The organism is Alkaliflexus imshenetskii DSM 15055 (genome assembly GCF_000517065.1).
GTDB classification, from domain to species: Bacteria; Bacteroidota; Bacteroidia; order Bacteroidales; family Marinilabiliaceae; genus Alkaliflexus; species Alkaliflexus imshenetskii.
In genome coordinates, this window is sequence record NZ_KI912105.1 from 3,534,058 (window position 1) to 3,591,728 (window position 57,671).

The 57,671-nt window shown below is 42.7% G+C and carries 30 protein-coding genes (1 of these 30 running past the window's edge); 20 read left to right on the plus strand and 10 right to left on the minus strand.

Annotated elements, in window-relative coordinates; genetic code table 11:
• Positions 1-332 precede the first annotated feature (332 nt).
• Positions 333-2,117 carry a right-handed parallel beta-helix repeat-containing protein gene (locus tag ALKIM_RS18745; RefSeq protein ID WP_084555965.1) on the plus strand — a complete coding sequence of 595 codons (1,785 nt, stop codon included), beginning with the start codon at positions 333-335 and terminating at the stop codon, positions 2,115-2,117.
• A 105-nt stretch (positions 2,118-2,222) separates the two neighbouring features.
• On the opposite strand, the gene ALKIM_RS0114730 is transcribed toward ALKIM_RS18745, so the two are convergent.
• Positions 2,223-3,971 carry a glycoside hydrolase family 43 protein gene (locus ALKIM_RS0114730; protein ID WP_162148827.1) on the minus strand — a complete coding sequence of 583 codons (1,749 nt, stop codon included), beginning with the start codon at positions 3,969-3,971 and terminating at the stop codon, positions 2,223-2,225.
• A gap of 391 nt (positions 3,972-4,362) precedes the next feature.
• Here ALKIM_RS0114730 and ALKIM_RS0114735 point away from each other — a divergent pair, with 391 nt between their 5' ends.
• The gene (locus ALKIM_RS0114735; RefSeq protein ID WP_026475317.1) at positions 4,363-4,995 is read left to right on the plus strand and encodes a peroxiredoxin; all 633 of its coding nucleotides are present in this window, start codon (positions 4,363-4,365) and stop codon (positions 4,993-4,995) included.
• A gap of 92 nt (positions 4,996-5,087) precedes the next feature.
• Here the strand turns inward: ALKIM_RS0114735 and ALKIM_RS0114740 are convergent, their stop codons facing one another.
• Positions 5,088-6,383, minus strand: coding sequence for a mechanosensitive ion channel family protein (locus ALKIM_RS0114740; protein ID WP_052345665.1), 1,296 nt, complete (start codon positions 6,381-6,383; stop codon positions 5,088-5,090).
• Positions 6,384-6,566: 183 nt separating this feature from the next.
• Here ALKIM_RS0114740 and ALKIM_RS0114745 point away from each other — a divergent pair, with 183 nt between their 5' ends.
• From ALKIM_RS0114745 to ALKIM_RS0114785, 8 genes are all read left to right on the plus strand, one after another.
• Positions 6,567-7,853: a M64 family metallopeptidase gene (locus tag ALKIM_RS0114745; RefSeq protein ID WP_026475319.1), complete on the plus strand. Its 1,287-nt coding sequence runs from the start codon at positions 6,567-6,569 to the stop codon at positions 7,851-7,853.
• A gap of 19 nt (positions 7,854-7,872) precedes the next feature.
• Positions 7,873-8,877: an L-glyceraldehyde 3-phosphate reductase gene (gene mgrA / locus ALKIM_RS0114750; protein WP_026475320.1), complete on the plus strand. Its 1,005-nt coding sequence runs from the start codon at positions 7,873-7,875 to the stop codon at positions 8,875-8,877.
• Positions 8,878-9,027: 150 nt separating this feature from the next.
• Positions 9,028-10,896 (plus strand): ABC-F family ATP-binding cassette domain-containing protein, encoded by a 1,869-nt coding sequence (locus tag ALKIM_RS0114755; RefSeq protein WP_026475321.1) that lies wholly within the window; start codon positions 9,028-9,030, stop codon positions 10,894-10,896.
• A gap of 288 nt (positions 10,897-11,184) precedes the next feature.
• Positions 11,185-12,627 carry a PAS domain-containing sensor histidine kinase gene (locus ALKIM_RS19425; protein WP_052345585.1) on the plus strand — a complete coding sequence of 481 codons (1,443 nt, stop codon included), beginning with the start codon at positions 11,185-11,187 and terminating at the stop codon, positions 12,625-12,627.
• A gap of 413 nt (positions 12,628-13,040) precedes the next feature.
• A complete protein-coding gene (locus tag ALKIM_RS0114770) occupies positions 13,041-13,946 on the plus strand; it encodes a prephenate dehydratase (protein ID WP_026475323.1) in 906 nt (301 codons plus the stop codon).
• Positions 13,947-13,963: 17 nt separating this feature from the next.
• Positions 13,964-15,127 carry a pyridoxal phosphate-dependent aminotransferase gene (locus ALKIM_RS0114775; protein WP_026475324.1) on the plus strand — a complete coding sequence of 388 codons (1,164 nt, stop codon included), beginning with the start codon at positions 13,964-13,966 and terminating at the stop codon, positions 15,125-15,127.
• Positions 15,128-15,129: 2 nt separating this feature from the next.
• The gene (locus ALKIM_RS0114780) at positions 15,130-16,236 is read left to right on the plus strand and encodes a bifunctional 3-deoxy-7-phosphoheptulonate synthase/chorismate mutase type II (RefSeq protein WP_026475325.1); all 1,107 of its coding nucleotides are present in this window, start codon (positions 15,130-15,132) and stop codon (positions 16,234-16,236) included.
• A gap of 48 nt (positions 16,237-16,284) precedes the next feature.
• On the plus strand, positions 16,285-17,058 hold the full coding sequence (locus ALKIM_RS0114785) for a prephenate dehydrogenase (protein WP_026475326.1): 774 nt from the start codon (positions 16,285-16,287) through the stop codon (positions 17,056-17,058).
• A gap of 61 nt (positions 17,059-17,119) precedes the next feature.
• Here the strand turns inward: ALKIM_RS0114785 and tilS are convergent, their stop codons facing one another.
• Positions 17,120-18,445 (minus strand): tRNA lysidine(34) synthetase TilS, encoded by a 1,326-nt coding sequence (gene tilS, locus ALKIM_RS0114790; protein WP_026475327.1) that lies wholly within the window; start codon positions 18,443-18,445, stop codon positions 17,120-17,122.
• Between the two features lie 43 nt (positions 18,446-18,488).
• Positions 18,489-19,787 carry a chorismate-binding protein gene (locus tag ALKIM_RS0114795; RefSeq protein WP_026475328.1) on the minus strand — a complete coding sequence of 433 codons (1,299 nt, stop codon included), beginning with the start codon at positions 19,785-19,787 and terminating at the stop codon, positions 18,489-18,491.
• A 334-nt stretch (positions 19,788-20,121) separates the two neighbouring features.
• Between ALKIM_RS0114795 and ALKIM_RS18755 the strand changes: the two genes are divergently transcribed.
• Together ALKIM_RS18755 and ALKIM_RS0114805 are read left to right on the plus strand one after the other, a co-directional pair.
• Positions 20,122-33,177 carry a T9SS type A sorting domain-containing protein gene (locus ALKIM_RS18755; protein WP_052345586.1) on the plus strand — a complete coding sequence of 4,352 codons (13,056 nt, stop codon included), beginning with the start codon at positions 20,122-20,124 and terminating at the stop codon, positions 33,175-33,177.
• Positions 33,178-33,466: 289 nt separating this feature from the next.
• A complete protein-coding gene (locus tag ALKIM_RS0114805) occupies positions 33,467-33,931 on the plus strand; it encodes an Lrp/AsnC ligand binding domain-containing protein (protein ID WP_084555906.1) in 465 nt (154 codons plus the stop codon).
• A gap of 67 nt (positions 33,932-33,998) precedes the next feature.
• Here ALKIM_RS0114805 and ALKIM_RS18760 read toward each other — a convergent pair whose 3' ends face one another.
• Entirely contained in the window at positions 33,999-34,910 is a 912-nt protein-coding gene (locus tag ALKIM_RS18760; protein ID WP_044117995.1) for a metallophosphoesterase, read from the minus strand.
• Positions 34,911-34,958: 48 nt separating this feature from the next.
• Positions 34,959-35,717, minus strand: coding sequence for a 5'-nucleotidase C-terminal domain-containing protein (locus ALKIM_RS18765; protein ID WP_044117996.1), 759 nt, complete (start codon positions 35,715-35,717; stop codon positions 34,959-34,961).
• Between the two features lie 164 nt (positions 35,718-35,881).
• On the opposite strand from ALKIM_RS18765, the gene ALKIM_RS18770 reads away from it, so the two are divergent.
• The 8 genes from ALKIM_RS18770 (at position 35,882) to ALKIM_RS0114860 (ending at position 50,621) form a co-directional block, all read left to right on the plus strand.
• On the plus strand, positions 35,882-36,613 hold the full coding sequence (locus tag ALKIM_RS18770) for a uracil-DNA glycosylase (protein ID WP_044117997.1): 732 nt from the start codon (positions 35,882-35,884) through the stop codon (positions 36,611-36,613).
• Positions 36,614-36,622: 9 nt separating this feature from the next.
• A complete protein-coding gene (locus ALKIM_RS0114825) occupies positions 36,623-40,771 on the plus strand; it encodes a hybrid sensor histidine kinase/response regulator transcription factor (RefSeq protein WP_026475330.1) in 4,149 nt (1,382 codons plus the stop codon).
• Positions 40,772-40,963: 192 nt separating this feature from the next.
• Positions 40,964-42,304 (plus strand): Gfo/Idh/MocA family protein, encoded by a 1,341-nt coding sequence (locus tag ALKIM_RS0114830; RefSeq protein ID WP_026475331.1) that lies wholly within the window; start codon positions 40,964-40,966, stop codon positions 42,302-42,304.
• A gap of 36 nt (positions 42,305-42,340) precedes the next feature.
• Positions 42,341-43,729 carry a putative oxidoreductase C-terminal domain-containing protein gene (locus ALKIM_RS0114835; RefSeq protein WP_026475332.1) on the plus strand — a complete coding sequence of 463 codons (1,389 nt, stop codon included), beginning with the start codon at positions 42,341-42,343 and terminating at the stop codon, positions 43,727-43,729.
• Positions 43,730-43,737: 8 nt separating this feature from the next.
• Positions 43,738-44,598 carry a sugar phosphate isomerase/epimerase family protein gene (locus ALKIM_RS0114840; RefSeq protein ID WP_026475333.1) on the plus strand — a complete coding sequence of 287 codons (861 nt, stop codon included), beginning with the start codon at positions 43,738-43,740 and terminating at the stop codon, positions 44,596-44,598.
• 168 nt (positions 44,599-44,766) lie between these two features.
• Positions 44,767-45,612 carry an FAD:protein FMN transferase gene (locus ALKIM_RS0114845; protein WP_026475334.1) on the plus strand — a complete coding sequence of 282 codons (846 nt, stop codon included), beginning with the start codon at positions 44,767-44,769 and terminating at the stop codon, positions 45,610-45,612.
• Between the two features lie 125 nt (positions 45,613-45,737).
• Positions 45,738-47,006: a Gfo/Idh/MocA family protein gene (locus tag ALKIM_RS0114850; protein ID WP_026475335.1), complete on the plus strand. Its 1,269-nt coding sequence runs from the start codon at positions 45,738-45,740 to the stop codon at positions 47,004-47,006.
• 669 nt (positions 47,007-47,675) lie between these two features.
• Positions 47,676-50,621 carry a choice-of-anchor Q domain-containing protein gene (locus ALKIM_RS0114860; protein WP_026475337.1) on the plus strand — a complete coding sequence of 982 codons (2,946 nt, stop codon included), beginning with the start codon at positions 47,676-47,678 and terminating at the stop codon, positions 50,619-50,621.
• A gap of 201 nt (positions 50,622-50,822) precedes the next feature.
• Here the strand turns inward: ALKIM_RS0114860 and ALKIM_RS0114865 are convergent, their stop codons facing one another.
• From ALKIM_RS0114865 to ALKIM_RS0114880, 4 genes are all read right to left on the minus strand, one after another.
• Positions 50,823-51,812 (minus strand): PorP/SprF family type IX secretion system membrane protein, encoded by a 990-nt coding sequence (locus ALKIM_RS0114865; protein ID WP_084555909.1) that lies wholly within the window; start codon positions 51,810-51,812, stop codon positions 50,823-50,825.
• 70 nt (positions 51,813-51,882) lie between these two features.
• The gene (locus ALKIM_RS18775; protein ID WP_044117998.1) at positions 51,883-52,815 is read right to left on the minus strand and encodes a T9SS C-terminal target domain-containing protein; all 933 of its coding nucleotides are present in this window, start codon (positions 52,813-52,815) and stop codon (positions 51,883-51,885) included.
• Positions 52,816-52,977: 162 nt separating this feature from the next.
• Positions 52,978-54,018: a PorP/SprF family type IX secretion system membrane protein gene (locus ALKIM_RS18780; protein ID WP_084555910.1), complete on the minus strand. Its 1,041-nt coding sequence runs from the start codon at positions 54,016-54,018 to the stop codon at positions 52,978-52,980.
• 72 nt (positions 54,019-54,090) lie between these two features.
• Positions 54,091-57,671: the 3' portion of a T9SS type B sorting domain-containing protein gene (locus ALKIM_RS0114880; protein ID WP_026475339.1), read on the minus strand. It continues 1,216 nt past the right edge of the window; the window shows 3,581 of its 4,797 coding nt (coding positions 1,217-4,797); the start codon falls outside the window, past its right edge; its stop codon occupies positions 54,091-54,093.

Sequence of the window (57,671 nt, forward strand, 5' to 3'; positions counted from 1 at the left end):
TCAACCTGGAATAATCGCTGGGTCGTGCCGACCGCTCATATTCCTATATATTAATGCTAGTTTTTTATTTGTTGTTAAAATATTTGAATAATAAAGAGTATTTACTACTTTTAACAAATACTCTTCCTCAAATAAATATCTCTGTTTTTTCAGAATAGTTCATAATACCAGTGCTTTAGATGGGTTTGCTGAAAATGACAGTGGTTTAACAGTCACATTTTAATGTGGTGTTAATTGTTCTTATTTTATTATTGTTCTACATAGCTGAACAAATCATTTAATTAATAAATTTTACACAAATGACAAACAAGTTTACATTTAAACTAATTACAATGAGCATGTTGCTTTTGTCGTTGGTTGGTTTAAGTTTTTGCACCTCACCGGTTGAGAAAAGCGATGAGATAGTTTACGGGCCTATTGATATGGTTTATGATTTACCAAAAGTTACAGGTACTATTTATTACGTATCACCCGATGGTGATGGCAGCTCTGAAGGTTTAACGGTAGCTAACCCAACAAGTATTGGCGAAGCATTTAAGAAAGCTGTTTCGGGTGATGCTATTGTTTTACGAGGAGGAACCTATCGCACGGGCGATATTCTTTTTAACCAGGGCATCACAATACAGGCCTACAGAGATGAGAAACCTGTTTTAAACGGTACGCTTGTGGCCGATACATGGTCTCAGGTTAATGATAGTCTGTGGGTAATTCAATGGAATACTCTTTTTCCTGGCGCTCCCGAAGATTGGTGGCATAGAGCAAGAAATGAGGAGTTTACCCCAATGCATCGTTTTAATAATGATGTTGTTTTCATAAATGGAGATTTTTTACAATCAGTTGGTAGTATTGCTGAATTAAATGAAGAAACTTACTATGTTGATTACGATAACAACCAGATTTATATAGGTCTAAATCCAGAAGGGAAAAATGTAGAGATTACAGCTTTTAGAAAGGCGCTTCACAGAGTTTTAGAGCCTGTAAATGGCATGACCCCTGATAACAGAGGTCCTGTTATCAGAGGAATAACCTTTACTCAGTATGCCGATACTACTGTGCATATTGGTGGGGGAGGTCTCGCAATTGACCAGCACGGTAGAGATGCAGTAGGTACAGTGTTTGAGAACTGTGTTTTTTCTAAATGTTTTAGAATAGCCATGTTTGCATTAAGCGACAGCCTTGTAATGCGCAATTGTTTAGTAATTGATACCAATACCGAAGGTGTTTATGTTGTGGCATCAAATGATGTGTTGTTAGAGAGAAATATTTTTGAGAACAATAATATTGAGCAGTGGACAGGTTATTTTCCATCATCGGTGAAGATATTCAATCAGAGTCACAGAGCCATTGTTCGCGAAAACATTGTAAGAAACCATCCTCATTCAAATGGCGTTTGGTGGGATGTTGGTAACCACGATGGTGTTTTTGTTAATAATTACGTAGAGAATGTGTCTCATAGTGGTTTTTTCTTCGAAATATCTGACAGAATTACTGTAATGGGCAACGTTTTTAAGGATTGTGATCAGAGTATTTTTGTTTTAAATTCTGCAAATGCAAAAATTTACAACAATACAATGATTAATAGTACAGTAAACTTTAGACGTGATTCGCGAGGCGATCAGCTTGGAACCTTTGGATGGCACGTTACTTTGGGCCCGGGCGTTGAAGAACGTGATCGTAATATTTTCAAGAACAATCTTATGGTAATGACTAAGGATGATGATTCACCAATGGTTTTGGTTCATCAGCCGGCTTCTATGTGTGCGCGACTTACCAAACCTCAATTTGATGAGTTTAATAACAATGTTTTTGTAAGGTATTATGATATAGAAGGCGAAAAACCTGCTTTTATCGAGTGGACGCCATACGATAATGAAGCGTGTTTAAACAAGTTTTATTCAACGGTAGAATTTAATGGTTACCTTAATCAGTTTTCATCAGAATGTAAATATTTTGACAATTATGATGGAGACATTTTTGAAGATATCAAAAATAATTCTTTCAAGTTGACGAATGATTTTGCCGCATTAGGTATTCCTACAAAAACCCCTGAACAGGTTTTAACCATGATGGGTGTTAGTGCAGATAAAGAAGCTTTTTTTGGTGCTGTAGCTCCATAAAGAACTAGTGTTCATAGAAAAACGCAACTCCTGCATTTATAAATGCTGAGGAGTTGCGTTTTTTTTGTTTTAATTTTTCTAAACTATTTATAAGTGCTAATTGACCTATTCATTTGAAGAAGCGTACAGCCCCATCATTGTGCCAACAAATCCACCTGCTTTTTCGGTACTCAAATAGGTGGCATCTAATCCTTGTAATAAAGTTTCCCAAGTACCATTTGTATTGGCTTCGAAACTAAATTGGCCATCTTTCATAGATGCTCTTAAGAGAATTTCACCCTTGTAAATGTTAGAAATGTCTTTTTGAGCCAGAATTACTTTTTCCACTGTGCCGTCAAAATTATCACCCGACATGTTGCGCACAATGCTAGGATCTTCTTTTGCATTTTGTACAACTACGTGGGTTTTTCCATCAATTTTAGTAACCCCTAAAGTCAAATGATAAGCTTCGTTTTGGAATAGCACAAGCCCTGCCAGTTCCTGTTCATTTTGAGGATTAAATACAAGCTTTGTTTCGACACTCATATCATGATGTTGTTGACGACGAGCAACAAAAGAGGGTTGTTTTAATTCTCTGATATTTACATCTCTAAGCTGTAGGGTTATTCCCGGTTTTCCTTCTTCCAGAGTATACCATTTCTCACGCATTGTTCTTAAAAATATCCAATCGAAAGCAAGTTCACTGCCATTGAAATTTTCAGTCCATGAAAAACTACCGTTGCCCATTACAGGTTTGTCACTTGAAAGTTTATTTTCCAAATTAGGTTTATCAAGAATTAATGGCAGCGTTTCATCCATAGGCAGAATCTCTGGCCATTCATTGTCCCAGTTAAATGGTAAAATAAAGGTTTCACGGCCAATGTTGTATTCATTTCTAACAGTATAAGGACGACAGGCTAAAAATACAGCATACCATTCTCCAGTGCTTGTTTGTACATAGTCTGCATGACCTACATTGGTAACAGGAAACGCTCTGTCGGCCGACATATGACGTTGCGTTAAGATTGGGTTATTGGGATTGGTCTCATAGGGTCCCCAGATGTCCTTGCTACGGAAAATCACCTGAGAATGGTTTATCGATGTTCCACCTTCAGCTGTTGTTAAGTAGTAATAACCATGCACTTTGAATATGTGAGGAGCTTCGATCCATACAGGTTTTTCTGCTAAGTTATGCCCACCATCACGAATCATTTTGCGAGGACCAACTGTTTTATCGTTTTTCCAGTCAAATTCCTGTATCCAGGTTGCTTTATGTCCGGAGTATGTTGAACCTCCTTCAGGATCTTGGTTATTGGTAATATAGGCTTTACCATCCTCATCAAAGAATATAGAGGGGTCGATGTCGGGCACTTCAGGCAACCAAATTGGATCGCTCCATGGTCCTGCCGGGTCTTTAGCAGTTACATAGAAATTGCCTCCACCTCTTACAAAAGTTGTAATCATGTAGAAAGTGTCGTTATGAGGGTTGTATGAAATTGCCGGAGCAAAAATACCTGCCGATACGGGTAAAGAATCATTGTTAAATTGAGAAGGGCGGTCAAGTACATGTCCTATTTGTGTCCAATTCACTAAATCGGTACTGTGAAAGATTGGCACTCCGGGAAAGTAAGAGAATGTTGATGTAACTAAGTAATAATCATCTCCTTTCTGGCAAATGGAAGGATCAGGGTAAAAACCCGGAAGAATAGGGTTATAAAATTGGTTTTCAGCAACGGGATGTTGATCTGCATATTGATCGTTTCCTGTATATTTCACATATTCAAAATATACTTCTCCTGGATTCACTTTAATAGTTGAATTTTTGCTACAGGAAAAAAGAAAAATGGCACCAATGATAAATAAATACCTTTTCATAATTAATTGTTTTTCATGTAAATTGAATAAATAGTTCTCAAAGAAAACATAAATCATTTAAATATCGAAGAAAAATATTTAATAAGAAACATAAATTAAGGAGTAAGGATTGCAAATTACAGGATTCTGTATTGAACTTATTGTAATGAATGCACTATCTGATTCAAAGCGTTAATTTATGTTAATACCTGTATTCTAAAAGTTCAATACTTAAACCACCTAATAGTAAACTATTTCTGATTTTATATAAACTTATTTTATATAGAATAGATTATTAATTACGCAATTAATTACCCATTAGCTTTGATGTGTGTGGTATGATTTTTATGTTTGCACCATGGTTATAATTGATAATTGAAATTTATTTATAATACTCTAAAACTTAATTATTATGTCAGTATTAGTTGGTAAAAAAGCACCAGTGTTTTCGGCCAAAGCCGTAGTGAATGGCAATGAGATTGTTGAGAATTTTTCTCTTGAACAATATGTCGGCAATAAGTATGTGGTTTTCTTTTTCTACCCTGCCGATTTTACTTTCGTTTGCCCTACCGAAATTATTGCTTTCCAGGATAAAATTGAGGAGTTTGAAAAGCGCGGTGTAGCTGTGGTAGGTGCTTCTACCGATTCAGAGTTTTCTCACTGGAAATGGCTCCAGACTGAGAATAAGGATGGTGGTATTAAAGGAGTGAAATTCCCGCTGGTGGCAGACAGCAGCATGAGTATTTCCGACAATTATGATGTGCTTGCCGGAGAGCACGATTACAACGAAGAGGGTCAACTCGTGTTTAACGGAACCCCAATGGCGTATCGTGGTCTGTTTTTAATCGACAAGGCTGGTGTGGTGCGTCATCAGATAGTAAATGACATGCCGCTTGGTCGTAGTGTGGACGAAACGCTGCGCATGGTAGATGCCCTTCAGTTTTTTGAGGAAAATGGCGAGGTGTGTCCTGCCGACTGGCGCAAAGGTGCTTCCGGCTTAAAAGCTACTCAGGAAGGTATTGCCGAGTATCTTGGAAAAAACTAATACTATTGGGATTTATATTATTGTAATTTCTCCAAATAGTAGATTAAGGTATCAAAAGCAACGAGGCCTGGTTCAAGAACCAGGCCTCGTTTTTAGTTTTTAAAGGCCAGATGCTCAGCCAGCGAGCGCAGGTCGTCACCGGCAAGCAGTTGAAACACTCTTAGGTCAAACTCAGGAATCACAGCCAAAATGTGGTCGAAAATATCTGCTTGCACTTCTTCGTATCTCACCCATGCTTGTTCCCTGCTAAACACATATATTTCAACAGGTATGCCTTTCTCAGATGGTTGAAGATGGCGCACAAGAAATATCATATCGGTATTTAATTTTGGATGCCTTCTAATGTAATTTTCAAGATATTTTCTGAATACGCCCAGATTGGTCATTCTTCGTCCGTTCACAATAACCGATTCGTCCACGCCATGGGTTGAGTTGTAATCCTCAATCTCTTTTTGGCGCTCACTTAAATAGTCGCGCAGGTGGTGAATTTTCTTGAATTTTTCAATCATTTCAGGCGTACAGAATTTCACGCTACGCATGTCCAGATTGACAGATCGTTTGATGCGTCGGCCTCCGGATTCCATCATGCCTCGCCAGTTCATAAACGGATTTGACACAAGGGCGTAGGTTGGAATTGTGGTAATGGTTCGATCCCAGTTTTGCACTTTTACCGTGTTCAGAGTTATTTCCAATACATCCCCGTCGGCATTGTGCGATGGCATCTCAATCCAATCGCCTACACGTACCATCTTGTTGGCCGATAACTGAATGCCTGCTACAAATCCCAGAATGGTATCTTTAAAAACCAGCATGAGCACGGCTGCCAGCGCACCCATCCCTGCAAAAATACGGGTTACCTGTACATCAAAGAGTATTGAAACAATTATCAGTCCGCCAATAAAATAGGAAATCAGGTTAACAAGCTGCATGTATCCCCTGATTGGCCGTTCGTGCGCAAAGGGCATGGTATTGTAAATGTCTTCCAGCGCCCTTAAAAAGGCGTGAATGCTCCAGAAAAGAACCACAACCATGTAAACTACAGATGAGGTGTGCAGAAATGTGGCGAATCCTGGGAAAGGCTCATAAATTCCGGCACTCAGAGCATAAATGATGATTGCCGGTGCAAGGTGCGAAAGCCGATGGAAGACCTTACGCGACACAAAAAAATCATCCTTGGTAGATTTGGATTTTTTTATGAAACGCACGATGTAAAACAGCAGTACTTTTTTTACGATGTAATAAAAAATGGTGCTAATGATGACCATTCCCGCGGTGCGCACCGAAAAGTCAATGATATCGAACGACCACAATGGCATGTTTATGGTTTCCAGAAAGTTTCTCAGCCATTCTCTTAAGTTATCTGAGAAATCAACTATTAAATTGAGCATTTCGCTGGTTAAAGAATTGTTGTTTTTTTGCAAAATCATAATAGATACCTACTTTTCAGTTTTAATTCTTCCGGGTTAGTGATGGATTTGGAGCTACCAATAGATGGGACGAAAGTAGAGGCGATTTGTGGTTCAAAACTAACAAACAATTGTTATCTTGCAAAGAAGAGAAATCATTTGAGTATGAGTCAAAGCATTCGGATGTTAATTTTTATTGTTGTATTCTTCTGTCTTACAGCAAGATGGGTGAGTGCTGCAGATGGCTATTTCAATCTCAGCCAGACTTTACGGGTAGATTTTGTATTAGTGGGAAATCATTCATGGCAGAAAGGTTATCTGGCTGGCTTGTCTCGTTATCAAGGGTGGAGTGGCAGTGCCAATCAACTGATTTCACCGTTTGATTTTGGTGAGTATAGATATTTACTGATTAGTCCGGAAACAGGTGATACATTGTTCAGAAGAGGATTTTCCACTCTGTTTGAAGAGTGGCGCACCATTGATGAAGCCAAAGAGAAGGAGCGTGCTTTTCAGCAAACAATTATAATACCAGCGCCTTTAAAACCGGTACTACTTCAGGTTGACGCACGTGACAGGGATGGCTCTTTTACACATCTTTTTCAGGAAGTTATTAATCCTGCGTCGTTGTCGATTGAAGTGAAGCAGGCCAATAATCATCCCCATAAACTGATTCATGGTAACGATAACCCTCAACAACGTTTTGATTTGTTGTTTTTGGCCGAAGGCTACACGGTCGATGAGCAGGCGCAGTTTTATAAAGATGTGAGTCGGTTGACAAATCAGCTGTTTGAGGTGGAGCCTTTTCGCTCTTACAAAAACCATATTACCATTCGCGCTCTGGCAGTGCCATCGGTGCAATCGGGTACCGACGATCCTCGGGCAGGCATCTGGCGTAATACGGCAATGAATAGTAGTTTCAATACCTTTGGGGTGGACAGATACCTCGAAACTGAAGCCACCTGGCAGGTATTTGATTACGCCATGCAATTGCCTCACGATCACGTGGTGGTGTTGGTAAACAGCAATAAGTATGGTGGCGGCGGAATATACAACCATTTTTCTGTGGTAACTTCCGGAAACCGATATTCAGGCACTGTGCTTATTCACGAACTGGGACATGGATTTGCCGGTTTGGGCGATGAGTATTTTGGGGCTGACGTGTCCTACAACGATTACATTAATCTGGAAACAGAGCCATGGCAGCCCAATTTAACCACATTGGTTAACTTTAGCCAGAAATGGCCACATTTACTCGCTCCAGGCACGCCGGTTCCAACGCCTGTCAGACCCATGTATAAGAATAGTACAGGTGTTTTTGAGGGAGGCGGATATGTGAGTAAAGGCGTTTATCGGCCAGCAATTAATTGCCGCATGCGCACCAGCGATGCCCGCGAGTTTTGCGAAGTATGCACATCGGTCATCATTCAGAAGATTCGATTTTTCACACACTAATTTTTCACACCTGATTTTTATGAATTATCTAGCAAATGAAGCGCGTTATGACTCGATGTCTTACCGGCGTTGTGGCAAAAGCGGCTTGCTTCTGCCTGCCATCTCACTCGGTTTATGGCACAACTTTGGTTCGGTCGATCGTTTTGACAACATGCTCGACATGTTGAAGTTTGCTTTTGACAATGGTATCACCCATTTTGATTTGGCCAATAATTACGGTCCTGAACCCGGTTCGGCTGAAGAGAACTTCGGGAAAGTGTTGTCACGCGAGTTTAAGGCTTACCGCGACGAAATGATTGTTTCAACCAAAGCAGGTTATTTGATGTGGCCGGGTCCGTATGGCGAGTGGGGCTCAAAAAAGTACCTGGTGGCAAGCATCAACCAAAGTCTTAAGCGCATGGGACTCGATTATGTGGATGTTTTTTACAGTCATCGTCCCGACCCAAATACGCCCCTTGAAGAAACAATGGGTGCACTGGATTTGCTGGTTCGTCAGGGCAAGGCACTTTATGCAGGCATTTCAAACTATTCGGCTGAAGAGACTCAGCGTGCTGAAGCCATCCTAAACGATTTGGGTACGCCTTGCCTGATTCATCAGCCACGTTACAGCATTTTGGATCGTTGGGTTGAGAAGGGTTTGCTGGATGTGTTGGGTAAACGTGGCATTGGCTGTATCGCTTTTTCACCTCTGGCACAAGGTCTTCTGACCAATCGATATCTTGACGAAATACCCGCCGACTCCCGAATTGCCAAGCCGCATGGTTTTTTAAAAAGCGAGATGCTTACAGAAGAGCGGCAGGCGGCATTGCAAAAGCTCAATGAAATTGCGAAGGCTCGTGGGCAGTCTCTTGCTCAGATGTCAATAGCCTGGTTGCTTAAAGATTCCAGAATTACCTCTGTGTTGGTGGGAGCAAGCTCGGTTAACCAGCTCGATGACAGTCTAAAGGCGCTTAAGAATATCAGTTTTTCTGCCGAAGAGTTGGATTTGATTGATAAAACATCTGCTCCTGTTATGATGGGATAACCTTTTGATATTCTAAAATTATTGAAACCCCAACATCTCCGGTTTATGCTGGTTAGGTTGGGGTTTCGCTTTATGATTGCAACTTTCCGTTCAATTTCTACTATAGTTCAGAGCCATCAGGTTATCTTTGCAGATTAAAGGAGAAAATACATGGCTAACATACTATCGGTAGAGAATCTGACGCACCATTGGGGCGATATCCGTCTGTTTAACGATCTGAATTTTGGACTTGAAGAGGGTGAAAAAGCCGCTCTGATTGCCCGTAATGGCAGTGGAAAAACTACACTGCTAAATGTGCTTGCCGGATTTCAGGCTCCCGACGGCGGTTCTGTAACCGTTCGCAATGGCATAAAATTGGGTTACCTCACTCAGGATCCCGTATTTGCAGCCGGCCAAAGCGTGATGGAAGCAATTTTCAATACCGACAATGATCTCATGACCCTCGTAAAAAATTACGAAGCGGCTGTAGAATCAGGCAATCAAAAGGCCATTGGCGAATTGGTAGGACGCATGGATACGCTCAACGCCTGGGATTATGAGTCGCGTGTAAAACAGATCCTGTCTCAATTAAAGATTACCAACCTGTCTCAAAAGGTAGATCATCTCTCCGGTGGTCAGGTTAAGCGTGTGGCATTGGCTGCGGTACTGGTAAATGAACCTGATTTTTTAATTTTGGATGAGCCCACCAACCATCTGGATTTGGAGATGGTAGATTGGCTCGAAGAGTATCTGGGGCGCAACAGAGCCACTCTGTTAATGGTAACCCACGACCGCTTTTTTCTTGATCGGGTATGCAATGTCATTTTTGAACTTGATGATGAGTCGTTATATAAATATCAAGGTAATTACCGCTATTTTCTTGAGAAAAGAGATGAGCGCCAGAACCAACGCGCACAAGAGATTGAGCGTGCCCGAAACCTTCTGAGGAAGGAGCAGGACTGGATGAACAGGATGCCTCAGGCACGCGCCACCAAAGCCAAATATCGTATTGATGCTTTTTATGAGCTGAAGGAAGTGGCTTCGCAGAAAAGTCGCGAACAGAATATGTCGCTCGATATTCAAACGAGTAGGCTGGGTTCTAAGGTCCTTAATTTGGATGCGGTTAATAAGCAGTTTGATGGCAGGACTTTTATCCAGTCGTTCTCACATAAATTTGTACGTGGCGAAAAGATTGGTATCATTGGGAAAAACGGGGCAGGAAAGAGTACGCTGTTAAATATTCTCACAGGCGCATTAGAACCTGATTCGGGCAGTGTGGATTTGGGCGAGACAGTTGTTTTTGGCTATTATCGTCAGGAAGGCATTCAGCCCGATGAGAACAAGAAGGTTATCGATGTCATTTCAGAGATAGCAGATGTGATATACACCGGAAGTGGAAAAAGTCTGGATGCTGCGCAGTTTTTGCGCTACTTTATGTTTCCCAATGAAATGCACCATGTGTTGGTAAGCAAACTTAGTGGTGGTGAGAAGAAGCGTCTCTATCTTATGACGGTGCTAATACGTAATCCCAATTTTCTGATTCTGGATGAACCCACCAACGATCTGGATATTTTTACGCTTGGCATATTGGAGGAGTATCTGCTTCAATTTGGAGGGTGTGTGCTCATTGTGTCTCACGACCGTTTTTTTCTTGACAACGTGGTTGATCAGTTGTTTGTTTTTGAAGGAGAAGGTGTGATACGTCAGTTTCCGGGCAACTACTCACAATATCACTCTGAAATTGCCAAAAAGCGTCAGGAGTCAGCAAAAGAACGTCAGGTAAAAGCAGCCGCCTCACCGGTAAAGGAGAAGGTTACTGCCGATAAGCCCCGCAAAATGACGTTTAAAGAGAAGCAAGAGTTTCAGCAACTCGAGGCGGATATTGCCCGGCTCGAATCAGAAAAATCCGTATTAGAGGAAAATCTGAGCTCGGGTTCCTTAGACGCCGAAAAGTTACTTTCCGCTTCCAATCGTCTGGGCGAATTGCTGGCCGAACTGGATATGCTCGAAAATCGATGGATTGAACTCAGTGAATTGTAAAGCTAAACTGTCTTATTGAATAAATGTTGCGTTATGTTAATAATCTGACGGTTTTTTTTAATGATCTTCTGACTATTTTGTTTATTTGGAAGTTGGCTAAAAGGTGTTAAGTTATTTATTTTCTGTAAGTAATTTAAAATTTTACAATTCGTTTTTCTGTGGTTAAAATTATTGTTTACCTAAGGATTGCAAAGTAAAAGTTGAAATAAAATTGGTAAAAAATGAATGTAATTGTGTTGCTTTGTTAAAAAATGCATAGATTTGCAACCAAAATAACCCTTACCATAAATGTTACGCAGCAAGTTAATTACAGGAATGTTGTGTTTTGGTTTCTTTCAGTTGAATGCCAATACTCTATTGCCTTTTACAGATATACAACTTAGCTTAAGCTCGTTTATCTGCATTGTTGCCGACTTACAAACTTCAGATGTCCTTTCGGAATCGACTCCAACGCTTTTTGCTGAATCTTCACCCAAAAGTAATTTGGATACACAACTTAATTGGTTGGTGTTATTCGTAATTGTCTTATTGTCGGTTCTTTGTCTGGCACTTCTATTTATCTGCTTTAAATATAATCGACGCCTCTCAGGATATGAGCGTTTACTCCATGAAAATGGCATATCACAAAAATTTTCCAGCGGTAATAAAAATCTGAGCGAGTCTGAGAAAACCATGATTCTGAACAACGTGAGTGATATGGTTCTGTTTTTATCTCCCGAGAATCAGGTGGTTTGGGCCAATAGCCATTTTTTGAAAGCTTTTGGCCGAACCCCGGAGGAGGTAAGTGGCAAACCCATTCGTGAATTAATTCCTGCTTTTTCTGAACTATCCGCGGTTTCCGATATGGCAGAGCGTCAAAAAGCCGGAACACTGTATCATGAATATTTTGTTCCAGATATTCAGAGAGTTTACAAGGCCACAGTAAACCCTGTATTTAACAGTCAGAGCCAGATAGAGGGGTATGTGAAAACGATGACTGACATTACTTTGCAGAAGCACATCGAAAACCAGTTGTTAAAGGCCAAGGAACAAGCTGAAGAATCAGATAACCTCAAGAGTGCTTTTTTGGCCAATATGAGCCATGAAATCAGAACGCCCATGAATGCAATTATTGGGTTTGCTGAGCTTCTGGAAATACCCGATTTGTCTGATGAAGAGCGTAAGGAGTATTTGCGGATTATTCGCTCCAATGGGCAGCATCTTATGATGTTGATATCTGATATTCTGGTTTTTTCTCAAATTGAGACCGGTCAGTTACAGATAGCACGAACCTCTTTGAGGATAAAACCTTTGCTCGACGAAGTTTTTAGCCAGTTTGGGGAGGAGGTTCGACGGCGCTCCAATGATAAGGTGAAGCTGCGTATGGTGACCGATTTTGCCAATGGTGATGAAATCTATACCGATGGGATGCGTTTGCGACAAATACTCTATAATTTGTTAACCAATGCCATTAAGTTTACTGAAAAAGGAACCATCACCATAGGATGTAAGGGTACGCAAAACCAGTTTATTTTCTTTGTAAAGGATACGGGAATTGGCATTCCTGCCGATAAAAAGCAGATTATTTTCAGACGTTTTGAGCAGGTAGATAATGGAAGTGAGCGGAAGCGTGCCGGCACAGGGCTCGGTTTGTCAATATGTCGCGAGCTGGTCTATCTGATGGGTGGAAGGATTTGGGTTAACAGCACCGAATGCAAAGGCAGCACATTTCTTTTTAAACTTCCGGGATAACGCTTATTTGCGAAAACAAAACCAGGATTCAACAAACGAACATTTCTTTTAAATAGTAAGTTAATTGTGCAAATCGTCTATTTATTGAAAAAAAAATGAGTGATTCGCTTATTTTTTTTGATTTTGATTGTGATGTGTGATTATTATCATTATTTTTGCACCATTCAAAACATTATTGAGATGCGAAGCTATTCCTATTTTTATTATTTCTTTTTCTTCTTTTTTTGGTATAAAGGCCAAAGGGGGTGGGTTTTGTGTATGCCTAAGTGAAAGAAAACAGGAATACCGTGAAGATATAAAGTCCCGCCCCTCATGTGAGGCGGGACTTTTTTTGTTTCATGTGGTGAGCAACTGAACATGAGTGCCGTAAAAAGGTTTATAGAGGAAATATTTAACCATTGTAATCAAAAAGTATGAGTCGGGAACTAAAAAGAGTGGCCATCCAGGGATGGCCGGGAGCCAATCACGAAATTGCCGCCCGTGCTTATTTTAAGGATAATGATGTGGAGATTGAGCCCTGCCTAACATTTCATGAGCTTTTTCAAAAAGTAGAGAAGAAGTCTGATTTGCTTGGCATTGTAGCCATCGAAAACACATTGGTCGGAAGCTTGCTGTCCAACTATACATTGCTGAAGAACTCAGGCCTCTCGGTACTTGGCGAGCATAAACTTCGTATAAAGCATCAACTGATGGCGATGCCCAGACAGACCATTGCCGATATTCGTGAAGTGCATTCACACCCGATGGCTTTGGCCCAATGTGAGATGTTTTTTCGCGAGCATCCGCACATCAGACTTATCGAATCGGAGGATACAGCATTAAGTGCTAAACTAATTTCTGACGATAAGCAGTTGGGCGTGGCAGCCATAGCCTCCTCACTAGCTGCCAAGTTGTATAACCTTGAAATAATTGCCAAGGATATAGAAACCAACAAGCACAACTTTACCCGTTTTCTTGTGGTGGGAGAGCAGGATGACGCTCTTTTAGATGCGCAAATCAAGGATGGACGTATTAATAAATCCAGTGTTGTATTTTCGCTACCACATGAGGAGGGTAGCCTCTCAAAAATCCTTACCATTCTTACTTTTTATAATATCAACCTCACTAAAATTCAATCCTTGCCAATAGTAGGACAGGAGTGGGAGTATCTTTTTTACATCGATGTGATGTTCACTGATCATCTGCGCTACCGTCAATCATTGGATGCCATCCGACCGCTGTGCAGTAAGTTACGCGTGTTGGGTGAATACGAGGCCGCTGATACGCTTTATGAAACCAATGGTGGCCAGGGAGTTAAGAAGGCAGAAATAATTAAATAGCAAGAGCAGTTACAAACATGATAGAACCAGCACAACGTATAGGCACCGTTCAGGAGTACTACTTCTCGGTAAAACTCAAGCAGATTGAGAAGATGCGTGAAGAGGGAAAAGACGTGATTAATCTTGGAATCGGAAATCCCGATCAACCACCGGCACCTGAGGTGTTGGAAACGCTTCGCCAATCGGCAGCAAGCCCGTCAAATCATGGGTATCAAAGTTATGTAGGTATTCCACAGCTACGAAAAGGCTTTGCTAAATGGTACAATCGAAGCTATGGCGTAGAACTCAACCCCGACAATGAAATATTGCCAATGATGGGTTCCAAGGAAGGTATCATGCATATTTCGATGGCTTTTTTAAATGCGGGCGATGAGGTGTTGCTTCCAAATCCTGGGTATCCTACCTATAGTGCTGTGACCAATCTGGTGGGTGCCATTCCCCGTTTTTATGATTTAACCTATGAAAATGGCTGGCAACCCAATCTGGATGCTCTTGAGAAAACCGATTTAAGCCGGGTAAAGCTTATGTGGGTTAACTACCCAAACATGCCAACCGGTGCTGCTGCACAACCAGAGGTTATGAAAGCGCTTATCGAATTTGGTAAAAAGCATCAGATCGTTATTTGCAACGATAATCCATACAGTTTCGTGCTCAATCCCAGTCCGTCAAGCATTTTATCTGTTGATGGCGCAAAAGACATTGCCATAGAACTTAACTCGCTCAGCAAGTCACACAATATGGCCGGATGGCGTGTGGGATTGGCAGCATCCAATGCACAGTTTATTGGCTACATTTTGCGGGTGAAAAGCAATATGGACTCCGGAATGTTTAAGCCTTTGCAGGAAGCTGCCGCAAGGGCACTTGAACTCGGCAGCGACTGGTACACAAGCGTGAACGATGTTTATGCACAGCGCAGGGAGTTGGTTTGGGAAATTATGGATACACTGAACTGCTCTTATGATAAGAACCAGGTGGGTATGTTCATTTGGGCAAAGGTTCCTGAATCAGCCGTGTCCGGAGAGGCACTAAGCGATATAATGCTCGACAAATCACATGTATTCATAACCCCGGGCTTTATTTTTGGTAGCAACGGGGAGCAATTTATCCGTATTTCATTGTGTACTCCTGCTGATGTATTACGGCAGGCCATCGAAAGAATAAAAACAGCAATAAAACTATAGTCATGTCAAAACTGAATATTGAACCTATTAAACTTCAGGGATTGGATTTGAAACGTCCCTTGGTGATTTCCGGGCCTTGCAGTGCTGAGACTGAGGAGCAGACATTGGATACTGCACGTGCCCTCGCCGCTGTTGGCATTAAAGTTTTCCGTGCAGGAATCTGGAAGCCACGTACACGTCCAGGCGCTTTCGAAGGTGTGGGCAGTTTGGGACTGCCCTGGTTGAAGCGTGTGAAAGAAGAAACCGGCATGTATGTGGGGGTTGAGGTGGCTACCTCATTTCATGTGTATGAGGCACTTAAACATGGTGTGGATTTGGTGTGGGTAGGTGCCCGTACTTCTGCAAATCCTTTCGCTGTGCAAGAGGTTGCTGACGCCCTTAAGGGTGTGAACATACCGGTGTTGGTGAAAAACCCTGTAAACCCCGATTTGGATTTATGGATTGGAGCCCTGGAGCGCATCAACAATGCTGGGATTACTCAATTGGCAGCAATTCACAGGGGTTTCAGCACATACGATAAGTCAGAATTCAGAAACCATCCGCAGTGGCAGATTCCCATTGAGCTTCATCGTCGTATTCCCGAACTGCCTATTATTACCGACCCAAGCCACATCGCCGGAAAACGTGAACTGCTTGCCGGAATTTGCCAGGAAGCAATGGACCTTAACTTCGATGGATTGATTATCGAATCTCATATCTGTCCTGAAAAGGCATGGAGCGATGCCTCGCAGCAGGTAACACCTCAAGGTTTAAAGGATATACTTGACAATCTGGTATTGCGCCGCCCCAAAATTGGTGACACGCCGCGTAATGAACTCGATGATTTGCGTAAAACCATCGATAAGTTGGATAACCAGTTGCTTGACATCCTGAAAGAGCGGATGCGAATTTCTGAAGCCATTGGTATGTATAAATATCAGAATAACATTACGATACTTCAGTCGCGCCGTTACGATGAGATTATGCGTGACAGGATTGAGCGTGCCGAAAAACGAGGCTTAAACCCAGATTTCACAACCCGTATTTTTGAATCTATTCACGAAGAGTCAATCAGCTGTCAGAGTGCAATAATGAATCGTGAACTCAAGAACAAAGAGGGTAAAGAGTAACAATGTAGCAGTACACACATTAAAATACCATTAATACCAACTAATTCGATGAAGATTTGTGTCCTTGGCGCCGGGAAAATGGGTACATGGCTTACCGATGCGCTATGTTTGCAACATGAAGTGGCCATCTACGATGTGGATAAGGAACGGCTTAGGTATGTTTTTAACACACAGCGCTTAACCACATTGGATGAGATTCGCGCCTTTGCACCTGAATTGCTCATCAACAGCGTAAATTTGAAATACACCATTAAGGCATTTGAGGAGGTACTTCCATATCTTCCGGAGAGTTGTATTTTGAGTGATATCGCATCGGTAAAAACCGGATTTCACGATTTTTACAAGAGTACCGGCCGGCGGTTTGTATCAACGCACCCGATGTTTGGACCTACATTTGCAAACCTTAAGGATTTGAGTGCGCATCACACGATAATCATCACAGAGTCAGATCATTTGGGGAAGGCATTCTTTAAGGATTTTTATGGTTCCTTGGGGTTAAATATTCATCAATATTCGTTTGAGGAACATGATGAGACCATTGCTTATTCCTTATCTATTCCTTTTTCATCCACTTTGGTGTTTGCTGCCTGTATGAAAAAACAGGATGCGCCGGGAACAACTTTTCGCAAGCACATGGATATTGCCAAAGGTCTTTTGTCTGAGGACGATTACCTGCTTACTGAGATTCTTTTTAACCCATACACTGTGGGACAGGTGGAGCAGATTCGAAAAGAACTGAAGGAGCTTCTTGAACTTATCAACACTCGAAATACCGAGGGCATGCAGAAGTTCTTAGCTAAGGTGCGTAAGAATGTGGAGTAAGTTTTCTCGGTAAATCAACATTAAAAAGCCGTATGGTCTGTTTGGTCAGACTATGCGGCTTTTATTCCACTATTTCAATTTCAAGTATCCGTTTGGACTTTGGTGTCACCTTATAGCGGTTATCGATGCGCATCCCCATAATCCAAAGAATATCAGTGCCATTTGTCAGTAGCCAAATTTTCTCTTTTTGGATAAGAGAGAGCTTTTCATCGACAAAGAAGTTGCTGAGTTTTTTGTGCTGCTGCATTCCCAATGGTTGGAACCGGTCGCCGGGTTTGGGACGTCTTATGGTCAGCGGAAAGTCAATTAAGTCAGCATCGAAGTGAGCCGTCATCGGATTTTTTGAATACTCGAAAAGGCTGTCACGCTCAAAAACGCGAATATTTAAGTTAACAGGCTGTTTTATGGTGCTTTGTCCCCCCTCTATGACATAACAATTGTGGTCAGCTTCATACCGCGGAAGCAGGATGAGATTGTAACGGTCAATTATCAATCGGTATTGTTCTGAAAAGAACTGTTTTCCGGGTATTCCATCCAAACAATCCACAATCTGCTCCATATTATTTCCCTGAAACCCGTATGGCTTAAGCATTTCGAACAGCATGCTGCGTTTTTGCGGGTGGTTGTTGATAAGGCGTATCGGGATTAGAGTGGCATCATCGGTTTTGGCTACTAACTGCTGCTGCACATTTTCAGCTTCTCTGGAAAAAATCTCCCATGCTTCATTTAGAAAACTCATATTGTTTTGCATGGTTTCGAAAAACGCCGGATTCATTTCGCGGAAAAGGGGTACTACCCTGTGACGGATGTTGTTGCGCAGATATTTGGTTTCGGAGTTGGTACAGTCGGTTCTGTAATTTAGGTTGTTGTTGTTACAATATTTCTCAATATCGGATGATGCAGCAAAAAGCAGAGGGCGAATCAACTTCTCTTTACGCCATGAGATGCCTGTAAGTCCCTTGAGACCAGTCCCGCGGGTCAGGTTCAGAAAGAATGATTCAATGGCATCGTCGCCATGGTGGCCGGTGGCAATCAGGTTGATATTTAAAGTTTCTGCCAGATTATTAAACCAGTTGTAGCGCAGTTCTCTGGCTGCCATCTCTATGGATACTTTATGTTCCTTGGCATAACCGGTGGTGTCAAATTGTTGTGTAAAGCAATTGATTCCCAGTTGTTTGCAAAGCGAGGTCACAAATCGCTCATCTTCATCAGACTCCTCACCACGCAATGAAAAGTTGCAATGCGCCGCCACGCATTGAAAACCCGCTTCATGAAACAGGTGAAGCAGTGCTACAGAATCAGCGCCACCACTGATTGCTACAAGTACGGGCTCTTTTTCCTTTACCTTACATTTGGTTGTGAGTACGTTGATAAACCGGTTAATCATTATTTTCAGGCTACTATATTATATTGCTAATATTGATGGGTTGCTAAATGCTTTGTCCGGTAACGGTTTGTGCCTTAAGAAGACACTCTTTGTACTCTTCATCTGCAACCGAAAGAGCTGTGATGGCGCTTCCGGCGTAATATGAGGCTGAGTGATTTTTCGCGTCATAGAACAAGGTACGAATTACCACATTGAAATCGAAATCTTTGTTGGGCGAGATGTATCCAATGGCACCTGAGAATAGCCCGCGCGAGCGTGTTTCGTGGCTATCAATAAGTTTCATTGCGCTAAGCTTTGGCGCTCCCGTCATCGAACCCATAGGGAATGTGGCTTTTATGGGTGCTACCCAATCATTGGGATTTTTTAATTGTGCCGAAATTGTTGATACTACCTGAAATACTCCCGGAAAAGGGTAGGCTCCGCAAAGTTCATTTACACGCACACTGCCTTTTGCTGCCACGCGCGACAAATCGTTACGGACAAGATCTGTTATCATGATGTTTTCTGAGCGCTCTTTGGTAGATGAAATAAGTTTGTTGAGGAGGACCTCATCGCTCTCCTGACACGTTCCCCGCGGTGCGGTACCTTTCATTGGCATACTGAAAATTTGATCTCCAAGTTTTGTGAGATAGCGTTCAGGAGAAGCGCAAAGTGCAAATTGGTTGTTAAACTTCAGAAATGCCGAAAAAGGCATCGGAGATCGCCGCATCAGATTTGTAAAAAATACAGCCGGATCAATATTGGCATTGTTATCCGAAAACTCCATACAGAAATTCACCTCGTAAATATCACCACGGTGAATGTGTCTTTGAAGGCTCTTGAAAATATTGGTGTACTCATCTTGGTTGATGAGCGGCTTAAGCGATAAATCGGAGGTTTTGAGGTTGAGATATTCTGCATTTTCGCAGAGTATTTGTTCTGCAAAAATGTGTGCCGATGCTTCACTGTCAATGGAGTCATCGAATCCCAGTTTTAGTTCATCATTAATTAACTGAACCACCCAGCGGGGACAAAAAAAGTGAAGTGCCGGAAATTGCACCAAAGGAGGACGTTCCTGTTTTAGTTGAGGGTACAACTCATTTTTAAGTTCATAGGAGAGAAATCCCAAATACCAGTCGTTCCGTTTCAATCTTTCATCTATCTCTTCCAGTGAACAGGAGATGCTGTCGATGGATCCTAATCCTGCAAGTAGCCGTTGACTGCTGAGTTTATGATAGAACCCATGACTTGCCTGCTGTTGATCGGTAAGTATCAAAGCATGGTCAAACGCCATTGCCAAATGGCTTAGGTTGATAATTAGTGTGTCCTGATTTTTAACCGGAACAGAAATCCATTTTCGCATGGCTGTAAAATTACGCTGAATGGGTAAATCAGCAAAGAAAACCTTCTGGTTATTTGAATCTTTATAGAAATGTGATGCGTTACTTGACTTCTCAACTAGGAATCAGGTTGTTATTTAGAATTAGTATAATTTTTATCATTAAGCTATCTGATTTTCAGTGGTGAAAGTGTAGTAAAGACATTTGCTTAAATGTGAAAATTTGTGAATGATTTGAATCTTGATACTTTTGTAAAGTTTGAAACAATGACTAGATATACAATATGTTTGTTTTTGTTTCAATTTGATTTAATAGTGTTTTTATATTCATCCTTGAATTTTACCTAAACTCTAACCAATGAAGCATTTTTACTGCGCTCTCTTCCTATTGGTAGCATTTCTTTTTTTCTCTTTAGATGCACATGCTACTATCCGTTATGTTAAACCCGGTGCACAAAGCACGGCGTGGCAAGGAAAATCCAATGTTTATTCAGATTTACAGTTGGCTTTGGCCGATGCTGTGAGTGGTGATGAAATATGGGTGGCAGCAGGTTTGTATAAACCCACTACCGGTACAGACCGAACCATCTCTTTCCAACTGGGGAATGGTGTAAAACTCTATGGTGGATTCTCCGGTAATGAAACCGTTTTAACACAACGAAACTGGCAGCTTAATAAGACAGTTCTTAGTGGAAACATTGGCAGCACTTCGCTATCAAGTGACAATAGCTGTCAGGTTCTGCAGGTGTTGGGTACCTCAGAATCACCCTATAATAATCTGGTTGTTATTGATGGCGTAATCATTGAGGATGGCTATGCAGATATTTTAACTAATAATCGCCACCGTGCAGGAGGCTTATTGGTAACTTTTGCCAAGCTTCAGGTCTCTAACACTTGGATAAGAAATTGTTATGCAATTTATGATGGTGGTGGTTCGCATGTGGATGCCTTTTCAGATGTAACCTTTGCCAATGTCATCTTTACCAACAACAGAGCCAACAGAGGCGGCGGACTGTATGACAATGGAAACATAGATGTTATAAATTCTCTGTTTTACAATAATACGGCTGCCCACCAAGCGGGAGCATTATATCGTGTGCTTGCATCAGACAGAAGTGTTGTGAATTCAATATTTTGGGCAAATAGGGATGCTACCGGCGTTAAACATTTTTGGTTGTCGGATAACGTGACTTATTCTTGTGTTGAGGGAGGACTATCTGGAGTTGGTAATATCTCCGACAATCCGAATTTTTCAGCCCCGGCTAATGGAAATTTTAATCTTAGTTCGGATTCACCTTGTATCAACAAAGGGAGTAATGCATCTGTTCCCAGTTGGCTCAAAACCGATTTCTCCGGGAGGAACCGTATTGTGTATGGGCAAGTAGATATGGGGCCTTTTGAAGCAGATATTCATGTGCTTCAGGGAGTTTATCCCCTTCAGAATGAGATGTTGCTTTCAAGTACAACCGAGGTTACTTTAAAGTGGCGCTGGTTGATAGATGCACCAGATGACATTCTACAGTACAACTTGTCCTATCGCATTGGTAACGCTGGCTGGCAAATTGTAAATAATATTTCAGACTTTGAGTATAATCTTACCGGACTTACACCGGGTTCTGTTATTGAATGGTATGTTTCGGCTGTTAGCCAAGATGATGAGTTCGTTACTGAAACCTACAAATTTTCTGTTAGAAGTAACGGACCGCTGCATGTGAAGGCCAACGGCAATGGCACAGGATTTACCTGGAGCGATGCGACCTCGTTACAGCATGCATTAAGTATTGCCAACGCAGGCGATGAAATATGGGTGGCAGCAGGCATCTATTATCCAACATCAGGTAGTGATAGGAATGCATCTTTTGTGCTTAAAGATGGTGTTAGTCTCTATGGTGGATTTGAAGGAACCGAGACCTCCTTGCAACAACGCAATTGGCGCACAAACCAAACCATTCTCAGCGGTAATATTGGAAATGCAGCTTTAGATACAGACAATAGCTATCATGTGGTTAAGGCAGTAGGCAATGATACCAATCCAGTTACAGATGCCACACTGTTTGATGGTTTTATTATTGAGAAGGGTTACGCCAATCAATATTCAAATGATAATAACAATGGGGGTGGAATACTCTTGCTTAATGCTTCACCCCGGGTGGTAAATGTTTGGTTCCGTAATAATTATTCAGCATCACGAGGGGGTGCTGTGTATGGAAACGGGACAAGCAATGCCGTTTTTGCCAATGTAATTTTCACAGACAACCGGAGTAATGACGATGGGGCAGGCGCTTATGCATTAGGTCCTATGACATTTTACAATTGCTTATGGTATAACAATGAGGCTGTGTATTATGGAAGTGCTGTTGCAACCAATTCCTCCTCCAATAATGTACGGGTTATAAATTCCATTGCTTGGAAAAACCCGTCGTATCGTATGCAACCGGAATTTAGATTCATCAATCTTGACAATGTGCTTGTGTTGAGCAATACTGGCGCAACAGTTATTGCTCAGGATCCTGCTTTCCTTGATGAGGATGATTATGACTTCAGATTAAGAGCAGGCTCCCCAGCTGTGGGAAGTGGTAATGGCTTTGCTCTGCCTCAATGGGTAACTATTGATTATTTTGGTAACCCAATTCTCCCGGGTAATACAGTAAACCTGGGGCCAATTCAGGGTGAGGTAGTAACTCCGGCTGCGGTTTCGCCATCTTACAGAGACGTTTTGTCTAATTTGACAACCGCTACATTGGAGTGGGGATGGGATGGAAAAGGTGTACCGCAGAATCACTCAAGTTTTACGCTGGAATACAAAATCGACAATGGTAATGTAAATGTGGTTAATGGTATTGCGGCCTTATCCTATCCATTATCAGGATTGTCACCATCTAATAAAGTAAATTGGCGTGTAGCCAGCGTAGATCATAGTGGAAATAAATCCTGGTCGGCCTGGAGTGAGTTTTTTATTAAGAGAATCAGCCCCATCTATGTAAAGAGTAATGGTACAGGTACAGGAGCTTCATGGGCTACTGCAACAAATCTGCAAAGCGCGCTGGCTAATGCCATCCCAAGTGATGAAATATGGGTAGCAGCCGGTACACACAGACCCACTGCAACCAACGATCGGAATGCCTCCTTTAAGATTGGTGACGACATTAAGCTTTTGGGTGGGTTCTCAGGTACCGAAACCCAGGCAAATCAGCGCAATTGGAGAGCGAACGAAACCATTCTTTGTGGTGATATTGGCACACTCAATGTCAATACGGATAATTGTTATAATGTGGTGACTATCATTGGCACTTTCTTTGACCCGATTACCAGTTCTACACGCATGGATGGGTTTATCATTCAAAATGGGAACGCCAGTTTAAGCTACAGATATACATACTTAGGCGCCGGGCTGTATGTTTCTAAGGCATCTCCGGTGATTACCAATGTCTGGTTCAGGAATAATGTAGCAACTGGCTCAGGAGGTGCTGTTTTTGTAGAGAATAGTGCGGACTATGAGGCTGTTTTTGGCAATGTGCTTTTTACCGGAAACCATAGCAACGGCAGCGGAGGCGGCGCATCCGGAAGACCTGGAGTCTCTTATTACAACTGTGTTTGGTATAATAATTCAGCTTCAAATTCAGGTGGAGGTTTGGCTGCGAATATGCCCGGAACCAAGGTTGTCAATTCAATATTTTGGGAAAACAGTGCCGGAAATAGCTCCAACGACTTAACAAATGTTACAACAACCAATTCACTGTTTTTAGGTGCTTCAGCCACAGGACATGTCAATGCAAATCCATTGTTTTATGATTCCGATGGATTTGATTTCACCTTACGTGATAACTCCCCCGCATTAAATGCAGGAAATGTTGAGATGATGCCAGACTGGCTGGATTTTGATTTCAATGGAGCTCCCCGCGTGGCTGATGGCAAGATAAATATGGGGCTTTTACAGGGATTTGTTACAGCACCAATAAACGCATTCCCTGCTCACAATCAATTAATAGAATTCAGTGATGCCAGTGTAAATCTGGAATGGACCTGGTTAACAGAAATACCAGAAGGTGTTTTGAGCTATACCTTAGAATATCAGGTGTCTGGTGAAAGTGTCCAGGTTGTACCTAACATCAGTGGAACGTCTTATGCTCTGTCAGGATTGGCTGGCAGCAGCCATGTCAAATGGCGTGTGTCGGCTGTTACCGGTTCAGGTGATATGCTATGGTCTTACCCATCTGAGTTCATTATCAGCAGGGCGCATCCGATTTATGTGAGTACAAATGGCATTGGCGATGGCACTTCGTGGGAAAATGCCGCAAATTTACCTGCTGCACTGGCAATGGCGATTCCCGGAGATAAAATATGGGTATCTGCCGGAACCTACAAACCATCAGCTACCGGAGACCGAACTGCATCATTCCAGTTGAAAGACCGAGTCAGTTTGTTCGGAGGGTTTAAAGGCGATGAAACAGAGTTGACGCAACGTAACTGGCATCTGAATAAAACAATTTTGAGCGGTGACATTGGTGCGTCAGATGTAAATACTGACAACAGTTATCGTGTGGTCAGTGCCATTGGAACATCAGCTAATCCCATATCAACCGAAACAATATTTGACGGTTTTATTGTGGAGCGCGGCTATGCTGATTTCATCAACAGCAACAACAACCATCGTGGTGCCGGAATGTATTTCAGCTTTGCTTCACCCATGATTCGCAATGTATGGTTCCGTGATAATTTTGCCACCGGAAATGGCGGTGCAGTATATTATTTAAACGCTTCTTCTTCGGTTTTTGCCAATGTGATATTTACCAATAATGGCTCAAATACCGATGGCGGTGCCGTTTACGTTAATTCAGGTGTATCATTTATAAATTGCTTGTGGCATAACAATACTGCAAGCGGATGGGGCGGAGCCATACGTGGAGGGGCATCTGGTAACTCAATTGTAAATTCAATACTTTGGGGCAACCTGGCTGGCAACTCTAATCAGATAAGTAATGTGTTAACTACATATTCCCTTATTGAAGGAGGCTATTCAGGAATTGGAAATCTATCTGATAATCCGTTGCTTATAAGTCCGGAGAATAGTGATTTCCGTTTGGCTGTTGGTTCACCGGCTGTTGGTGCAGGCAATGTGGTTTCTGTGCCTCAATGGTTACTTTCTGACTATGCCGGAATGCCACGAATAGTTGAAGGCAAAGTAAACATGGGGCCTTTGCAAGGTGCTGTAGAGACACCTGTCATTAGTTATCCACTCAATAATGAATTTCTGAGTGCGGACATAACCACTGTAGAACTTTCCTGGACTTGGAAAAATGCCGTTCCCGAGAACCATGCTACTTATCTGGTGGAGTATGTAATAAATGGAAACGTATCAGTTCAATCAGAAGCTTTAACTGAGACTGTCTTTGAATTATCCGGATTAAATCCATTGGATTTGGTAAGCTGGCGCGTTGCCAGTGTAGATAATGGTGGTGCTCTAATCTGGACACAGAAATCTGAATTCAGAATTAGAAGAGGACAACCCATTTATGTTAAGCCAGATGGAACTGGTGATGGTTCTTCATGGGAGAGTGCTACAGGATTGCAGTCTGCTTTAAGTATGGCTCTGGCATCTGATGAAATCTGGGCATCTGCGGGAACATACAAGCCCACAAATGACAATGATCGCATCGTATCGTTCAGACTAAAGGACAAAGTGGAATTGTATGGTGGGTTTGCCGGTGATGAAACCAGCCGTGAGCAACGAAACTGGCATCTGCATAAAACCATTTTAAGTGGCGATATTGGCGAGCCTGACGTAAATACTGACAACAGTTATCGTGTGGTTTCTGCCGTTGGAACAGCAGATAATCCCATCACAACCGAAACAATATTTGACGGTTTCATTGTGGAGCGTGGGTATGCTGATTTCAACAGCAGCAACAATCATCGTGGTGGTGGGATGTATTTAATTTTTGCCTCACCCTCGATTCGCAATGTATGGTTTCGCGATAATTTTGCCACCAGTTTTGGCGGTGCAATCTATTACGCGAATGCATCTGCTTCGGTTTTTGCCAATGTGATATTTACCAATAATCGTTCAAATGCTGATGGCGGTGCCGTTTACGTTAATTCAGGCGTATCGTTTGTAAACTGCTTGTGGTATAATAATTATTCAGGCGATTGGGGCGGTGCCATTCGTGGCACTTCTTCAGGTAATTCTATTGTTAATTCCATACTGTGGGGCAATCAGGCAGCCATCAGTTCTAACAATATAAGTAATGTGTTAACCTCCTATTCCATCGTGGAGGGTGGCTATTCGGGAATAGCTAATTTAAATGTTAATCCGCTTATTTTTAATCCTCAAAATGGAGATTTCCGTTTGCGCACAGGTTCCCCGGCGGTGGAGTCAGGGAGTGTGGAAGCATTACCTGATTGGTTGTTGACCGATTATCTGGGCAAGCCACGTGTAACTGAAAGTAAAGTAAACAGAGGACCAATACAAGGTTTTGTTGTAACCCCGTCAACTCATTCTCCTGAATCTGGAACTTATATTGATTTGGATGCCTCAATAGTTCAATTAGCCTGGATATTTGACAATGAGCAGACCAGTAATCATCTGCATTATCTGGTTGAGTATGTTATTAATGATGGAGTTACAGAGGTTTCAGAGCCGATTACAGAGAAAGCATTTGAATTATCTGGTTTAAACTCTTTGGATAAAGTGGCCTGGCGTGTGGCGAGTGAAGATGCCATAGGTAATGTAAATTGGTCTGGCTGGTCTGAATTCTTTGTAACGCGCGGACACCCAATTTTTGTTACAGAGAATGGCACAGGAGATGGTTCTTCGTGGGCCAATGCAACTTCATTAAAAGTAGCATTGAATATGGCACTCCCGACCGACGAAATCTGGGTAGCGGCAGGTACTTACATGCCAACAGATGATGATGACCGAACAGCTTCTTTCCAATTAAAAGATAGAATTAGTTTATATGGTGGCTTTGCCGGAACTGAGACCGCACGGGAGGAGCGAAACTGGAATTTAAACAAGACTATTTTAAGCGGAAATATAGGAGATGCAAATATTGCTGAAGACAACAGTTATCGTGTGGTCTCTGCCGTTGGAACAATCGTTAATCCCATCACAACCGAAACAATATTTGACGGTTTCATTGTGGAGCGCGGCTATGCTGATTTCAATAGCAACAACCACCATCGTGGTGGTGGAATGTATTTAAGCTTTGCTTCACCTATGATTCGCAATGTATGGTTCCGCGATAATTTTGCCTCCGGTTTTGGCGGTGCAGTATATTACTTAAATTCTTCTTCTTCGGTCTTTGCCAATGTGATATTTACCAACAACCGTTCTAATTCTGATGGTGGTGCCGTTAATGTTAATTCAGGCGTTTCGTTTGTAAATTGCTTGTGGTATAATAATTATTCAGATAATTGGGGAGGTGCCATTCGTGGATCTTCATCTGGCAGTTCAATTGTCAACTCAATTTTTTGGAATAACCGGGCAGCCATTAGCTCAAATAATGTCAGTAATTTGACCGCCACCTATTCCATATTGGAAGGCGGTTATTCCGGTACCGGGAATATAAATGAGAATCCGCTTTTCATTGATGCCGCTGCTTTTGATTTTCGTCTGCAAAGTGATTCACCTGCTCTTGAATCTGGAAATATTGATGCAATTCCCCAATGGTTGATGACCGATTATTTTGGATCTCCTCGTGTCAATGACAATAAAGTCAGCCGCGGCCCTATTGAAGGTGGTAATCCGGTTCCGGTTATCGTTTCTCCACAAAATGGAGAGATTTTTGCTTCTGATGTTTCTTCTATGGAGCTTGTTTGGATGTGGAACAACGCACAACCAGCTAGTCATTTGTATTATGTGGTTGAGTATTCGGTTAATGGCGCAAATGTAGTTGTTTCTGAGCCGTTGACTGACCAAACTTTTGAAATAGCTGAAGTAAATCCTTTTGACAAATTCACCTGGCGGGTAGCAAGCGTTGATGCGCAAGGTAACCTGAATTGGTCAAACTGGTCTGATTTTATCATTCGACGCGATGGACCATTTTTCGTTAAATCAGATGGCACCGGTGACGGCTCTTCGTGGGCCAATGCTGCTGGTTTGCAGTTTGCCCTAAATCAAGCCGTTTTTGGGGATGAAATATGGATGGCTGCGGGTATCTATAAGCCAACAAGTAATAATGACCGGACAATATCTTTTATTATTAAAGATGGTATTAAATTGTTTGGCGGGTTTGCCGGAACTGAAACGGGCCGGAATGAGCGTAACTGGCATGTCAACAAGACCATCCTGAGCGGAAATATTGGAGACATCAATGTAGCAGAAGATAACAGCTATCGAGTGATTATTGCATCGGGTACAATGGAAAATCCAATCTCATCAGAGACTGTTCTCGATGGCTTTATCGTGGAGGGTGGTTATGCCAATTCTTTCAGCAACAATAACCACAGGGGAGCTGGATTATTTCTGAATAACGCGTCTCCTTTGATTCGCAATGTTTGGTTTCGCGATAATTTTGCAGATGGTGTTGGTGGTGCAGTATCGTTCCTCAATGCTTCCACCTCTGTTTTTGCCAACGTAATATTTACCAACAACCGTTCAGATTCTGATGGGGGTGCTGTGTTCGTCCATTCGGGCGTATCCTTCATAAATTGTTTGTGGTATGCTAACTATTCGGGCGATTGGGGAGGAGCCATCCGTGGAAATTCATCCGGTAGCACCATTGTCAACTCCATCTTATGGGGCAATCAGGCAGCCAGAAACTTCAATAATATTAGTAACGTGTCAACCACTTATTCTTTAGTGGGTGAAAATTATTCAGGTACAGGTAACATTATTATGAATCCGCTTTTGGTTGATCCTGACAATGACGATTTTCGTTTGCGCAAAGGTTCACCTGCTTTGGATTCCGGTAATATTGATGCTGTGCCAGAATGGTTATTGACCGATTTCGCTGGTTCTTTGCGGGTTGATGACAATAAAGTCAACATGGGACCTTTACAAGGTTATATTGTTGCACCCGTTATTATAGCGCCGCTTGACAAACATTTCTTTAATTCTGATATCTCTGAGGTAGAATTAACGTGGGGATGGGAAGATGAAGAAGCCGAGGGACATCAATACTTTTATGTTGAGTACATGATTAATGATGACCCAGTAGAATTAACATCACCTTTGGTTGAAGCTTCGTTTGAGCTGAGCAGTCTGAACCCAACAGATGGTATTCGTTGGCGGGTGGCAAGTGTTGATGCTGAGGGCGTTTTAACATGGACAGCCTGGTCTGGATTCCGAATTAAAAGAGAAACGCCGATTTATGTGACAGTTGATGGAACTGGCGATGGATTCTCCTGGGCTACTGCCGCTAATATTCAAACTGCCTTGGCAAATGCCATAGAAGGGGATGAAATTTGGGTCGCATCTGGTGTGTATAAGCCTACTGATAGTAATGATCGCACAATTTCTTTCGAGTTACGCAACAATGTCAGTCTATATGGTGGTTTTGCCGGAACTGAAACTGAGCGGGGGCAGCGTAATTGGTCTCGCAACCAAACAATCCTGAGTGGGGATATTGGAGATCCAGGTGTGGCTACTGATAACAGTTATCATGTGCTAACTGCAATAGGCCTGATACAGGATATGATTTCTACCGAAACAGTTTTCGATGGCTTTATTGTAGAAGGAGGCTACGCCACTTCCTTCACTAACAATGACTATATGGGAGGAGGAATCAGTTTGAGTCATGCATCTCCTCTTATTCGTAATGTATGGTTTCGCGACAACTATGCCATTGGTAATGGCGGTGCAGTATCATTTTTAAACTCTTCCAGTTCTGTTTTTGCCAATGTGATATTCACGAATAACCGTTCTGAAGATGATGGCGGTGCTGTTTCTGTGCATTCTGGTGTATCATTTATAAATTGTTTATGGTACGCAAATTATTCAGGTTCTTGGGGAGGGGCCATTCGTGGACATAACTCAGGAAGCACAATTGTCAACTCCATTTTATGGGGAAATCAGGCAGCCATTAGTTCTAATAATATTAGTAACGTGTCAACCACTTATTCTTTAGTGGTGGATAGTTATTCGGGTACAGGAAACAAATTCGATAGCCCATTATTGCTTGACCCTGACAATGGCGATTTTCGCTTGCGCAAAAGTTCACCTGCTATGAACTCCGGCAATGTGAATGCTCTGCCAGATTGGTTGTTGACCGATTTTGCCGGAGCCGTGCGGGTTGATGACAATAATGTGAACATGGGACCCTTGCAAGGATTTGTTGTTGCACCCGTTATTTTGGCGCCTGGTGACAAACAATTTTTTGATTCAGATTTTTCTGAGGTAGAATTGACGTGGGGATGGGAGGATGAAGTGGCCGAGGGGCATCAATCCTATTCTATTGAGTATATGATTAATGATGGCCCAATAGAAATTACTGAACCTTTGTCTGAAACCATGTTTGAATTATGCGGCTTGAACCCAACTGACTCCATTCGTTGGCGGGTGGCAAGCGCTGACGCTGAGGGTGCTTTAACATGGACAGCATGGTCTGGGTTCAGAATCAGAAGAGAGACGCCGTTGTATGTGACAGTTAATGGTACTGGTGACGGATTCTCCTGGGCTACTGCTACCAATCTTCAGAGTGCTTTGGCAAATGCCATAGATGGGGATGAAATCTGGGTCGCATCCGGAGTGTATAAGCCCACTGAGAGTATTGACCGCACAATTTCTTTCGAGTTAAAGAACAACGTCAGTCTATATGGTGGCTTTGCAGGCAATGAAACTACTCGTGCGCAACGCAATTGGTCTAGTAACAAGACAATTCTAAGCGGAAATATTGGCGATGCTGAACTTGCAAATGATAACAGTTATCATGTGGTGAAGGCAATTGGTTCGTTCAATAATCCAATTTCGACTGAGACTGTTTTTGATGGTTTCATTGTAGAGGATGGCTTTGCAAATTATGTTTTCAACTTTAATAACCGCGGCGCAGGTATTATTCTGAACAACGCTTCACCACGTATATGCAATGTGTGGTTCCGCAATAACTTTGCCAACGGATTTGGTGGAGGCGTCTATTTCCAAAATCCAACCGCTTCAGTTTTTGCAAATGTAATTTTCACTAACAACCGTTCAAATTCCGATGGCGGTGCCGTTTACGTTAGTTCAGGAGTATCTTTTGTGAATTGTTTATGGTATGATAACTATTCTGGCGACTGGGGAGGGGCTATCTATTCGAACTCAAGTGGCAGTTCAATAGTGAATTCCATTTTGTGGGGAAATAGGGCAGCTAACAGTTACAATCAGGCTGGTAATATGAGTGTTTCCAATTCAATTGTGGAGGGCGGCTATTCCGGAACAGGAAACCTTTCGGTGGAGCCAATGTTTATCGATGCTGAGAACGGCGATTTCAGACTGCTTAAAGGTTCGCCCGCCATTGGTAAAGGTAATAACACCCGATTGCCAGAGTGGTTAGTGGCAGATTATGATGGTTTTTCAAGAGTGTATGGAAACAATGCTGATATTGGGCCTTATGAATATAAACAACCCGTAACGGTAACGCCGGCCGATAAAGGTGCTGCATCGTCCTATAACATGTTTTTGGGACTGGAATTTATCTGGGGTCTTTCCGATGGCGAAACAACTCCGATTACCACTTTGGTGCCCGGCACCAAATACCGAATTCAGGTTTGGGCAAAAAATAATCCTGAACAGATGTTGCACGACCAGACTTTTGTGCCTGCCGGTGGATTATTTGAACTTAATCAGAACAGTATTGCTCTCGATGGATTTGATTTTGGCGCTGCTTATGAGTGGCGGGTAGCTCTGGTACAGGATGAGTTTGAGTTGTGGTCTGATGTGTCGCTCTTCTATATGGGCCGTGGTCATGTGATTCATGTGAAGGCTGGAAACACCGGAACTTCCGGAAGCGATTGGAGTGATGCATTCGGTACACTGCATGAAGCGCTTGAGCAATCCATACCGGGCGACGAAATATGGGTAGCAGCCGGAACATATTATCCAGTAACGGTTGAAAATACAACTTCTGTCACTGAGGATGAACGTCAGCAGGCTCTTTCCCTGAAACCCGGACTCATGATATACGGAGGATTCAATGGCACTGAAATGATTCGTCAGCAACGGAACTATGCAGCCAATCCCACCATCATCAGTGGCGATTTAAGCAACTCAGGTGTGGAAGCATCAAGAAGCTATAACCTCTTTAGAATTGAGTCGGATGATGTGAACATAATCAATCGTACCACATTTATGGATGGGTTGATTTTGGAGCAGGCGGCACAAAGTGCAATGGTTAATAAAAATGCTTCACCAACAGTGTACAATACCATTTTTAGGTATAACAATGGAGAAAATGGTGCAGCGGTTCGAAATGAGGCCGGCAGTTCGCCTTTGTTCTATCAGGCTCTGATGCACCATAACAATGCCAGCGTTTCAGGTGGCGCAGTATGGTCCGACGCAACTTCATCCGCTACGTTGATTAATGCAACGGTTGGATTGAATCAGGCGCCAACTACCGGCGGTGTAAATGGTGCGGCTACTGTATATAATTCAATTGTATATGGTAACACCAACCAGCAACTGTCAGGTGCTGTCGATGTTCGAAACTCATGCGTGGAGGGTGGTTTTGCTGGCGAGTCCAACACCGGATTTGACCCACTTTGGGTTGATGCGGAAGCAGCCAATTTCCGACTCTCTGAATTCAGCTCATGTATTGATATGGGCAACGTTACTCTGATGCCTGAGATGCCAACTTATGATTTGGATTTCAAAGGCCGCCTTATGAATTTGCGTGTTGATATTGGAGCTTATGAAGCGCAGTCAAAAGGTACTGTACTGGTAACCGAAACCTCTATCAGTGATGAATTATCGCTCTACAACGATTACATCCTTGTGCGCTTTGATCATCCTGTTGCGTATAACTCTGAAGTTGGCTTAGTGGTTGATCCGCTGTTTAATTACTCCGTAGTTAAAGGAAGCGACGACTATGAAATCCGAATCTATTACTCAGGTATGGATACGGAAACGCAATATAGAATAACCATTCCGGCAAATGCAGTGAGACTGGCTACCAATCCAAATATCTGGATTAGCGAAACCGATTTGATATTTACCGTGACATCTGTATCCGACATTCATAGTGATAATTTCGGGACGATGACAGTTTGGCCAAATCCTGTAAAGGCAGGCGAAATGGTTCGCGTTACTGTTCCCCATAGTTTTGGCGCAAAACGCATCCAACTGCTCGATGCTTCAGGTCGTGTAATGACGGATGCGCCTGTTGACAGCTTCTCAGACGTGATAGAGTTAGATCAAACCAATTTCTTATCAGGCATCTATATTATTCAGGTTGTGGGTGATAATAACCGAGTATTATGGCAAAAGCTGATGATTAAGTAACATTACCAAAAAAGAGGCTGTCACTTCACAATTGACAGCCTCTTTTATTTTTCATTGAGAATGGTTTCTGATGATGCACTGTTAAAACTTGCTAACTTAGACACATACAAATAGATGATGGATATCATATTTGTTTTCTGTTTGTTATTAATTTGCTTAAACTTTTGGATTATAATTGATAATTTAATTACAATTTATTGGATTATATACTCTATTGTTATAAATTCGTGCTGATTGTGATATAAATCGTATACAATAGTGATAAATTGTTATAGTATTAATTTTCAATATGGATTCGAATTTACAAATTGATAGTCTGGATAGAAAAATCCTTGCACTGGTAACAAAAAATGCACGCATTCCATTTCTGGAGGTAGCTCGCGAATGTAAAGTATCCGGTGCAGCCATACACCAACGTATTCAACGTTTAATGAATATTGGTGTGATTAAAGGTTCAGAATTTGTTTTGAATCCTTCAAAAATTGGCTACCATACCTGTGCCTTCATGGGTATTTTCCTGAAAAAAGCCAGTTTGTTTGATAAGGTAGTTCAAATGCTGGAGCAGGTGCCTGAAATTGTGGAGTGTCATTACACCACTGGCCAATATGCCATTTTTATTAAGATATACGCCAAGAGCAATGAACACCTCAAGCGTATTTTGCACGACAAGTTGCAATCCATTCCGGGTATATCTTCAACGGAAACCATCATTTCGCTCGATGAGTCGTTTAAAAGACAAATTCCCATCGATTAACATCCGATTGAAATAGAGCGATATTGAAATAGAATTTACAGGCTGCCCGATTTTTCTGGCGGCCTGTTTAATTTATAACCTGATAGGGATTACTCTCCAATCTTGTTTCTCCTTTGTCAAAAACCAAATCGATGCGACCTAACCGCACACCACTGGCACCGGAATGAATGATTGCTACCGGTTTGCCCGCTTTGTTGATAACATATTCAGGCTCTTCCATAGTACGGTGTGAGTGCCCCCCCAGAATTAAATCGATGTGGCTAGTATCGGCTGCAAGCGTTAAATCGTCTACGCGGCCATGGCTCATCTTATATCCCAAATGACTTAGCGCAATAACGTAATGGCATTTCTGATTCTTTTTTAGCATACGCGCTGTTTCGTCGCCGGTGGCAATTGGGTCAAGGTATTTCAGACCTGCATAATTGTTTGTATTTACCAAACCATTGGGGTCAATTCCAAGGCCTACGATGCCGATTTTAATTTTTCCTTTTTGAATTACAATCCAGGGCTTAGTTTTCCCTTCCAGAACGGTGTTTTCGACCTGGTAATTGGTTGATACAAAAGGAAATGTTGCATGAGGCAGTTGTTGGCTGAGGCTTTCCATGCCATTGTCAAACTCGTGATTGCCAAGCGTGGAAGCATCATAGCCCATTTTTGACATCAATTGCAGTTCAAGGCGACCTTCGTAAAAATTGTAGTATGGGGTGCCCTGAAAAATATCGCCAGAGTCCAGAAGTAGCACATGTTGGTTCTCTTTTCTGATTGAACTTATCAGAGCTGCACGTCTGGCAAATCCACCCATCCCCGGAAATCGGCTGTGGTTATCGGGAAACGGGTCTATCTGGCTGTGTAGATCACTTGTGTGCAATATCACAATCCTTTCGGGTGAATGGCCAAAGAATGCCCTGCCTGTTGTTGGAAGCGCCAGAAATGCTGAGCCCGCAAGCGTGGTTTTGATAAAGTTTCTGCGATTGAGCATGGTATTTTTATGATTTTTGCCTGTGGGCAGATGATAAAATAAGTTCGGTTAGCCGATAACAGTAATCCTCACGCGCCTGTCAGCCACAATGGGCTGCCCATTGCTGTGTAACATTTTTATATGGGCAATAATCAAATCTCTGATTTTTGCCTCGGCAGTTAAAATATGCTCCGATTCCTGAAACACATCGTAACCATCACCACCATTTGCCAGATAGTCCGATGTTACAACCCAGTATTCTGTAGTGTCTGTCAGAGGCTTTCCGCCAATTGTAATGTTTTCTGCATTTTCGCCTTCCATTGTAAATGTGGCACCCGAAATGCCATCGCCCTGCGATTTGGCTATGTGATTGAATAGCCTTTTTATTTGAATCCCGTTTAGCTTTACCACTGTCATCTGGTTTTCAAAGGGCATCACCTCAAAGGCATTGCGCATGGTTACTTTTCCTTGTTGAAGCGGCGCCCTTAAACCTCTTACATTTATTAAGCTCATAATCTCAATACCTGAGATGCCCGATTCGGCTAAAAACGCAGCACCTGCCTGCAATACCAGATCTGCAACAAAGTTCGAGAGTGGACTTTCTGGCTTTTCAGAGCGCATGTAAGTTTCATTAAAACCAATCACTTCATCCATGAGCAGATTGAGCGTGTCGCGGTATGGTTCAATTAGCGCCAACATGCTGCTATCAGCGCCAACAGTTTTATCTATGGTGAGGAGTTCATGGTTTGCCAAACGCCCCGAAACTTTATTCTGGCATGAGGCGAAGCTCACTAATATGATAATGGCGAAAAGTTGTATAAATCGCATAGCGTATAATTAACGAATTTGGGCATCAAAAATAGCGGATAAATATTTACTCAGATTGATATTTGTCAGGCTTCCTGTTATTTCATGTTTTGTTAACTTTGGGAACAGGTTGCTTTTTATCCTTTTCAAGATTAGAACAACTATTTTTATCAAAATGTTTTAATATGAATTTATCCGGGATACACCCGTCGTGGTCATCATTTTTTACTGCCGATATAGCCAAACTGGTGAATGAGATTATGCGAGATGTTTTGGCTGACGGGGATGTGACACCCAATCAGGCAACCATGCTCCGCTTTCTAACAATTGATCTATTTGCTTCAAAAGTTGTGATTCTGGGGCAGGATCCCTACCCTCAGGAGGGTGTTGCAACGGGACGTGCCTTTGAAGTTGGCTCTCTTGGTAGCTGGCAGCAATCTTTTCGAAATACCAGTCTGCGAAATATCGTGAGGGCGCTCTATGCATCGCGATATAATAGAATTTTAACGTTTAAAGAGGTGCGAAGCCTTATTGGACCCGATTTTCCACTGTTACCTCCTTCAAAATTGTTTGAGTTTTGGGAGAATCAAGGTGTCTTGCTGCTGAATACATCTTTTTCGTGTAAAGTGAACAAACCTGGCAGTCATTCGGCCATTTGGCAACCATTTACGCACGCTTTACTCAATTATATCAATCAGCAGATGCCTGAACTAACGTGGTTGCTATGGGGAAATCATGCTCGATTGGCGGTGGGGCATCTTTCAATTAAAAATGGTATTTGCTCCACCCATCCAATGATTTGTCATGAACGACCCGACGATTTTCTGTATGGAGACATTAATCATTTCAAAGCAACCAGCCACCTTATTGACTGGGTTGGCCAGGATACTGCAACCTATACCGGTCGACTGTTTTAATTTTTATTGATGATGCTAAGATTATCTGTTTTTGTAGTTATATGGTTTGTGGCCTTAAAGGCTGTCTCTCAGATGCCTGTTACATTCGAACGGTTCACAACCACGCAAGGATTGCCTCAGAATTCAATCTTTAGCATCACACAGGATGCCGATGGATTTATTTGGGTAGCCACCTATGATGGTCTGTCGCGATTTGATGGCTCACACTTTTATTCCTATAAGCCGGATCCGGGCTCTGGTTCCGGACTCAGTTCCAATATTACCGTCTCTATTTCTGCCGACCCCTACAATCGTATCTGGATTGGAACTACAGGAAGCGGGCTTTCAATGTTTGATACCAAAACACTCCGCTTTGAGAACTATCAGGCTAACACCCGAGAGCCTTTGGCCATATCCAACAACGATATTTTATCTATTTTACCCCAAACGAATGGTATATGGGTGGGCACAGGACTTGGATTGAACCTTTTTGATGTGCAAAAGTCTGGTTTTTATTCTTGTTTCGTTAATGATGGATTGGTTCACAATCAGATCAATGCACTGCTCCAGAGTCTGGATGGGCAAGTTTGGGTTGCTACCCCTGGCGGAATGCAGAGGGTGGGATGGCATAACGAACGTTTTAGTTTTTATGAAACCATCCCCATAGAAATTACAGGGGGTGCTGTAAGGCAGATTTTCCGCGACAGCGAGGAACGTATTTGGACTGTTAGTGCCACGCAGGTATCTGTTTTTATCAATGATGATGACGGGCAGCTGCGTATGATGAAACGTTTGGTTTCCGGCACGCCCGGTACCAGCCTGGAAAACATTTCTGAGTTCAATGTGATTACCCAACGGGCAAAAGGTGAATTCTGGGTAGGCACACAAAATGGTCTGCTACGCATACAGGAACAGGGTGATAAATTGATTCCTCTGTTACTTTATCAAAGTCAGATTTATGACGACCGCAGTTTACCCGGTAATCAGGTGGTCAGCATATTCACAGATGCCGAAGGGGTTTTATGGATTGGCACACGGTTTAACGGTTTGGCGAAGTATGATCCATATAAACAGCCTGTGACCCGATTCATGCGCAATCCGGGTCATCCAAATACGCTCCATAGTAACGATGTGCGGGCGGTGATTGAGGATGCTGCGGGTAATGTCTGGGTAGGCAGCAGAAATCAAGGTTTAGACTTTATCAATTCAACCACTGGAGAAATAACTCATTATGAACATTCACCCAATGATACTGGTGGCTTGCCCAACAATGGCATCAGGGCATTATACTTGGATAATCAAAATTCAGTTTGGGTTGGATATTACGGGGGCTTTAGTCTTATAGCCATTGATGGGCAGGGGAAAGCACGCTTTTTTCCGGCTCAGGATGACAAAGGACAACCCATACAAATGAATGGATTTGTATATTCTTTTTTTGAAGATGCAGAGGGTGTTTTTTGGGTTGGAACTTCCAATGGGTTGATGCGATATTGTAGGGATACAGGTAGTTACAGATGGATTAGAAACCTGGAAAGTGAGGGGAACTGGGGACGCAGCAATTTTATCCGTTCCATCGGACAAGACGAGAATGACGATTTCTTGTGGCTGGCTACCGATGGCGAAGGCATTTACAGGTTAAACAAGGAGACCTTTGAGTTTTTTAATTTCAGGCAGGAGTTGGGCAATTCAAATACTCTGTCGCATAATAAAGTTTACTCCATTGCGCGTGACAAAAACGGCCAACTATGGTTTGGCACGCATAGTGGGTTAAACAGGTATTGTTCAGAGTCTGGCAATTTTATTCATTACACCCGGGAGCACGGATTGAGTAACGACATCGTTTATGGTATCTTGCCCGATAATGGTGGTAATCTCTGGATTACGACGGCCAATGGCTTGTCGCGATTCAACCCCAAAACCGGTTTGTTTAAAACTTATTTGAGTGGTTTTGAGTTCTCTGATGATGCCTACTCTGTAAATAGAAATGGTAAAATTTATGTTGGTGGACTTAATGGTTTTTTTGCTTTTCACCCGGATAGCTTAAAGGAAAATCAGTTTGTTCCTCCAATCTGTTTTACTTCACTCAGGCTTTATAACCAGCTTATTGAGCCAAATATGGAGGTAAATGGTCGGGTGTTGCTTCCTTTGGCTCTTCAACATATGCATGAGCTTGTTATTAATCACAACGAAACATTCTTTTCCGTAGAGTTTGCTGCATTGTCCTATGCGTCTCCTGCCGAAAATCGTTACCAGTACAGATTGGAAGGGCTCCATTCTCAATGGATAGAGACCTCACAGGATAACCGTATTGCTGCATTTTCTAACCTGAAGCCAGGTGTGTATGAGCTACGGGTTAGAGGGGCAAATCCGGATGGGGTTTGGGGCGAAAACGCCTTGATTATTAGGGTGCTTCCTGCGTTTTATCAAACCAATTGGTTTAGAGCGCTCATGGTGTTGTTTTTTGTTACGTCAATATTCTCTTTTTACAGATTACGGATTCGTTCACTCACCAAACAAAAGCTGAAATTGCAAACATTGGTTGATGAAAAGACAGAAATATTGCTCGCTCAAAACAGTATTCTTCAAGAGCAGAGAGATGAAATTGCCAGCCAGAGAGATAAGGTGATGGAAATGACCCGCCTTGTGCATGAGGCAGATGAGCGTAAGCTGCGTTTTTTCACCAATATTTCGCATGAGATACGAACTCCTTTGACATTGATTCTTGGAGCTGTTGAGCAACTGTATGCTCAATCACAACTTTCAGGTCTTGTTAAAGAAAACCTTAACCGTATTCATCGAAATGCCGAAACACTCCACAAACTCATTAATCAATTGCTTGATTTAAGGAAAATTGACAATGGTTTAATGCCTCTCGAACTTAATGATGGCGAGATGGTCTCTTTTGTAGGAAACAAGGTTGATCTGTTCCGCACATTGGCTAGCCAAAAGGGTATTAAGCTTTCGTACAATACCAATTTTAGTGAGATGATTTGCAGGTTCGATCACGATATTGTTGATAAAGTTATCACTAACTTATTAAGTAATGCCATAAAATATAGTGGTGAATCTGGTAAGGTTGATATCTCTTTGGAGTTAACACAATCTCAGGGTGCTGAGTTTGTTTTAATTGGCGTTAAAGATAACGGTAGCGGAATTTCGCCTTCGGAACAGAGCCGCATCTTCGATCGCTTTTATCGGATAAAGGATATCAAACAGAACAAAGCATCTGGCAGTGGCATCGGCCTGGCGCTGGCTCGGGATTTGGCATTGGTTCACGGAGGTGAGCTTTCTTTGGTGCATTCGGATGACAATGGTAGCTTGTTCGCTTTTAAAATACCTTACCAGATTAAAGTTCCCAATGATGTTACCTTCGTTAGTGATGCGATTGATCAAGTAATTCCCGCTTTAGAAAATCATTCCGAAAATGATTTTGAGCCATTTTCCATACTGGTAATCGAAGACAATGATGATTTGCGACGTTTTATATGCGATGGATTGAAGGGTTTTAAGGTTATTGAAGCTGCGAATGGTGAAGATGGCTTGAATATGGCTTTCTCTGAACTTCCCGATTTAGTTATTTCGGATGTATTGATGCCTGTGAAAAATGGATTTGAAGTTTGTCATGAATTAAAATCCAGTAACGCTACTGCGCACATTCCGGTGTTGTTATTAACCGCCCTTGGCGCAGCTGAACATCAAATGGCCGGATTTGATTGTGGTGCCGATGACTACATGGTTAAACCTTTTAATCTTACGCTGTTATCATTAAAGGTTCGTAATATACTAAATGCCCGACAAAGGTATAGGGAAATTATTCAGGCAAACCTGAGTAGTGATGCCGAGGCTGAATTACCTGACGACCCGTTTATCCGCTCGGTTTATGAAGTGATACACAACAATATTGAAAACAGTGGTTTTGGGGTGGAGGAGTTGGGTATAAAAATGAATATGAGCAGGTCAACTTTCTATCGAAAAATCAAAGCGCTCACGGGTTTAGCGCCTGTGGCATTGTTGCGCATGCTTCGAGTGCGCGAAGCTGCAAAATTGTTGCGTACCCAACCTTTACTCTCCGTTGGCGAAATAGCCATGAAAACAGGTTTCGAGGATGTGGATTATTTCAGGGATTGTTTTAAAAAACAATTTGGAGTTACGCCTACTGAATTTCAGAATCGGCAGTGATTTGAATTGATATACATTGTTGTTTAGTGTTTTAACTTGCTTGTGTGGGCATCCCTGAACCAAATCACCCGCTGTTTTGACACAAATGTCCTGTTTGATATATGGGCTTGTATTCTATCTTGCAATCCATAATTTTATTGATGAGATTGCATTCAATTAGTGACGTTAAACCATATTTCAAATCGAAAGAACATGGACAACAGCAGAAGAGATTTTATTAAGAAATCGGCCTTGGGAGCGGCCGGTTTTACCATTGCAGGCATGGGTATGAGTGCTAAAAGTTACGCCAGTATTAAAGGCGCAAACGATAGATTAAATGTGGCAATCATTGGCCTTGGACGCAGGCTTGGAGCTTTCTATGAGCCTGTCTCTTTAGCCTCGAGCAATGTGCGTCTGGTTTATTTATGCGATGTGATGGAAAATCAACGTACGCGTGCTGCTAACGCTTTCAGCAAACACATCAGCAATAAACCAAAACTGGAAAACGACATGCGTCGTGTGTTGAAAGACAAGGACGTGGATTGTGTTATCATTGCTACACCCGACCATTGGCAGGCTCCCGGCACCTTTTTGTCTGTTGAATCCGGAAAACACGTCTACGTTGAAAAACCCGGAAGCCATAACCCTCGCGAAGGGGAGTTGATGGCCGATTACCGTCAAAAGTATGGTAAAATAATTCAGTTGGGAAACCAGCAGCGATCAGCCATCGAATCAATCGAAATAATTCGTGAAATACACAACGGTGTTATTGGAACGCCTTATAAAGCAGTGGCCTTTTATTCCAACAGTAGAGGAGAGGTGCCTGTGCCGGTAGATGCTCCTGTGCCAGCAGGTTTGGACTGGGATCTTTTCCAGGGGCCTTCGCCAAGAAAAAAGTATCAGCACGATACATGGGACTATAACTGGCATTGGTATGGCTGGGATTTTGGAACCGGAGAGATGGGCAACAATGCCATCCATGAACTCGATATTGCCCGCTGGGCTTTGCAGGTAGAGCATCCCGAAAGAGTCTCTGTTGAAGCGGACAAGCGCCACTATCTAAATGATGGCTGGACCATGTATGATACAATGATGGCTACTTACATTTACCCCGGAAACAAAGTGATTCAGTGGGATGGAAAAAGCCGGAATGGTTACAATACCTATGGCTCTGATCGTGGTACAGTGATCTTTGGCACCGATGGTTCTGCATTTATCAACAGAGAGGGTTACAAACTGTACGATAGAAGCGGGAAGTTGGTTAAGAGCCGCTTGGGTAATGGTACCGAGGGAGGTACTGCTCTTGGTGGTGGAGGTGATGTGTCAACCACGCATGTGGTGAATTTCTTTGATGGCATTCGGGGTAAGGCTACGCTTAATTCACCCATCGAAGAGATGATGAAAAGCACGCATTTGTGCCATCTGGCCAATATTGCATCTCGCATAAACAAAGATTTGGTTATTGACCCCAATACCGGCCGCTCTGCCGACAGCGACGTGTTGAAACTCTGGCGTCGAGCGTATCAGCCAGGATGGGAGCCTAAAATGCTCTAAGTGAGTTTAAATCTAATTTAATTGTTTATTCTTATTATGAAGAATCTAATTATCACAAACATATTATTTGCAATGATGGCTTTTGCGTCGTGTAATCAACCAGTTCAACAGGGTTTTACCGGTGCCGATGGCGAAGTCAGGCTTATAACGCTGGATCCTGGCCATTTTCATGCAGCTCTTATACAAAAGGAGATGTATGCACAGGTAGATCCTGAGGTGTATATCTATGCACCGGATGGTCCTGATGTTAAACTGCATTTAAATCGTATTAAGGGGTTTAATACCCGTTCTGAAAATCCAACACAATGGAACAGCAACATCTATTTGGGTGATGATTATCTGGAGCAGATGCTTTTGCAACGAAAGGGAAATTTGGTGGTTTTGGCTGGTAACAACAGTAAAAAAACATCTTACATTAAAAAATCGGTAGAAGCCGGGTACAATGTGTTGGCTGATAAGCCAATGGTTATTGACCAGAATAGTTTTGAGATGCTCAGGGAAGCATTTGATTTGGCCGCTCGAAACAATGTGTTGCTTTATGATGTGATGACCGAGCGATATGAAATCACAAGTCAGCTTCAGCGCGAAATGGCTCTGATGCCGGAGGTTTTTGGAACCCTGGAACCGGGCACGCCTGACAATCCGTCGGTTATAAAAGAGAGTGTGCACCACTTTTTTAAGTATGTTGCCGGTTCGGTGTTGCAAAGGCCTGTTTGGTATTTCGATGTGAATCAGCAGGGGGAAGGTATCATCGATGTGACCACACATCTGGTGGACCTTATTCAGTGGGTCTGTTTCCCGGATGTGGTTCTGGATTATACCAAGGATGTAGATGTGTATGCAGCCCGTCGTTGGCCTACAGTGGTAACACCTGAGCAGTTTATGACCGTCACTGGCACCCTCGAAATACCTGAATTTTTGCATAAAGATATTGCCGCTGACGGTGATTTAAACATATATGCCAATGGTGAGATGCAGTACGCTTTGAGAGGTGTTCATGCCCGGGTTTCGGTAATTTGGGATTATGCAGCGCCTCAGGGTGGAGGTGATACACACTATTCCCTTATGCGTGGAACATTGTCCAATCTGGTTATTCGTCAAGGAGAAGCGGAAGGATATATCCCGATGTTGTTTATTGAACCATCCACAGGAGAGGTGTCTGATAGCTGGTTGCAACAGGTTGTAGCGGGTTTTACTTCTGTTGAAAGTATGTTTCCTGGTGTTGGTTTGAGTCAGGTGGAGACCGGTTATGTACTCGATATTCCTCAATCTTACCGTATCGGACATGAAGCGCATTTTGCTCAAGTGGCAGCCAAATATCTCCGATTTTTAGCTGAAGGAAAACTTCCCGTGTGGGAAGTACCAAACATGCTAACCAAATACTATACTACAACCCGGGCGCTGCAACTGGCACATGAAAAATAACAAGAACCATGAAAAAAACAACTTTTATAACGCTACTGCTTGCCGCACTAATGCTGCACATTGGAGTTGCCGGCTGCAAAAATGAAGCAAAACCTCTGGTTTCTGACCCTGGCGTGGTGTCTTTTACCTTCCGTAACCAGTTTTCAGAAGATGTGCCTGGAACTCTGGATATGATAAAAGGGATGGGAATTACAAATATTGAGTTCTCTAATCTGTTTGGTTTAACTGCGGATGAAATGAGGGCTTTGCTCGACGAGCGCGGAATGGTTTGTACTTCTTACGGTGTAGGCTACGAGGTGCTTGTTGGTGAAACCAATCGTGTGGCTCAGGAGGCTAAGACGCTGGGTGCAAAATATGTGCGTGTGGCTTGGATTCCCTTCGAAGGGGAGTTTACCATTGATGATGCCCAACGTGCTGCTGCGGATTTTAATCGTGCAGGTGAGATTTTAAGAGCTTCCGGATTATATTTTTGTTACCACAATCATGGCTTTGAGTTCAGACCTCACAATGATGGAACACTGTTTGATTTTCTGGTTCAAAATACCAATCCCGAATATGTAAGTTTCGAAATGGACATTCTTTGGGTAACCCATCCGGGGGCAAATCCCGTATATTACCTCGAGAAGTATCCGGAACGTTTTCGTCTGATGCATTTAAAGGATTTGAAAAAAGGAGTTGCTGGTGATTATTCCGGCCGAACACCTCGTGAAAATGACGTGGTTCTGGGAACCGGACAGATAGACATCCCTGCTGTGCTAAAGGCTTCAAAAAATACCAATATCGAATTTTATTATATTGAAGATGAAAGTCAGGATGTAGTTGAAAGAGTGCCGGTAAGCCGTGCATATATATTGAGCATTATGGAGTAGAGGGTAGAGGGTTTGGTTAATAAGCTGTTTTGTAAAGTTGTTCTGTTTTTGGCTTCACGGTTGATTTGAATCACAATCATCTATTACAAATAGAAAGTTTATTATCTTACCACCCACACCTTAGTTTATGTTAAGTATCTTGTTATGGACGTTTTTCATCATTCATGTATGGCAATGGGAACCAGGTTTAATATGGTGGTTCCCGGCTTGTCGCATTCCGATGGTGAACACCTCTCCAGAGTCGTTACCGGCATACTTTGTTCTGAAGAGTCGCGTTTGAGTGCTTATATGGCCAATTCGGAGGTGTCTTGTATAAATCGCCTGGCACCTGCCATGCAACAGAAGGTTTCGGATGAAATGGCCGCAGTTTTAGACTTTTGCCAGTTAACATGGGAACAAACAGGGGGCGCTTTTGATGCAGGCATGTTCAGATTAAAGCAAGATGCTGGTTTAGCGGGTGATGATTTTACTGGTGGGTGGGAGTATGTGAGGTGGAACAGCTTTGAGCGTATGATTTATTTTGAGAACAGCCAAACAGCCATCGATTTAGGTGGTTTTGGAAAGGGGTGGGCACTCTCTAAAGTGATTGATTATCTGAAATCTGAAAAGATCGATTCTGCATTTATCAGTTTTGGCGAGAGCTCGATCACTGCACACGGCGCTCATCCGCTGGGATCAAATTGGCAGATTACCATATCGCATCCATCAACAGGTGTTGCAGCTCTTTTTGAGCTAAACAATCAATCGGTATCTGTGTCGGGCTTAAAAACTCATAGTGGAGATCTTTCTGAAAAAGAGCAATTTCACATAATACGGCCTCAACAACATGCTATGGTGGAAGAGAACCGTGTGGTGGTTGTAAAGTCAGAAAGCCCATTGGTAGCAGAGGTTTTGTCAACGGCAGTGATGGCGGCTTCAGATTCACAGATTAAGAAGATTTTGAAAAACTATGAGAATCATAAAATTTATGTGTGTGAAAGTGATTCTCCAGTATTTAAATGCATCTCAGGTTAAGGTTTTAAAAACGTTTTTGATGCATTATTAGCTGTTTCTAATACATCGGTTTTTAAGTTGAAGGTTGTTAACCTTTGTCCCTAACAGTCAATTAGATTTGTAAATTGCCTTAAATCAAATAAGTAATGAAGGATCAAAGCAGAAGAACGTTTATCAAGAGTAGTCTATTTGCCGGGTCAGCCCTTCTGGCGCCGGTTTCGTTGATGAGCCTGATGGGACAACAGAAGCTGACCGGTGTTGGCAGCAAAGTGCATTTGGGTGTAATTGGTACTGGCTCACGTGGTATTTATCTCATGCAGATTATTAATTCAATTGCAGCGGAAAACAATATGGAAATTGTGGCGATATGTGATAACTATGCGCCAAATCTCGAGATGGGTCAATCCATCGCTCCTGGTGCCAAAGCTTTTACCGATTACCGTAAGCTGCTTGAGGTGAAGCCTCTCGATGCCGTAATTATCGCCACTCCCCTGAACGAGCACGCGCACATCACAATCGATGCTTTGGATAACGGCATTCATGTATTTTGCGAGAAAGCAATGGCCCGCACTATGGATGATACATTGGCCATGGCACAGGCTCATTTGCGTACAGGTCGCATTTTACACATAGGTCATCAGCGGTTGTTTGATCCCAAGTTTTTGAGGGGCATGAAAATGGCTCATGACGGTGAATTGGGACAAATTACCCAGATAAGGGCATACTGGCACCGCAACAATGATTGGAGAAGGCCTGTACCTGCCGACAAACCAGAATTGGAACGACAAATCAACTGGAGACTTTACAAGGATTATTCATGTGGGCTCATGACAGAGCTGGCTTGTCACCAGATTCAGGTCGCCAATTGGGCCAAGAAGGCTTTACCCGTTGAAGTGCGTGGCACTGGCAGCATAAGCTTCTGGAAAGATGGGCGTGAGGTGGAGGATAACCTGGCACTGATATACTCTTATGCCGATGGTACCCAACTGATTTATGACTCCATGATTCAAAACAGGAAGTATGGCCTTGAGGAACAAATAATGGGGCATCTGGGTACACTCGAACCCGAGTCAAACCGTTTCTTTTCTGAGAACCCTCCGGCACCCCCAAAACCTGCGGGTATCGTCCAATTAATTCAGGATTTGGAGAAAAATGTGTTTGGCTCAGTGCCCATAGGTAGCTCTTCCTGGGCTCCCGAAGTGGCTATGACCTACAAAGGCGAGGAGTTGGTGCCTGGCAACAATACGGATGGCTCGCTGGAACAGTTGATAGGTTTTGCCAATTCGGTGAGGGAGGGAAAGCCAATTCCTGGATTGTTCGAACAGTGCTATTATGGTTCTGTCTGGACTTTGCTGGGTCAGGAGGCTATTGATACAGGAAAGGTTGTGACCCTTTCTGAAAAGTATGTGATTTAATGTCTTGTCGTGCTGATGCATTGCATGAAGGCTGCATCAGCCCATGAGCATAGTTGGATTATTTTTACATGTAAGGAGCCATAGCGAGCGCTTCAACAGATGGGAGCAAGTTTATTCGGCGAGTTCCATCCCGATAAATCGGGACACGCTCTGGCAACTGAAAAACAAAATATAAACAGATGAAAGATATCATAATACCTGCTAAAATCATCAAAGCTGAACTTCGAATAGCTTTGATTATATGGCTAATAGCCAACCTGATTAATATATTTTCCATATGGAAGTATGATACCAATTGGTTCGAGATTGTATCGTTTCAACCTATGGTTCTTTTTCTTACTCTGATTTTTTACGTGGTTGTTTTGGTTGTTAGGGGCGTAATATATTTGGCTAAAACTGTTGTTTGCAAAAAAACTGTCAGTTGACACTTGCTGGTTGAAGATTGAACCAGGTTCCTTTCAATTATGTGCTTATAGTCAGTAATTGGTGGTTGTTTATCTGATGTCATAGTATAAAGTTTTTTGCTGTTTGTCGAAAAATACAGGGTGTTCATGTAACTTTATTCTTTTTAATCTGTAAAAGTTATATTGTTGTATCGATTAACGATATTTTTACCTGTTGCGATTTATTTTGTAACGTTATTTGATGAGCTGCATATAGCTTTGTAATATGAAATTGAAAATCACTACCCGAAAAAATTGTTTACTGATAGCTCTGCTTCTGATTTCCGGAATGTTTTCCTTGAAAGCAGCGGCTCAGGACTTATCTGATGAACTCATAAATTTTGATGCGTCATTAACTGAACCTGTGTGGCCGCCGGAACTAGTGTCCCCGACCAATAGGTATTTATATGCATCAACTGTATCTGAAGTAGTTCTGAATTGGAGTTTTTCCGGACAGGAGTTCTTCGAAGTTGAAAAATTTCGTGTTGAATATAAGATTAATACAACTACAGGTTCTGCCGAAGTAGATGGTACCACCTTTTCGTGGACGCTTACTGGATTGGGGCCAGCATCTGCAGTACAATGGCGTGTTTGCGCTGTGGGCAGCGAACAAACAGTTTGTTCCCAATGGTTCGAGTTTGCTGTTAAGCGCGATCGTCCGGTGTATGTCAGCACCAATGGCACAGGAACCGGTTCGTCATGGGCCAATGCTGCTTCTCTTCAGTATGCTTTGACCAATGCCGTTTTAGGTGATGAACTTTGGCTGCAAAGAGGTACTTATAAACCAACTACAGCAATCGACCGAGCTGTCTCATTTAAAATTTCCGAAGGTGTTAAACTTTATGGTGGATTTGTTGGTACCGAAACAGCTCTTGCACAGCGAAACAGGCTGCTTAATCCTACTATATTAAGTGGTGATATAGGTGCTGAAGGCAATCATACTGATAATTCATATAACGTTGTTTGGATGGAGGGCACGTTTGATTTGCCCATCACCAATAATACGCTTATTGATGGTGTTACAATTACTGGTGGCTATGCAGATTTAAATTCTTCAAACCGCGAGCGCGGTGCAGCACTTCAGTTAATTAATGCTTCTCCCATCATTGTAAATGTGGTTTTTCGTGACAATTACGCGCTGAATTTTGGTGGGGCGGTTCACGGTAATACCGGATCAACGGCACATTTTTATAATACAATATTTCATAACAATAGTGTTGGACGGTTTGGGGGCGCAGTTCTGGCCAACAACGTGATGCGGTTTTTTAATACCGTATTTTTTGGTAACAGAGCAGGAGAGCGTGGCGGTGCTATCAACGGCCCTGCTAATTATGTGCTTCTCGATAACTCAGTTGTTTGGGGCAACAATGCACCTGCTTTCCCACAGTTATTCAATGTTATAGCATCCTATTCCATTATTGAAGGTGGGATTTTAGGTGTTGGAATTCTCAATGAGGAACCTGGATTTTTAAATGGCGAAAAGGGCGATTTTCGCCTCAACATGCAATCTCCTGCTCTAAACAAGGGTAGCAATGACCTGGTTCCGGGCTGGCTAACTACTGATTTGGCCGGAAATCCCCGAATTCTGGATGGCACAGTTGACATTGGAGCTTATGAAGGGTCTAAGATTACGCCGTTTCCATCATCGCCTGTAAAGGATTTCTTTTTTGGTTCAGAGGTTACAGAGGTGCAGGTTCAATGGCAATGGCCAACTCAAGCTCCTGAACATGTCACAGCATATTCGATAGAAGTGCGTGTGAATGACGAGCCATCCGTTTTTTTTACTGCCGATACAGATCATTCCGCAACTGTTACGGGCTTATCTGCCACCGATAGAGTTAACTGGCGCGTGGGTGCCGTTTACGCATCGGGAGAGGAGGCGTGGTCACCTTGGACACGGTTCTTTATCAAACGCAACACCCCGCTTTATGCCAAGCCCGGGGGCACTGGTGATGGAAACTCATGGAGCAGTGCAACCAATCTTCAGAATGCACTTGAAATGGCTGTTTATGGCGACCAGATATGGGTGGCTTCAGGAGTTTACTATCCTACAACTGGAACAGATCAGACTATTTCATTTAATGTCAAGGATGGCGTTAGGCTGTATGGCGGTTTTGCCGGCGTAGAGACTTCCTTGTCTGAGCGCAAAATTTTGAATAATAAAACCATTCTTAGTGGCGATATTGGTGTGAAAAATAATCTGGCAGATAACAGCTACCATGTGCTGGCCGCAAGGGGCACCTCGGCAGCTCCTATCACAAATGCTACATTGATTGATGGTTTTGTAATTGAATACGGATTCGCAGCTACCTATACAGGGAACAATCAGCATGCGGGTGGTTTGTACTTGCTTAATGCGAGTCCTCGTGTGGTTAATTGCTGGTTCAGAAACAACCACTCAAGAGACCGAGGCGGTGCTGTTTTTGGAGATAATGCGTCCAATCCGGTTTTTGCAAACGTAATTTTTAGTCATAACAATTCACAGCACGATGGTGGAGCTGTATTCTCCAACTCGGCCATGACATTCCATAACTGCCTTTGGTACAGTAATAATTCGGCCTATTGGGGTGGTTCTATCTCAGCATCAACCAATAATACCACCAATGTTTATAATTCCATTTCGTGGGGTAACAGAGCAGCTGTAAATTTTAATGATTTCAGAAATGTGCGGGTGCGAAATTCTCTGGTAGAGGATGGTTCTGGAATAGGAAGCCTAACTGCGAATCCCAAATTTGTGGATGCTGATAACCTGGATTTCAGGTTGCAGGCTGAGTCTCCGGCGTTAAACACTGGTCTGAATCAGTGGGTTCCGGCATGGCTTACTCACGATATTGCCGGAAACAATCGCATTGTGGCCACTCTTGTGGATATGGGACCCTTTGAGTTTACTGACGAAACCAATTCCATCGATGATCTGTTTGCGCGCGATAAATTTATGGTTTGGCCTAATCCAATGAAGCGCAATGGAGAATTGAATATTGCACTATTGGCATCTGGTCTAGATGTGGGATTGTCCATCTGGGATTTGTCTGGTCAGAAAATACTGTCAATTGATCAGGTAGATTTTTCCGGTGTTTACAGTTTTCGGCCGGATTTGTCCTCAGGTGTGTATTTTATCGAAATTGGGAATGCTGCAGGCCATCGGTTAATACAAAAGTTAATTGTTGAGTAACGTCTACTTTCTCATTTAGCATTTTTTTGGGGGGATGATTGAAAATCATTGCTATTCTGCACGCTTACACAGAGATATTTCTGATGAGGTACGCTGCAATTGAATCGAAATGCTGAGTAGCTAACCTCGTACTCAATTATAGTTTTCAGACCAGACGTGTCAACCAAAAAATTGTCCTGAAGTAGATGGGGTGATTAATGGTTAAAAGAAATGTCTGATTGAGTTCATCTTTACATCTTCCTCTTTTTTGCGGATAAACTCGCGGTCGCGGTTCCTTAAGTAGAGTTTTCTAAAGTCGTATGTGATGGTAATTTCCTGTCTTCCAAAGGGGTTGATGTTGCCTTCCATGTGATAATCGTAAGCATACGCGATGGATAAATCTTCAGCTATGCGAAATGATAAACCAAACGGAAGCGTTTTGTCGGTTCGGTAGCCCGTTGTAATGGTGAATAAATTTTGATACGATACCCTTAGGGCGAGATCGTGGGTGACTATTTTATCCCCCGAAAACCTTGAGAGTGTCGAGAATTGAACGCCGTAATCGTAAGCGAGTGGACGGGTTATGCCGCTGGCAAGAAACCAAGTTTGCCGCCATGGGGTTGTAGCAGAGGGCTCTTCGGGCAGTGTAATGGCTGATTTTAATATCTGTGGCGATGAAAAGCCAAAGAATATAGATTGCGTGAACAGCACAAATCCAGCTCCTGCAACAGGCTTAAATACATTCTCAATATCCTTTGCAAAGTGAGAGTCATTTTCATTGATAATATCCAATTGATTGAGATTTAACCAATGGTTATCAACTCCCCCATTTAATCCAAATGAAATAAACATACTATGGTTAATGCGCAGCAAATACGAATAGGTCGCTGCCACGCGGCTGTCAATCATAGGTCCGGCCATGTCTGAAAACAAAAATCCGCCAATTGCAGCCTTGGTGTCATTTATTGGTGAGTGCATGCTAAAATAGTAGGAGGAGGGAGCACCTTTCACGCCAATCCATTGTTGACGCGACGATAAATCAAATGCAAGTGAGTTTCGGATGCCCGTATAGGCCGGATTTATCAAAATCGGCTTTTCATGGAAGTTTGTTAAAAATGGGGTTTGCTGTCCTTGTGCGCTATTTGCAACAATGAAGCCCAGGCATATCATTATGCTATGCAATAAACGGCATCTATGTTTCAAATGTAGCATCTAAATTTTGTGGTTTAAAAAAGTAATGTTGTTCTTTTATATAAGGTCAATAGCACTGCTATTATTTTATTTACTTGCTAAGATATATAAAACCTGTGAATTCGTTTTTTATATTGGGTACATTCATTTTGTAGTAATAGATGCCGGATGGCAACATCTGGTTTTTTTGTGATCCTGTATTGGCTCTGCCGTCCCACTCTTTAAAGTTGCTTTCCTGAAAAACAGGTGTTCCGTTTCTGTTTACAATGACGATTTTTATGTTGTCAATTTCTCTGAATGCTGGTATTCTGAAAGTGTCATTGGTTCCATCACCATCCGGCGAAAAACCCTGAGGTATAAATATTTCGTTTGCATCTTCGCTTCGGTGATAAACTACCAGCATGCCTTCGTCGCAATCATTGTCTGCATCGCACACTCTATAACGTAACACATCTTCGCCTATAAAATAGGAGTAGAATCTGCTTGAAATCGATAAGTTGGCAGTTACCTCTGAACTCGCATTTTTGAAATCTTCAATTATCTCCAGCTTGATAGGTAAATCAAATAGATTGAGGTCGTTGGCCAACACATCAAAGTCATAAAGTTCCCATATTCTGATGTTAACCGTATCGTTAATAGCTTTTGGTTGATAATCATAATCCAGAACAATTATGGAAACTTCAGCCCTATCGCAATAGCCGGAATTGTTACAAACTTCATATTCCAGATTATCAAAACCAATAAAATAAAGGTCGGGGGTGTAGATGATGGAATTGTTGGCGGTAACAATGGCCGAACCATGCTTGGGTTGACGCGTAATTCTGAAACTTTTTACGCCATCTTGAAGGCCATCATCATTATTCAGCACAAACGATTCCCAGCTTGTGTTTTCAAATAACCTGATTAGGTCATCGTTGGCTTTAATATATGACGCTTCATCTGTAAGGTGTTGACTGGCTGCGTTCGCAAAGAAGGAGCCAAAGAGTATCGCAATCATAACTATAATCCGGAAATCATGCCTCATCCGTACAGAATTTGGGTGAATGATGTTACTGAATATGTGTGCCACCGTGTTATATAATTGAAACCATTCAACCTTTAAACCATCGCTCGTATGGCTTAAAGGTTGAATGCTTTTGTGTTTGTGATATCAGGGTTATCCGGATTTAAGCAATCCATTAATAAATTAACGTCTGAAAAGTGATTTTCGTGTCTTTGGCGCAACAGAACTTTCACCTAAGCCGTTGGAGGCTTCGCTGCAAGGTATTGCTCTTCTGCTCCGATCAGTGCAAAAACGATATCCAGCAACAAGTAGCATAGCACTTCCATAATGCCGCTGAGCTCCGGTCATTCCCAGTTGATGTTCCAATCCAATGCTCAGACTTCTGTAGTCCAGCCCCAATGTTGTTGCAAATCCCAAATCTTTCCCAAACTGGTCATCCATGGTTCTGCGATACATCAGAATTGACCAAATGGCAATGTCTGGGGTGGGTGTTGGCATGTACATCTTGAGGTTTAAATCCATTCTCCGGTCGTTCTGAGCGTTAAACCTAAAGTATGCCATTGGTTCAAGATACAAATCCCTATCAGCAACTTTCCATGATGTACTGGCGAAGAAGTGTAAATCCATTGGCAAATCAGGCTCCCATTCCGAATTGTACATGGGATTGTTGTGTGGAAGTATGTTTGTTGCGGAGAGGCCTGTGTTAAACTTGTTTATCCGTAAAATGACACCACTATTTAGGTTAAACCCAAAACCTCTGTCAATGCCTCCGCTTATCGAAGGGTCTGGAATTCCGCCAGGGGTGTTAAAGGATGTCTGGTCAAGTGATGCCTGTTCCACCAGTGCCGAAAGACCAAACGATAAAGTGGTGAAACCTCTGCGATTTTCCCTCAGTGTAACCCCTGTTGAGAAGGATTGCTGGAGGCTCAATTTTTTGTTGTGCCCATTGCGGTCGTTGTAAATATAGGTGCCAGAACCCAACCCTTGAGTGAGCTGTGTTTGAAATGACAGAAGCTGGGTTGTAGGTGCCAGATCAGTGCCAAACCACTGCTTTTGAAAAAAACCGTTTATGGTAATACAGTCGCTATTGCCTCCTGCATCTGCCGGATTCATCAGAAAACGGTCATATACATACTGGTTCGTTATGAAATGTCGCTGCGCCATGGTATTTGAAATACCAATAAGCAGGCAAATTGTTATGTAGATAAGGATTTTCATAGCCATTTTTAGGTAAAAGCAGGTAAGGAAAGCATCCCATGCCCGCGGAACTTTATCCGGAGCATGGGCGCATGGTCTCTATCGTTTTAGGGTTACGTTACCCTTATGTATTTTATTTGTTGGTTTTATTATAATCACATACCAATAATCATCCGATGGTAGTGGACGATTCTGATAAGTCCCATTCCATGGTGGATCTGATGCAAGATACTTTACCAGCAATTTTCCATATCGGTCATAAATCATTATTTCTGAATCTGGTACGCGTTCCAGTCCTTCAATAATCCATTCATCGTTTATACCATCATTGTTTGGGGTGATGACGTTGGGTACGTTCAATTCCAAATCGCCACTCAGTGCAAATGTGGTGAATGTAGTACATCCGTTTGCATCCTCAAGCACAACAATGTGTTCACCTTTGGGGATGTTTCTAAATGTATTTGAGGTTTGTGGATTACCATCATTTAATATGTATTCAAAAGGTTGTGTGCCTCTGTCAGGATCAGTAAAGATGGTTACCTGCGCATAAAAGGTTGAATCTACACCGGCTATTACAGGTGTTGAGTGATATTGTACATTAAATGTCTCTTCCAGTCTAAAACAACCATCGAATACGGATACAGTATAGATGCCACCTTCTGTCACGCTTATTTCACGCGATGTTTCTCCTGTGCTCCATTCCCATGTGAGGATTGGGAAGTATTGTTCATCTTCGGTGTAGATAATGAAGGTATGTTCGCCACCATCCAATTGAATCTCATCAGGCTCACATGCTTCAAAATCTCCTCCTGCCAGGTAAGTTGGATCTTCCATGAACTTAACTGTTTTGGCAGCCCAGCCCCAGCAGTTTTCATCGTTCATAACGCGCACAATGTTGACTGTATCCATCAGGGTGGCTTCGATGGCACGGTTGCGTGAGCCGGTATGCCATTCCCAATCAATAAAATTGCCATCGGGTACGGTAAGCATGAGAGGATATTCTACCGGACAGATTACCAGGTCGGGACCCAGGTCTATTTCAGGTGCATTTTTACGATTTACGTTGATGGTTCCGCGGTTTTCGCATCCATTGTCGTCAATTACTCTTACAGTGTATCTGCCGCTGAAAACAGTGATGCTGGTCGTATTTTGCTCTCCGGTTGACCAGAAAATCTGATTAAAAGGCGGGATTGTAAGTTCAACTTCTTCACCGGGGCAAATGTCGATGTCGCCACCAAGGTTTACCACCGGATTTGGGTTAATGGTGATATTCACGTTGTCAGTGGTGGAGCAATTGTGCTGATTCCACACCTGAAGGCTCACGTTTCCTGAGCCCGGTATGCTAAAACTGTTCGTTTGCCCATTGGCTGTATTTCCGTTCCATTCGTAACGTGTAAAATCGCTTTGCGCTTCAATTGAGATAATTGCACCTTCGCACAGAGCGCGGTCAGCACCTAAACTGAATTGCGGCGATGGCAGTACTTCAAGCGTCATGGATGCCACACTTAAACACCCTTCGTCTCCATTATCGTAAAATCTGCCATTGAGGTCACGCACATAGAGCGTATATTCTCCGGGGGTGTTAACCTGATATGGGGCTGGTACAACAGCTCCGTTAAATCGCCACTCGTGATGCAGAATCTGAGTCTCAAGGCCGGCAGGAAGTTCCAATGTAAACATCTCGCCTTCACAAATTGAAGCATCAGTAAGGGTTATCTCCGGCACAGAATAGATAGAGGCCAATGCCGACTCGGTATGGAAACATCCGTTGTTGTCGAACACAGTAACCCGATAAAGTCCCGGATCGTCAACTTGTCTGAATAAGTTGGGTGAATTGGGTGCCATGTTTGGATTGTTGATGGTTGGTCCATTCCACCACACAATGCGGTCTACACCAAAATCTGGCATATAGCCGTGTATGATATCTGATTCTTCAAGTCGGCCTTCCCTAAAGCCGTTTATTTCAAGAATAAGCGGTTCTGCCGGACAAACATCTACATCCCAAAGAGAGAAGTCGGGGTTGTCAATAAGCACCACCGGCGTGGTTACGCTTTCGGCAAAGCATCTGTTTTCCTGAAGAGCCAATACTGAAAAGATACCTGGTTCAAAAACCTCAAGGAAATCTTCTGTGTTGCTTTTACCCGGAATATCCTCGAAAATACCTGTGATAGAGTTGAACTGTTTCCAGTTGTACTCTATAAAGTTCCGGTTGTTATCAACAAGAATGGTAATGTGCATGGTGTCGCCACGACAAATCAGACCTTGTACTTTTTCTGTAAAGGCAATTTCAATTGACGGGGGAGGCAGTACTTCCAGATTAAATGCACCAGTGACATTACAGTTGTGCTGATCCAGTGCTGATATGTGGTAGCTGCCCGAATGGCTTGCATCAGCTGTTTCGAAAAAGAGTACCTCATTGTTGGCTCTTGGGCTGCCGGTTGTGGGTATTATTGGTCCGGTAGCACTGTTGCGGCGCCACACATAATTGGTAAACTGATTGTCTATTCTGATTTCCATATCGGCACCTGCACACATAGAGGTGTCGGCTCCGAAAGTGAACAGGTTGGCATTGTACCATTCAAAAATAGCCGATGCTGTGGATTCACAGCCAAACTCATTGGTTACACGCACCCATACATTGGCTTCGGGCTGATTAAGGGTAATCTGACTGCTATTGCTGGTGTTAAACCATTGGTACGAACTAAAGCCTGAAAGCGTATAAGTGTGGGGTTCTCCCTGACATTTGATTTCGTCGCTCAGACTTACGACCGGCAAGGGGCGTACATTGATTTGCCGTGTCACGGTGGTGAAACACATCTCTGGGGAAGTAACCGTGATGGCATAGTTTCCTGAAACAGCAGGAGTGATATACGGGTTGGTTTCACCGGGAAGATCCACACCATTGAGCGACCATTGATAATCGAACTCCTCAGGTGCATTTACCAACGAAATGGTTTCGCCTTCACAGATGTCTGAACCTGACAAATCCAAAGTAACCGTTGGGTTTGCATAAGCCACCACCGATATGGTATTGGTTGCTGCACAACCCATTGGGTCTGTAATGGTAAGACTTATCTCGTATGTTTGGTCGGCATCGGGCACAAATGTCAGGCTGTTGGTGTTGTTCGTAAAGGGCGACCATTGAAATGTGTGATTATCAAATCCGTTAATCTCAAATGAGATGGTTTCACCATGACACACTTCAATGTCTTCGCCAAGACTGAATTCGGGCTGGTTGAACTCTACAAAAAGCTCATCGGATGCCACGCAGCCATAACTTTCCATCTCTACAATGTATCTTCCTGAGCGGGTTGTTGAAATTTGTGATGCCACGCCAAGATCTTCTCTTTCCAAGGTTTCGGGATTAAAAAAGAACCAGTTTACGCTTTCAATACCCTGGGCCGTTCTTAACACAATTTCATCGCCAACGCAAGCGGCTGTGGGGGGTAGTATTGATACAGAGCTGTACGATGAGAAATAGCCATAACTCATACTGCCCTGATTTTCATCCATCACACTTAAGTGAAACAGTCCACTGTTGTTTACTCGGTATGGGTTTCCGGTAGCCAAGTCCATCTGCTTCACGGCGGTGTACCAGGTGTTAGGCTGCCCTGGCGCACCGGTACCTGCCACTGGTCGCCAGTCTGCTCCTGTTGGCAGCAGATTGCTCACATTGGCAT

Coding starts and splice junctions, on each gene's coding strand:
- ALKIM_RS18775 (WP_044117998.1), bottom strand. CDS start 52,815: ATGAGGCATGATTTCCGGATTATAGTTATGATTGCGATACTCTTTGGC.
- ALKIM_RS0114735 (WP_026475317.1), top strand. CDS start 4,363: ATGTCAGTATTAGTTGGTAAAAAAGCACCAGTGTTTTCGGCCAAAGCC.
- ALKIM_RS0114825 (WP_026475330.1), top strand. CDS start 36,623: ATGATGCTAAGATTATCTGTTTTTGTAGTTATATGGTTTGTGGCCTTA.
- ALKIM_RS0114745 (WP_026475319.1), top strand. CDS start 6,567: ATGAGTCAAAGCATTCGGATGTTAATTTTTATTGTTGTATTCTTCTGT.
- ALKIM_RS0114770 (WP_026475323.1), top strand. CDS start 13,041: ATGAGTCGGGAACTAAAAAGAGTGGCCATCCAGGGATGGCCGGGAGCC.
- ALKIM_RS0114775 (WP_026475324.1), top strand. CDS start 13,964: ATGATAGAACCAGCACAACGTATAGGCACCGTTCAGGAGTACTACTTC.
- ALKIM_RS0114835 (WP_026475332.1), top strand. CDS start 42,341: ATGAAGAATCTAATTATCACAAACATATTATTTGCAATGATGGCTTTT.
- tilS (WP_026475327.1), bottom strand. CDS start 18,445: ATGATTAACCGGTTTATCAACGTACTCACAACCAAATGTAAGGTAAAG.
- ALKIM_RS0114785 (WP_026475326.1), top strand. CDS start 16,285: ATGAAGATTTGTGTCCTTGGCGCCGGGAAAATGGGTACATGGCTTACC.
- ALKIM_RS0114795 (WP_026475328.1), bottom strand. CDS start 19,787: ATGCGAAAATGGATTTCTGTTCCGGTTAAAAATCAGGACACACTAATT.
- ALKIM_RS19425 (WP_052345585.1), top strand. CDS start 11,185: ATGTTACGCAGCAAGTTAATTACAGGAATGTTGTGTTTTGGTTTCTTT.
- ALKIM_RS18765 (WP_044117996.1), bottom strand. CDS start 35,717: ATGCGATTTATACAACTTTTCGCCATTATCATATTAGTGAGCTTCGCC.
- ALKIM_RS18755 (WP_052345586.1), top strand. CDS start 20,122: ATGAAGCATTTTTACTGCGCTCTCTTCCTATTGGTAGCATTTCTTTTT.
- ALKIM_RS0114730 (WP_162148827.1), bottom strand. CDS start 3,971: ATGAAAAGGTATTTATTTATCATTGGTGCCATTTTTCTTTTTTCCTGT.
- ALKIM_RS0114865 (WP_084555909.1), bottom strand. CDS start 51,812: ATGCTACATTTGAAACATAGATGCCGTTTATTGCATAGCATAATGATA.
- ALKIM_RS0114740 (WP_052345665.1), bottom strand. CDS start 6,383: ATGCTCAATTTAATAGTTGATTTCTCAGATAACTTAAGAGAATGGCTG.
- ALKIM_RS0114840 (WP_026475333.1), top strand. CDS start 43,738: ATGAAAAAAACAACTTTTATAACGCTACTGCTTGCCGCACTAATGCTG.
- ALKIM_RS0114780 (WP_026475325.1), top strand. CDS start 15,130: ATGTCAAAACTGAATATTGAACCTATTAAACTTCAGGGATTGGATTTG.
- ALKIM_RS0114860 (WP_026475337.1), top strand. CDS start 47,676: ATGAAATTGAAAATCACTACCCGAAAAAATTGTTTACTGATAGCTCTG.
- ALKIM_RS18760 (WP_044117995.1), bottom strand. CDS start 34,910: ATGCTCAATCGCAGAAACTTTATCAAAACCACGCTTGCGGGCTCAGCA.
- ALKIM_RS18770 (WP_044117997.1), top strand. CDS start 35,882: ATGAATTTATCCGGGATACACCCGTCGTGGTCATCATTTTTTACTGCC.
- ALKIM_RS0114830 (WP_026475331.1), top strand. CDS start 40,964: ATGGACAACAGCAGAAGAGATTTTATTAAGAAATCGGCCTTGGGAGCG.
- ALKIM_RS0114845 (WP_026475334.1), top strand. CDS start 44,767: ATGGCAATGGGAACCAGGTTTAATATGGTGGTTCCCGGCTTGTCGCAT.
- ALKIM_RS18745 (WP_084555965.1), top strand. CDS start 333: ATGAGCATGTTGCTTTTGTCGTTGGTTGGTTTAAGTTTTTGCACCTCA.
- ALKIM_RS0114850 (WP_026475335.1), top strand. CDS start 45,738: ATGAAGGATCAAAGCAGAAGAACGTTTATCAAGAGTAGTCTATTTGCC.
- ALKIM_RS18780 (WP_084555910.1), bottom strand. CDS start 54,018: ATGGCTATGAAAATCCTTATCTACATAACAATTTGCCTGCTTATTGGT.
- ALKIM_RS0114805 (WP_084555906.1), top strand. CDS start 33,467: ATGGATTCGAATTTACAAATTGATAGTCTGGATAGAAAAATCCTTGCA.
- mgrA (WP_026475320.1), top strand. CDS start 7,873: ATGAATTATCTAGCAAATGAAGCGCGTTATGACTCGATGTCTTACCGG.
- ALKIM_RS0114755 (WP_026475321.1), top strand. CDS start 9,028: ATGGCTAACATACTATCGGTAGAGAATCTGACGCACCATTGGGGCGAT.